At 63.9% G+C, this 57671-nt stretch carries 46 protein-coding genes (2 of these 46 only partly in view); 24 read left to right on the forward strand and 22 right to left on the reverse strand.

Translation table 11 applies throughout. The features are described from left to right. The 3 genes from C8K66_RS09010 to C8K66_RS09015 form a co-directional block, all read left to right on the forward strand. On the forward strand, positions 1–310 hold the 3' end of the coding sequence (locus C8K66_RS09010) for a urate hydroxylase PuuD (protein ID WP_104902724.1). 974 nt of this gene lie to the left of the window's left edge; 310 of the gene's 1284 nt are visible here — the last part of the coding sequence; its start codon lies beyond the left edge, outside the window; the stop codon is at positions 308–310. Between the two features lie 107 nt (positions 311–417). Next, on the forward strand, positions 418–795 hold the full coding sequence (locus C8K66_RS30540; protein WP_126589161.1) for a hypothetical protein: 378 nt from the start codon (positions 418–420) through the stop codon (positions 793–795). A gap of 15 nt (positions 796–810) precedes the next feature. Further along, the gene (locus C8K66_RS09015) at positions 811–1596 is read left to right on the forward strand and encodes an outer membrane protein OmpK (RefSeq protein WP_026139882.1); all 786 of its coding nucleotides are present in this window, start codon (positions 811–813) and stop codon (positions 1594–1596) included. A gap of 46 nt (positions 1597–1642) precedes the next feature. On the opposite strand, the gene C8K66_RS09020 is transcribed toward C8K66_RS09015, so the two are convergent. Both C8K66_RS09020 and C8K66_RS09025 read right to left on the reverse strand, forming a co-directional pair. Beyond that, the gene (locus C8K66_RS09020; protein ID WP_046382555.1) at positions 1643–2797 is read right to left on the reverse strand and encodes a patatin-like phospholipase family protein; all 1155 of its coding nucleotides are present in this window, start codon (positions 2795–2797) and stop codon (positions 1643–1645) included. Positions 2798–2827: 30 nt separating this feature from the next. Then, the gene (locus C8K66_RS09025) at positions 2828–3763 is read right to left on the reverse strand and encodes a lipid A biosynthesis lauroyl acyltransferase (protein WP_046382554.1); all 936 of its coding nucleotides are present in this window, start codon (positions 3761–3763) and stop codon (positions 2828–2830) included. A gap of 119 nt (positions 3764–3882) precedes the next feature. Here C8K66_RS09025 and minC point away from each other — a divergent pair, with 119 nt between their 5' ends. The 7 genes from minC to C8K66_RS09055 all read left to right on the forward strand — a co-directional run bounded on the left by minC (position 3883) and on the right by C8K66_RS09055 (position 10638). Further along, positions 3883–4620, forward strand: coding sequence for a septum site-determining protein MinC (gene minC / locus C8K66_RS09030; RefSeq protein ID WP_017845814.1), 738 nt, complete (start codon positions 3883–3885; stop codon positions 4618–4620). 200 nt (positions 4621–4820) lie between these two features. Then, on the forward strand, positions 4821–5633 hold the full coding sequence (gene minD / locus C8K66_RS09035; RefSeq protein ID WP_003209098.1) for a septum site-determining protein MinD: 813 nt from the start codon (positions 4821–4823) through the stop codon (positions 5631–5633). Between the two features lie 3 nt (positions 5634–5636). Continuing rightward, positions 5637–5891 carry a cell division topological specificity factor MinE gene (gene minE / locus C8K66_RS09040; protein WP_003175252.1) on the forward strand — a complete coding sequence of 85 codons (255 nt, stop codon included), beginning with the start codon at positions 5637–5639 and terminating at the stop codon, positions 5889–5891. Positions 5892–5987: 96 nt separating this feature from the next. Next, positions 5988–6623: an RluA family pseudouridine synthase gene (locus C8K66_RS09045; RefSeq protein ID WP_015885133.1), complete on the forward strand. Its 636-nt coding sequence runs from the start codon at positions 5988–5990 to the stop codon at positions 6621–6623. A gap of 161 nt (positions 6624–6784) precedes the next feature. After that, the gene (locus C8K66_RS09050) at positions 6785–8074 is read left to right on the forward strand and encodes a M18 family aminopeptidase (protein WP_046382553.1); all 1290 of its coding nucleotides are present in this window, start codon (positions 6785–6787) and stop codon (positions 8072–8074) included. A 146-nt stretch (positions 8075–8220) separates the two neighbouring features. After that, positions 8221–8397 carry a hypothetical protein gene (locus C8K66_RS30980; protein WP_017845812.1) on the forward strand — a complete coding sequence of 59 codons (177 nt, stop codon included), beginning with the start codon at positions 8221–8223 and terminating at the stop codon, positions 8395–8397. Between the two features lie 72 nt (positions 8398–8469). Beyond that, on the forward strand, positions 8470–10638 hold the full coding sequence (locus tag C8K66_RS09055) for a mechanosensitive ion channel family protein (RefSeq protein ID WP_057003885.1): 2169 nt from the start codon (positions 8470–8472) through the stop codon (positions 10636–10638). 73 nt (positions 10639–10711) lie between these two features. Here the strand turns inward: C8K66_RS09055 and C8K66_RS09060 are convergent, their stop codons facing one another. The 5 genes from C8K66_RS09060 to C8K66_RS09080 form a co-directional block, all read right to left on the reverse strand. Beyond that, the gene (locus C8K66_RS09060; protein WP_017845810.1) at positions 10712–10933 is read right to left on the reverse strand and encodes an MbtH family protein; all 222 of its coding nucleotides are present in this window, start codon (positions 10931–10933) and stop codon (positions 10712–10714) included. Positions 10934–11015: 82 nt separating this feature from the next. After that, the gene (locus tag C8K66_RS09065; protein WP_046382551.1) at positions 11016–12428 is read right to left on the reverse strand and encodes an aspartate aminotransferase family protein; all 1413 of its coding nucleotides are present in this window, start codon (positions 12426–12428) and stop codon (positions 11016–11018) included. Positions 12429–12602: 174 nt separating this feature from the next. Further along, a complete protein-coding gene (locus tag C8K66_RS09070; RefSeq protein WP_046382550.1) occupies positions 12603–13370 on the reverse strand; it encodes an N-acetylmuramoyl-L-alanine amidase in 768 nt (255 codons plus the stop codon). 124 nt (positions 13371–13494) lie between these two features. Beyond that, on the reverse strand, positions 13495–14814 hold the full coding sequence (locus C8K66_RS09075; protein ID WP_046382549.1) for an ATP-binding protein: 1320 nt from the start codon (positions 14812–14814) through the stop codon (positions 13495–13497). Continuing rightward, the gene (locus C8K66_RS09080; RefSeq protein ID WP_046382548.1) at positions 14814–15494 is read right to left on the reverse strand and encodes a response regulator; all 681 of its coding nucleotides are present in this window, start codon (positions 15492–15494) and stop codon (positions 14814–14816) included. Before C8K66_RS09080 ends, C8K66_RS09075 begins: the two co-directional genes overlap by 1 nt. 177 nt (positions 15495–15671) lie before the next feature. On the opposite strand from C8K66_RS09080, the gene dsbD reads away from it, so the two are divergent. The 3 genes from dsbD to dsbG are packed head-to-tail and all read left to right on the forward strand — an operon-like array spanning position 15672 to position 18996. Beyond that, positions 15672–17399 carry a protein-disulfide reductase DsbD gene (gene dsbD, locus C8K66_RS09085; protein ID WP_057003883.1) on the forward strand — a complete coding sequence of 576 codons (1728 nt, stop codon included), beginning with the start codon at positions 15672–15674 and terminating at the stop codon, positions 17397–17399. Then, the gene (locus tag C8K66_RS09090; protein WP_046382546.1) at positions 17399–18259 is read left to right on the forward strand and encodes a TlpA disulfide reductase family protein; all 861 of its coding nucleotides are present in this window, start codon (positions 17399–17401) and stop codon (positions 18257–18259) included. The genes dsbD and C8K66_RS09090 overlap by 1 nt, the downstream gene beginning before the upstream one ends. Further along, entirely contained in the window at positions 18235–18996 is a 762-nt protein-coding gene (dsbG, locus tag C8K66_RS09095; protein WP_108524671.1) for a thiol:disulfide interchange protein DsbG, read from the forward strand. The genes C8K66_RS09090 and dsbG overlap by 25 nt, the downstream gene beginning before the upstream one ends. A 114-nt stretch (positions 18997–19110) precedes the next feature. On the opposite strand, the gene C8K66_RS09100 is transcribed toward dsbG, so the two are convergent. Next, a complete protein-coding gene (locus C8K66_RS09100) occupies positions 19111–32007 on the reverse strand; it encodes a non-ribosomal peptide synthetase (RefSeq protein WP_108524673.1) in 12897 nt (4298 codons plus the stop codon). Positions 32008–32052: 45 nt separating this feature from the next. After that, a complete protein-coding gene (locus C8K66_RS09105; RefSeq protein ID WP_108524675.1) occupies positions 32053–32805 on the reverse strand; it encodes a thioesterase II family protein in 753 nt (250 codons plus the stop codon). 303 nt (positions 32806–33108) lie between these two features. Between C8K66_RS09105 and C8K66_RS09110 the strand changes: the two genes are divergently transcribed. After that, complete coding sequence (locus C8K66_RS09110) at positions 33109–33660, forward strand: RNA polymerase factor sigma-70 (RefSeq protein ID WP_017845800.1); 552 nt, start codon at positions 33109–33111, stop codon at positions 33658–33660. A gap of 36 nt (positions 33661–33696) precedes the next feature. Here C8K66_RS09110 and C8K66_RS09115 read toward each other — a convergent pair whose 3' ends face one another. Both C8K66_RS09115 and C8K66_RS09120 read right to left on the reverse strand, forming a co-directional pair. After that, complete coding sequence (locus C8K66_RS09115; protein WP_079444439.1) at positions 33697–34485, reverse strand: ABC transporter substrate-binding protein; 789 nt, start codon at positions 34483–34485, stop codon at positions 33697–33699. A gap of 92 nt (positions 34486–34577) precedes the next feature. Continuing rightward, complete coding sequence (locus C8K66_RS09120; RefSeq protein WP_046382540.1) at positions 34578–35201, reverse strand: TetR/AcrR family transcriptional regulator; 624 nt, start codon at positions 35199–35201, stop codon at positions 34578–34580. A gap of 154 nt (positions 35202–35355) precedes the next feature. Here C8K66_RS09120 and C8K66_RS09125 point away from each other — a divergent pair, with 154 nt between their 5' ends. The 7 genes from C8K66_RS09125 to C8K66_RS09160 all read left to right on the forward strand — a co-directional run bounded on the left by C8K66_RS09125 (position 35356) and on the right by C8K66_RS09160 (position 44162). After that, a complete protein-coding gene (locus tag C8K66_RS09125; RefSeq protein ID WP_046382539.1) occupies positions 35356–37134 on the forward strand; it encodes an acyclic terpene utilization AtuA family protein in 1779 nt (592 codons plus the stop codon). 75 nt (positions 37135–37209) lie between these two features. Next, a complete protein-coding gene (atuC, locus tag C8K66_RS09130) occupies positions 37210–38826 on the forward strand; it encodes a geranyl-CoA carboxylase subunit beta (protein WP_057003879.1) in 1617 nt (538 codons plus the stop codon). Between the two features lie 539 nt (positions 38827–39365). Further along, on the forward strand, positions 39366–40523 hold the full coding sequence (atuD, locus tag C8K66_RS09140) for a citronellyl-CoA dehydrogenase (RefSeq protein WP_108524677.1): 1158 nt from the start codon (positions 39366–39368) through the stop codon (positions 40521–40523). Then, the gene (locus C8K66_RS09145; protein ID WP_046484819.1) at positions 40520–41287 is read left to right on the forward strand and encodes an enoyl-CoA hydratase/isomerase family protein; all 768 of its coding nucleotides are present in this window, start codon (positions 40520–40522) and stop codon (positions 41285–41287) included. The genes atuD and C8K66_RS09145 overlap by 4 nt, the downstream gene beginning before the upstream one ends. Next, entirely contained in the window at positions 41284–43197 is a 1914-nt protein-coding gene (locus tag C8K66_RS09150; protein WP_371928135.1) for an acetyl-CoA carboxylase biotin carboxylase subunit, read from the forward strand. Before C8K66_RS09145 ends, C8K66_RS09150 begins: the two co-directional genes overlap by 4 nt. Positions 43198–43270: 73 nt before the next feature. Next, positions 43271–43813: an exonuclease domain-containing protein gene (locus tag C8K66_RS09155; protein ID WP_079444445.1), complete on the forward strand. Its 543-nt coding sequence runs from the start codon at positions 43271–43273 to the stop codon at positions 43811–43813. A gap of 64 nt (positions 43814–43877) precedes the next feature. Beyond that, entirely contained in the window at positions 43878–44162 is a 285-nt protein-coding gene (locus C8K66_RS09160) for a pyrimidine/purine nucleoside phosphorylase (protein WP_017849400.1), read from the forward strand. Positions 44163–44224: 62 nt separating this feature from the next. Here the strand turns inward: C8K66_RS09160 and C8K66_RS09165 are convergent, their stop codons facing one another. Together C8K66_RS09165 and C8K66_RS09170 are read right to left on the reverse strand one after the other, a co-directional pair. Further along, positions 44225–45031, reverse strand: a complete 807-nt coding sequence (locus tag C8K66_RS09165; protein ID WP_108524681.1) for an MOSC domain-containing protein — start codon at positions 45029–45031, stop codon at positions 44225–44227. Between the two features lie 39 nt (positions 45032–45070). After that, positions 45071–46006, reverse strand: coding sequence for a chemotaxis protein CheV (locus tag C8K66_RS09170; protein WP_046382532.1), 936 nt, complete (start codon positions 46004–46006; stop codon positions 45071–45073). Between the two features lie 551 nt (positions 46007–46557). Here C8K66_RS09170 and C8K66_RS09175 point away from each other — a divergent pair. The 3 genes from C8K66_RS09175 to C8K66_RS09185 all read left to right on the forward strand — a co-directional run bounded on the left by C8K66_RS09175 (position 46558) and on the right by C8K66_RS09185 (position 48836). Further along, a complete protein-coding gene (locus C8K66_RS09175) occupies positions 46558–47007 on the forward strand; it encodes a hypothetical protein (RefSeq protein WP_169865368.1) in 450 nt (149 codons plus the stop codon). 279 nt (positions 47008–47286) lie between these two features. Beyond that, on the forward strand, positions 47287–48180 hold the full coding sequence (locus C8K66_RS09180) for a sensor histidine kinase (RefSeq protein ID WP_046382531.1): 894 nt from the start codon (positions 47287–47289) through the stop codon (positions 48178–48180). Next, on the forward strand, positions 48177–48836 hold the full coding sequence (locus tag C8K66_RS09185) for a response regulator transcription factor (protein WP_057003876.1): 660 nt from the start codon (positions 48177–48179) through the stop codon (positions 48834–48836). Before C8K66_RS09180 ends, C8K66_RS09185 begins: the two co-directional genes overlap by 4 nt. Here the strand turns inward: C8K66_RS09185 and yegS are convergent. From yegS to C8K66_RS09230, 9 genes are all read right to left on the reverse strand, one after another. Further along, positions 48795–49715, reverse strand: coding sequence for a lipid kinase YegS (gene yegS, locus C8K66_RS09190; protein ID WP_046382530.1), 921 nt, complete (start codon positions 49713–49715; stop codon positions 48795–48797). The genes C8K66_RS09185 and yegS overlap by 42 nt on opposite strands. Before the next feature lie 173 nt (positions 49716–49888). Continuing rightward, positions 49889–50281, reverse strand: coding sequence for a DUF2802 domain-containing protein (locus tag C8K66_RS09195; protein ID WP_046382529.1), 393 nt, complete (start codon positions 50279–50281; stop codon positions 49889–49891). Continuing rightward, positions 50282–50764, reverse strand: a complete 483-nt coding sequence (locus C8K66_RS09200) for a chemotaxis protein CheW (protein WP_046382528.1) — start codon at positions 50762–50764, stop codon at positions 50282–50284. An 80-nt stretch (positions 50765–50844) separates the two neighbouring features. Further along, positions 50845–51657, reverse strand: coding sequence for a CheW domain-containing protein (locus C8K66_RS09205; protein ID WP_108524683.1), 813 nt, complete (start codon positions 51655–51657; stop codon positions 50845–50847). Beyond that, a complete protein-coding gene (locus tag C8K66_RS09210) occupies positions 51657–52445 on the reverse strand; it encodes a ParA family protein (RefSeq protein ID WP_017849390.1) in 789 nt (262 codons plus the stop codon). The genes C8K66_RS09205 and C8K66_RS09210 overlap by 1 nt, the downstream gene beginning before the upstream one ends. A 50-nt stretch (positions 52446–52495) precedes the next feature. Further along, the gene (motD, locus tag C8K66_RS09215) at positions 52496–53383 is read right to left on the reverse strand and encodes a flagellar motor protein MotD (RefSeq protein ID WP_017849389.1); all 888 of its coding nucleotides are present in this window, start codon (positions 53381–53383) and stop codon (positions 52496–52498) included. 142 nt (positions 53384–53525) lie between these two features. Then, a complete protein-coding gene (locus C8K66_RS09220) occupies positions 53526–54266 on the reverse strand; it encodes a flagellar motor protein (RefSeq protein ID WP_017849387.1) in 741 nt (246 codons plus the stop codon). Further along, positions 54266–55390, reverse strand: coding sequence for a chemotaxis response regulator protein-glutamate methylesterase (locus tag C8K66_RS09225; RefSeq protein WP_046382527.1), 1125 nt, complete (start codon positions 55388–55390; stop codon positions 54266–54268). The genes C8K66_RS09220 and C8K66_RS09225 overlap by 1 nt, the downstream gene beginning before the upstream one ends. Positions 55391–55438: 48 nt before the next feature. After that, positions 55439–57671 carry the 3' portion of a chemotaxis protein CheA gene (locus C8K66_RS09230; RefSeq protein ID WP_108524685.1) on the reverse strand. The gene runs 53 nt beyond the window's last position, so only the last 2233 of its 2286 coding nucleotides appear in the window; its start codon lies off the right edge, out of view; it ends in the stop codon at positions 55439–55441.

The following is a 57671-nucleotide window of genomic DNA, read 5'->3' on the forward strand; positions in this document are numbered from 1 at the left end:
CGTCGCACCGGCCGCCCCCGCTGCGGCACCCGTGCCGGCCCAGGCAACGGTCGACTTCGACAAGGTGCATGGGGTGATCCAGGCACGCTGCGCCGTGTGCCATTCGGCCAAGCCCACCAGCCCGCTGTTCAGCACCGCACCGGCGGGGGTGATGTTCGACACGCCGACGCAGATCCAGCAACAGGCCGCGCGCATTCAGGCGCAGGCCGTGGCGAGCCAGATCATGCCGCTGGGCAACATCACCCAGATGACCCAGCAGGAACGCGATCTGATCGGCACCTGGATCAACCAGGGCGCCCGCACGAACTGACTGACTCACACAGATCCCAATGTGGGCGGTTCTGAACGACCCGCCGTCGCCCACACTCATTGATTCCTTCGTCACAACAAAAACAATAACGAACAGGGAACGCCCACATGTACACCTTTGACCTGGGGACGGCCACAAGCCGTGCCCCATTCTCGCCCCACGCGCGCTCTAACAGCGCACTTGAGCCAAGGCTTTGGAGCCAGTATTCTCCGCGCCCGCTCGAATCGACTGAAAAAAAAACAGCGAATGTAAAAGCTGACTGCAAGGCCAACTTATCCCGGCCTGCGGGCGGCGGCCCAAGTGCGCAAAAGCCCTCTGAATTCGACTGCAGCCGCTGCAGCCGACGGGGTTTTTTTTGGCTTTTTTTACACCTTGGCGCAGCTCTTGCTAAAAGCATTAAAGCTGACCGAACAGACGATTTTTTCAGCGAACCAAAAGGCGCCACACCAGAGCGCCTGCTTAGAAGAAAAACCATAAAACTTTAACTCGGGAGCAACCGAATGAAACCTATGTTCAAAGGCCTGATGCTGGCGGCAACCCTGCTGGCGGGCGGCCAAGCCGTTGCCGGCGACTTGTTGCAGTGGCAGAACAACAGCCTGACGTACCTGTGGGGCAAAAACTTCACCGTCAACCCGCAGATCCAACAGACCGTCACGTTTGAACACGCCGATGCGTGGAAGTACGGCGACAACTTCTTTTTCCTCGACCGCATCTTTTACAACGGCAAGGAAGACGGCAACGTCGGCCCCAGTACTTACTACGGCGAGTTCAGCCCGCGTCTATCGTTCGGCAAGATTTTCGACAAGGACTTGTCCTTCGGACCGATCAAAGATGTATTGCTGGCATTCACTTATGAGTTCGGCGAAGGCGATAACGAATCGTACCTGCTGGGCCCGGGCTTCGACCTGAACATCCCTGGTTTCGACTACTTCCAGTTGAACTTCTACCAGCGCCAGACCGAAGGCAATCGCCCGGGCGACGGTGTGTGGCAGATCACCCCCGTGTGGTCGTACACCCTTCCCGTGGGCAACTCCAACATCCTGATCGACGGCTATATGGATTGGGTGGTCGACAACGACAAGAACGCCCGTGGCACTTATCACGCCAACCTGCACTTCAACCCACAAGTCAAATATGACCTGGGCAAGGCGTTGAACTGGGGCGAGAAACAGCTGTACGTCGGTTTTGAATACGACTACTGGAAGAACAAGTATGGGATCGAAGATTCCGGCGCGTTCAAGACCAACCAGGATACCGCGAGCTTTTTGGTCAAGTACCACTTCTGACCACACCGCGGGCCTGATGGGGGAGCTGGCGTGCCTGCTCCCAAATTCAGCTAGGGGACAGCCCCAAAAACCGGGTTATCTCCTCGCGCTTGGCCAGCGCATCACTGCGCCCCAACTCGATCAACTCGCTGCAATACCCCGCCTCGAACAGCAAGTAACTGAGCACCCCCGCCCCGCTGGTCTTGGTCGCACCCGGCCCGCGCAGGAACAGGCGCAACGCCGCGGGCAATTCCTGCCGATGCCGCGCCGCGATTTCATCGATCGGCTGACTCGGCGCAATCACCAGCACATCCACCGGCGCCAGGCCCCGGGCCGCGCTGTCGGCGGGCTGGAAATGGCTGAACTGGTTCAAGCGCTCCAGCAACTCGATATCGCTTTCCAGGCTGTCAATGAACGTGCTGTTGAGCATGTGCCCACCGATCTGCGCCAGGGTCGGCTGCTGGCCAGTGTAGGCGCGCTGCGAGGCGTGTTCATGCTCGACGCCGCGCGGGTTGCCGCTGACACCCACCACCAGCACGCGGCTGGCGCCCAGGTGCAAGGCCGGGCTGATGGGGGCCGATTGCCGCACCGCGCCATCGCCGAAATATTCCTGGTCGAGCTTCACCGGAGCAAACAGCAAGGGGATCGCCGAACTGGCCAACAGGTGTTCGACCGTGAGTCGGCTGGGCACACCGATACGCCGATGGCGCAGCCAGGCATCGATGGTGCCGCCGCCCTGGTAAAAGGTCACTGCTTGCCCGGACTCGTAACCGAAGGCCGTGACCGCCACCGCCTTCAGGTGATTTTCGCGGATGGCCTGGTCGATGCCATCCAGGTGCAGCATCTCGTGCAGCAGGTCCCGTAGCGGCGCGCTGTTGAGCAGCGCCACCGGGACCTGGGCGCCCAGGCCGAGCAGGCTGTGGAAACAGAAACGAGCGGCCTGGTGAATCACCCCCGGCCAATCGCTGCGCAGCACCAGGTGGCTGCGAAAGCCCTGCCAGAACGCCGTCAGACGCTCGATCGCCGCGCTGAAGTCCATGGCGCCACTGGCCAGGCTCACCGCGTTGATCGCGCCGGCCGATGTGCCGACGATCACCGGAAACGGATTGGCCGCGCCCGGCGGCAGCAACTCGGCAATCGCCGCCAGTACCCCCACCTGATACGCCGCACGCGCCCCGCCGCCGGAAAGAATCAAGCCTGTAACCGGTTCAGCTGGGCGCATTGCGTCACTCCATGTAGAGAAAGGCGGGTCTTACCGACGGCGTTTTTCGTACAACCTGGGCTCACCCGGCGGCCGGCTCTTGAAGCGGCGATGGGTCCACAGGTATTGCTCGGGGCATTCGCGCACCGAGGTTTCGACCCACTGGTTGATGCGCAGGCAATCGATCTCATCGGTTTCGCCGGGGAAATCGCTCAACGGCGGGTGGATCACCAGGCGATAACCGCTGCCGTCGGCCAGGCGCTCCTGGGTAAACGGCACCACCAGCGCCTTGCCCAGGCGGGCGAACTTGCTGGTAGCGGTCACGGTGGCGGCCTGGATGCCGAACAGCGGCACGAAGATACTTTGCTTGGCGCCGTAGTCCTGGTCCGGCGCGTACCAGATGGCGCGGCCGGCGCGCAGCAGCTTGAGCATGCCGCGCACGTCTTCACGCTCCACGGCCAGGGAGTCGAGGTTGTGGCGCTCGCGGCCACGGCGTTGGATAAAGTCGAACAGCGGGTTGCCGTGCTCGCGGTACATGCCGTCGATCGTGTGTTTTTGCCCGAGCAGGGCCGCGCCGATTTCCAGGGTGGTGAAATGCAGGGCCATGAGGATCACGCCCTTGCCGTCCAACTGAGCCTGCTTGAGGTGCTCCAGGCCTTCGACGTGGGCCAGCCGCGCCAGGCGCTGGCGCGACCACCACCAACTCATGGCCATTTCAAAGAAGGCGATGCCGGTGGAGGCGAAGTTTTCCTTGAGCAAATGTTTACGCTCTTGCGCGGACTTTTCCGGGAAGCACAGTTCCAGGTTGCGCGCGGCGATGCGGCGACGTTCGCCGGCCACGCGGTACATGCCCGCGCCCAGCAGGCGACCAATGGTCAGCAGCGCGCGGTATGGCAATTGAGTGACCAGCCACAACAGGCCGAGTCCCAGCCATAGCAGCCAAAATCGCGGGTGAAAAAATACAGCTCGAAAACGCGGGCGATCCATTACAGATTCCGGTAAAGACAAGGGCCGCGCATTCTACAACGGTTCGACTCGGCTTGCGGCCAGTGGTTGTTCTCGTTATAAGTCTCGACACTTTTCGTGACAAGCCGCTTTTGCCGACCATGAGCCAAACCGAACCGCTAGACCAAGATCCCGTGTTCCAGCTGAAAGGCAGCATGCTCGCCATTACCGTGCTGGAATTGGCCCGCAATGACCTCGACGCCCTGGACCGCCAGCTCGCCGCCAAGGTCGCCCTGGCACCGAACTTTTTCAATAACGCGCCGCTGGTGCTGGCCCTGGACAAGCTGCCAGCCGGCCAGGGCGCAATCGACCTGCCGGGCCTGATGCGCGTGTGCCGCTCCCATGGCCTGCGCACCCTGGCGATTCGTGCCAGCCGTATTGAAGACATTGCCGCCGCCATCGCTATTGAACTGCCAGTACTGCCACCGTCCGGTGCCCGCGAGCGCCCACTCGATCCGCTGGCCGGTGAAGTGAAGAAAAAACCGGAAAAACCGCCGGAGCCGACGGTCAAGCCGACCAAGATCATCACCTCCCCCGTGCGCGGCGGGCAGCAGATTTACGCCCAGGGCGGCGACCTGGTGGTGATCTCGTCGGTCAGTCCGGGCGCGGAACTTCTGGCCGATGGCAACATCCATGTATACGGCCCCATGCGCGGACGTGCCCTCGCCGGCATCAAGGGTGATACCAAGGCACGTATTTTTTGCCAGCAGTTGACCGCTGAACTCGTTTCGATCGCGGGTCAGTACAAGGTTTCCGAAGATTTGCGCCGCGATCCGCTGTGGGGCGCCGCGGTACAAGTCAGCCTGTCGGGCGATGTGTTGAACATCATCCGTCTTTAACGGATACTGCCGCATTTTCCAAGCATCTCTAGACTCTGATAGCACAGCGAAACCGGCAAGACTTGCGTAGGACTAGTTTGAAGTTGGCGTTTCCACGCGGAAACCACCTCTTTTCCCTACAAAGGCTGTCCGCCTGCAGCGAGTTCCAAGAGATGTTTTTCGGGGGCTGAAAAGTCCTTTTTCCTTAGGGGTGAAACACCTTGGCCAAGATTCTCGTGGTTACATCCGGCAAGGGTGGTGTGGGTAAGACCACCACCAGCGCCGCTATCGGTACCGGCCTCGCTCTGCGCGGCCACAAGACAGTCATCGTCGACTTCGACGTCGGTTTGCGTAACCTCGACCTGATCATGGGCTGCGAACGCCGCGTGGTGTACGACTTCGTCAACGTGGTCAACGGTGAAGCCAACCTGCAACAGGCCCTGATCAAGGACAAGCGCCTTGAGAACCTGTACGTACTGGCCGCCAGTCAGACCCGCGACAAAGATGCGCTCACCAAGGAAGGCGTAGGCAAAGTCCTCGCTGAACTGAAGGAAACCTTCGAATACGTGGTGTGCGACTCCCCGGCCGGTATCGAAACCGGTGCTCACCTGGCGATGTACTTCGCCGACGAAGCCATCGTGGTGACCAACCCGGAAGTCTCCTCGGTACGTGACTCGGACCGCATGCTCGGCCTGCTGGCCAGCAAGTCCCAGCGCGCCGAAAAAGGCGAAGACCCGATCAAGGAGCACCTGCTGCTCACCCGCTACAACCCTGAGCGCGTCAGCAATGGCGAGATGCTCGGCGTTGAAGACGTCAAAGAGATCCTCGCAGTGACCCTGCTGGGTGTCATTCCCGAGTCCCAGGCGGTGCTGAAGGCCTCCAACCAGGGCGTCCCGGTGATTCTGGACGACCAGAGCGACGCCGGCCAGGCGTACAGCGACGCGGTTGATCGCTTACTGGGCAAGACCGTGGAACACCGCTTCCTCGATGTCAAGAAGAAGGGATTCTTCGAGCGTATCTTTGGAGGCAACTAAACAATGAAATTTCTCGACTTCTTTCGCGCCAACAAAAAGCCAAGTACCGCGTCGGTAGCGAAAGAGCGTCTACAGATCATCGTGGCGCACGAACGCGGCCAACGCAGCACCCCGGACTACCTGCCAGCCTTGCAGAAGGAACTGGTCGAGGTGATCCGCAAGTACGTCAATATCGGCAACGACGACGTACATGTCGCCCTGGAAAACGACGGCAGCTGCTCGATTCTGGAACTCAATATCACCCTGCCCGATCGTTGATCGAAAGGGCGGTCGCCACGGCGGCTCCGTCACCTTGATCCCTTTGCGGGAGCCGGGTGATCGAGCCGCCGTTGGCGTTTGTTACGAGGCTGTTTAATGCCGTTGTCCAACATCCATATCCTCTACCAGGACGCCGCCGTCCTGGTGGTGAACAAGCCGACTCTGCTGCTCTCGGTGCCCGGCCGCGCCGACGACAACAAGGACTGCCTGATCACCCGTCTGCAGGAAAACGGCTACCCAGAGGCCCGAATCGTCCATCGCCTGGATTGGGAAACTTCCGGGATCATCCTGCTCGCGCGGGACGCCGACACCCACCGCGAACTGTCCCGCCAGTTTCATGACCGCGAAACCGAAAAGGCCTACACCGCCCTGGCCTGGGGTCAACCGGAACTGGACAGCGGCAGCATCGACCTGCCCCTGCGCTACGATCCGCCGACCAAGCCACGCCATGTGGTCGACCACGAGTTCGGCAAGCATGCGCTGACCTTCTGGAAGGTGCTGGAGCGTTGCGGTGACTGGTGCCGCGTCGAGCTGACGCCGATCACCGGGCGCTCGCACCAGTTGCGGGTACACATGCTTTCCATCGGCCACCCGCTGCTCGGCGACGGCTTGTACGCCCATGAACAAGCCCTGGCCGCCTGGCCGCGCCTGTGCCTGCACGCGAGCATGCTGAGCTTCACCCACCCGCAAAGCGGCGAGCGGCTGCGCTTCGAGTGCCCGGCGCCCTTCTAAAGCTGTAAACACCGTCAAATGTGGAAGGGGATTGCAGTGGGTCAGTGAACAAATGCAGTGACTGACACTCCGCCATCGGGGGCAAGCCCCCTCCCACATTTGTGCTGTGCACTTCTCGCCATCGAACGGTAAACTCCGCGCATTGCTGTCTGGAGCTATTTATGCGCGAAGCGTTGAATCAAGGCCTGATCGACTTCCTCAAGGCCTCCCCTACTCCTTTTCATGCCACTGCGGCCCTGGCCCAACGCCTCGAAGCGGCCGGTTACCAGCGTCTCGACGAGCGCGACACCTGGACCACCGAAGCCAACGGGCGCTATTACGTGACCCGCAACGACTCCTCGATCATCGCCTTCAAGCTCGGCCGCCATTCGCCGCTGCAGGGCGGTATCCGCTTGGTCGGCGCCCACACCGACAGCCCGTGCCTGCGGGTCAAGCCACAACCCGAGCTGCAACGCCAGGGTTTCTGGCAACTGGGCGTCGAAGTCTACGGCGGCGCATTACTGGCGCCGTGGTTCGACCGCGACCTGTCCCTGGCCGGCCGCGTGACCTTCCGCCGCGACGGCAAGGTCGAAAGCCAGCTGATCGACTTCAAGCTGCCGATTGCCATCATCCCCAACCTGGCGATCCACCTGAACCGTGAAGCCAACCAGGGCTGGGCGATCAATGCCCAGACCGAACTGCCGCCGATCCTCGCGCAGTTCGCCGGCGACGAGCGCGTGGACTTCCGCGCCGTGCTCACCGAGCAGTTGGCTCGCGAGCACGGGCTGAACGCCGATGTGGTGCTCGATTACGAGCTGAGCTTCTACGACACCCAAAGCGCCGCCGTGATCGGCCTCAATGGCGACTTCATCGCCGGCGCCCGCCTGGACAACCTGCTGTCGTGCTACGCCGGCCTGCAAGCCTTGCTCACCAGCGAGACCGATGAAACCTGCGTGCTGGTGTGCAACGACCACGAAGAAGTCGGCTCCTGCTCGGCCTGCGGTGCCGATGGCCCGATGCTCGAGCAGACCCTGCGCCGCCTGCTGCCCGAAGGTGATGAATTTGTCCGCACCATTCAGAAATCGCTGCTGGTATCGGCCGACAATGCCCACGGCGTCCACCCGAACTATGCCGACAAGCATGACGCCAACCACGGCCCGAAACTCAATGCCGGCCCGGTGATCAAGGTCAACAGCAACCAGCGCTACGCCACCAACAGCGAAACCGCCGGTTTCTTCCGCCACCTGTGCATGGCCGAGGAAGTCCCGGTGCAGAGCTTTGTGGTGCGCAGCGACATGGGCTGTGGCTCGACCATCGGCCCGATCACTGCCAGCCACCTGGGCGTGCGGACCGTCGACATCGGTTTGCCGACGTTCGCCATGCACTCCATTCGCGAACTGTGCGGCAGCCATGACCTGGCACATCTGGTGAAAGTGCTCGGCGCGTTCTACGCAAGCCGCGATCTGCCCTGATCCAAAGGCCGAATGCAGTTAAACATGTGGGAGGAGCAAGCCCCCTCCCACATTTGGCTTCGCGTGGACCTGATCTATATCACCTGCATTTCCCGCAATCCCACCTAGACTTGTCAGTATTCCCACTCTGAGAAGGCCATCGCCTCATGATCACCATGTCCTCCTTCCACGCCATGCTCATCCCTATCCTGATCGGCATGATCATGCTCGCGGTCGGCTTCAACTTTCGTGACAAGCCCCTCGGCGTGTTCGGCATGTGGATCGGCATGCTGTTGATTCTGGGCACCGTGGTTTACAAGATCCTCGCTAAACTCGCTGAATAACAAATGCACTCGCATTGGGCATAGGGGCCTCGTACACTCGGTCAATTCGTCGTTTTCAAGGTTGACCGCCTCGTGCTTTCCCGTCTGCTTGCCCTGCCCTGCTGTTTGCTGATCGCCCTGCTCACCCTGCTCCCGCTCGCCCCGGCCCAGGCCGTGGGTTTGCCCGGGCTGCTGGGTGGCACCAGCAAGCCGCAACCCCAGGCCGAGCTGCCGCTGGGGCAGTCGCTGGACGAGGTGATCAAGACCCTGGAAAACGACCAGCAACGCACCCAGTTGCTGAACGACCTGAAAAAGCTGCGCCAGACCACGCAAAAGGCCCAGCCGGCCGCCGAACAAGGCGTGCTCGGGCTGATCGGCAGCACGCTGTCCGGCCTTGAGCAGCAGTTTTCCGGCGCCGACAGCCCACTGGGACGCTGGTCCGATGAAGTGGACATGGCCACGGATGAACTCGAGGCCTTGATGCTGCCGGCCAACGAATGGCTGCCGATCATCTTCGGTTTTGCCCTGATCCTCGCCGTGTGGAGCCTGCTGGCCGCCGCGCTGATCTGGCTCAGCCACCGGGTGCGCGAGCGCTTCGGCCTGACCGAAGAACTGCCGCAACACCCGCGCACCTGGGACATGCTGCGCTTCGCCCTGCGCAAACTGGGGCCGTGGCTGATCGCGCTGGTGATCACCGTGTACCTGAGTTACGCGTTGCCCTCGTCCCTGGGCAAATCCCTGGCGATGGTGCTGGCGTATGCGCTGGTGGTCGGCACCTGTTTCTCGGCGATCTGCGTGATCGCATTCTCCGTGCTGGACGGCCCCCATCGCCGTCACGCGTTGTATATCCTGCGGCGCCAGGCGTTCCGGCCGTTGTGGTGGATCGGCAGTTTCGCCGCCTTTGGCGAAGCCCTGGGCGACCCCAGGCTGGTCGCTGCGCTTGGCCAGCACCTGGCGCACACGGCGGCAACCGTCGCCAATGTGATGGCCGCGTTGTCCACCGGCGTGTTCATCCTGCGCTTCCGCCGGCCGATTGCGCACCTGATCCGCAACCAGCCGCTGTCCCGCCGCCTGACCCGCCGCGCCCTCAGCGACACGATCGAAATCATCGGCACCTTCTGGTACATCCCGGCCCTGCTGTTGGTCGGCATTTCACTGTTCGCCACCTTCGTCTCCGCCGGCGACACCAGCACCGCCTTGCGCCAGTCGCTGCTCTGCACGGTGTTGCTGGTGCTGTGCATGGTGATCAACGGCCTGGTACGCCGCCATGCCCTCAAGCCGCAACGCGGGCACAAGCGCCATGCGCTGTACTCCGAGCGCTTGAAGAGTTTCGTCTACACCCTCGCCCACCTGCTGGTGTGGCTGACGTTTATCGAGCTGGGGCTACGGGTCTGGGGCCTGTCGCTGATCCGCTTCACCGAAGGCGACGGCCATGAAATCAGCGTCAAGCTGTTCGGCCTCGGCGGCACGCTGCTGTTTGCCTGGCTGATCTGGATTCTCAGCGACACCGCGATCCATCACGCCCTCACCCGTTCGCGCAAAGGCCTGGCCAACGCCCGTGCGCAGACCATGATGCCGCTGATCCGCAACGTGCTGTTCGTGACCATCTTCATCATTGCCGCCATCGTCGCCCTGGCCAACATGGGCATGAACGTCACGCCGCTGCTGGCCGGTGCCGGTGTGATCGGCCTGGCCATCGGTTTTGGCGCGCAGTCGCTGGTGGCGGACTTGATCACCGGCCTGTTCATCATCATCGAAGACTCCCTGGCCATCGACGACTACGTCGACGTCGGCGGCCACCTCGGCACGGTCGAGGGCCTGACCATCCGTACTGTGCGCCTGCGCGACATCGACGGCATCGTGCATACCATCCCGTTCAGCGAGATCAAGAGCATCAAGAACTACTCCCGTGAGTTCGGCTACGCGATCTTCCGGGTGGCGATCCCCTACAACATGGAAATCGACGATGCGATCAAGTTGATGCGCGACGTCGGCCAGAAAATGCGCAACGACCCGCTGCAACGCCGCAATATCTGGTCACCGCTGGAGATTCAGGGCGTGGAAAGTTTCGAGTCAGGCAGTGCGATTCTGCGGGCGCGCTTCAAGACCGCGCCGATCAAGCAATGGGAAGTGTCGCGGGCGTTCAACCTGTCGCTGAAACGTCATCTGGACGAGGCTGGGCTGGACCTGGCCACGCCGCGCCTGAGTGTGCAAGTGGTGACCGGCGCGTCGGGCGGGCTGGAGAAAGACAAGAACGCCTGAGTCCTGAGGGTCAATGTGGGAGCAAGCGGTCGAGCCCCCACATTGGATCTTCGCTGGTGTCAGTGTCGCGGGCTCAAGCCAGCGCGGTGCCGTCCATTTTCTGGCGCAGGCTCAACGGCCGCATGTCGGTCCAGACCTCTTCGATGTAGGCCAGGCACTCCTTCTTCATGCCGCTCTTGCCCACGGTTCGCCAGCCTTCCGGCACGGCCTTGTAGTCGGGCCAGATCGAATACTGTTCTTCATGGTTGACCACTACCTGAAACAGGATGTCGTCGCGGTCGAATACTGAGGTCATTGCTGTTCTCCATCGCTCAAAGGCCGGCTGCGCACCACGCGCAGCGCTGATATCTGTAGGAACGTACCAGGCGGGTAAAAAATTAGAGGCTGGCGACCGCCGCAGCCAGGGCACGCCCGAAGATCTCGGCGACCTGGTCGATCTGGGCGGCGCTGATCACCAACGGCGGCAGGAAGCGCACCACGCTGCCATGGCGGCCGCCCAGTTCCAGAATCAGGCCGCGCTTGAGGCATTCGCGCTGCACCAGCGGCGCCAGTTGGCGGTGGACCGGCGGGTGGCCCTGGATATCCGGCGCGCCGTTCGGGTCCACCAGTTCCACGCCGAGCATCAACCCGCGCCCGCGAATATCGCCCAATTGCGCAAAGTCGCGCTGCAGGATGCGCAACTGCTCCGCCAGGCGCTCGCCCATCGCCGCCGCATGGCCGGCCAGGTCGTGCTCCTTGAGGTAGCGCATCACCGCCGACCCTGCCGCCATCGCCATCTGATTGCCACGGAAGGTGCCGGCATGGGCGCCCGGCAACCAGGTGTCGAGCCAGTCGCGGTACACCACCACCGCCAACGGCAGGCTGCCGCCGATGGCCTTGGACATCACCACCACATCCGGAATGATGCCCGCGTGTTCGAAGGCGAACATCTTGCCGGTGCGCGCGAAACCGCTCTGGATTTCATCGACGATCAACGCCACACCCGCCTGCTCGGTGATCCGCCGCAGGCCGCGCAGCCAGTCGAGGTCCGCCGGGATCACGCCACCCTCGCCCTGCACCACTTCGACAATCACCGCCGCCGGCAACAGCACCCCGGCTTCCGGGTCGTTGAGCAGGTTTTCCAGATAATGCAGGTTGACCCGCACGCCTTGCGCGCCGCCCAGGCCGAACGGGCAGCGGTAATCGTAGGGGAACGGCAGAAATTGCACGCCATTGCCGAGCAAGGCGCCCAAGGGTTTCTTCGGCCCCAGGCTGCCCATCAAGCTCAGCGCGCCCTGGCTCATGCCGTGATAACCGCCCTGGAACGACAACACCGTGCTACGCCCCGTGGCGGTGCGTACCAGCTTCAACGCGGCCTCCACCGCGTCAGTGCCGGTGGGGCCGCAGAACTGGATTTTCGCCTCCTGCGCCAACGCGGCCGGCAACAGGCCGAACAGGTCTTGCACGAATTGGTCCTTGACCGGGGTGGTCAGGTCGAGGGTGTGCAACGGCAGTTCGTCGCTCAACACCTGCTGGATGGCGGCGATCACCACCGGGTGGTTATGCCCCAACGCCAAGGTACCCGCGCCGGCCAGGCAGTCGATGAAACGGCGGCCTTCCACGTCTTCCACGTAGATGCCCTTGGCGCGCTTGAGTGCCAAAGGGATGCGCCGCGGGTAGCTGCGGGCGTTGGACTCCTGCTGGCGCTGGCGTGCCAGCAGCGGGCTTTCGTCGAACTGGTAGAGCGTTTCCACGGGCGCCGGGCTGACCTGCACCCGAGCGTCTGCGATTTGGCTGGTAGCGACTGACATCTCTGGATCCCTCGATACGCGGGTGATGGTGACCAAACTGCCGATCCGTTGGCGTCTGGCCCAAGGGCCTGCGCGCGGATTGCCTGTTGTGGAAACGCACCAGCGTCGAATGGATTTAGGAGTTATGGCGGTTAACGGACGGATCAAGCGCCGCCAATTGAGCCGCGCTCGCTGTCAAAGGCCCCGATACTTGTCATTCAGCGCATACAAAATCGCACACGTCTCAGCATCCAGGGCCCCGCCGTAATCCCTGGGCCGAAAGTGCATTTGAAACGCGCGGGTCCGCAGCTCGAACGCCTGGCGATTCTGCGCCGGTTTATACCCGTAGCGCTGAAACGCCCGCTCCACTTCCACCTCGGGCGGTAACCCGACACAAAAGCGGCGCTGATACATCGCCCGCGTTGCTTCATCGAACCAGGCCCCCACGCCCGCCTCGAACAGGCCGCGCCAAGGCAAGCGCGGCCCCGGATCGCTCTTGCGCCAGTACGCCACATCCGAATGCCCGAGGATGTCGCTCGGGCCGATGTGCGGGTAACGCGCGAGAATGTCGCGCAGCAATTCAATCAATACCTCCACCTGCTCCCGAGGGTACGCAGGAAAGGTAAACACCCCGCCCTCATCCCGCGCCAGGTTGACGACCTCGATGCCGATCGCGCGGCTGTTGAGGTTGTCCCGTCCGCCCCAGTGGCTCGCCCCGGCATGCCAGGCGCGCTGGCTCTCATCCACCAGGCGGAACACGCGCAACTCGTCGTAACCGGCGGCGCGGTAGCCGGGCTCGGCCGGATCGGGCAGCAGATAGTGCGCGCTGACGCCGTGTCGCGTCAGGGTGTGCAGGGATGACATAAAGGGCGCGGCGGTGTAATGCAGGACCACTTGCGCCACGGGCTCGCCGTTGCGTGCGTTGAAGTCCTTGGCGGGAAAACTGGTATCGATGACCAACATAAGAAGCGTCCTTTTCGGTACAGGCCGAGTCATTCGGCCCGTTCAAGCGCAAAACAATGACCGCCATCCTGAAGGGTTGAACGTCAGGCGGGCGGTAACTATTTGGCACACGAAAGAACGCGGGTCAGCGCCGCAGCGGCATGCCCAGATCGACCCGCAGGCCATCCGGCTGGCTGTCGAACGTCAACGAGCAGGAGCAGCGCTGGACGATCGCCTGCACAATCGCCAGGCCCAGGCCGCAGCCCTCGCTGTTGCCGTTGCGCCAGAAGCGCTGGGTCAGGTATTGCAGGTCTTCGCTGGCGATCTGTTTGCCGTGGTCGCGCACGCGGAACACCACCTGATCGCCGGCCATCAACACACTCAGCTCCACCCGGGTATCGGCCGGGGTGTGGCGCAGGGCGTTGTCCAGCAGGTTGCGCAGGGCCGCGACGGCCAGGCCCACCGGCATTTCCAGCGGGGTATCGCTGAGGTCGTCCGGCAGGATCAGGTCGATGCGCTGGTTGTCGCCGGCGTTGGCATCCTGGATCGCCAGCCGTGCAACTTGCTCGGCACTCGACTGCACGCCGTCGTCGAACGACAGGCTGCCCTCCACCCGTGCCAGCAACAGCAATTGCTCGAGGGTGCGGTGCAGGCGGTCGGCGCCCTCCTCGGCATGGGCCAGGGACTGGTCGCGGGCCGCGCCGTCGGTCATGCGCGCCACTTGCAGGTGGGTCTTGATCGCAGTCAGCGGGCTGCGCAGTTCGTGGGCGGCGTCGCCGGTGAGGCGGCGTTCGCGCTCGATGGTCTTGGCGATGCGCTGCAACAGCTGGTTCTGGGTGTCGAGCAGCGGTTTCAGCTCGCTGGGCAGCGGGTGGATCTGCAACGGTTCGAGGGAATCGGCGCTGCGCCGCATCAATGCATCGCGCATGCGATTGAGCGGCTGCAGGCTTTGACCGATCCCCAGCCACAGCAGGCACAGGCAGCCCAACAACGCCACACCGACCGGCACCGAGGCCGCCAGCAGGATCGACAGGTTCAACGCCTCGCGCTCCACCTGGCGGTCGGCGGTGGTAATGAACAGATCGCCACGGGCCAGGGTGAAGCTGCGCCACGCCGCGCCATCGATGATCTGGTCGCGAAAACCGCTGCGATGGGATTCCAGCCCCTGGTCCGGCGTGGTGTGGCTGCGCGCCAACACTTCGCCGCGCAAGGAACTGACCTGACAGGCCATGCCGCCCGGCACGTTCAGTTGCTCGGCGCTGAAGTGCTTGCCCTCGGCGCTGCTCGCCAGGCCCGGCATCTGCTCCATCAAACCGGCGACCATACGCGCCGACGCGACCAGGCGCTGGTCGAGGGAGAACATCATCTGGTTGCGCAGATCGTTGAGCATCCAGGCCGCCGCCAGCGCCCAGATCAACACAAAAGCGGCGCCGAGCTTGAAGGTCAGGCGCAGGCGCAGGCTCATCACGAAGCGCTCTCTCCACCATCCGCCGGCCCCAGGCGGTAGCCCAGGCCACGCACCGTTTCGACGATGCCGTTGCCCAATTTGCGCCGCAGATGGTGGATATGCACGTTGAGGGCGTTGCTTTCCAGTTCGTCGTTGAAGCCGTAGACGCTGTCTTTGAGCTGTTCGCTGGAGAGCACGCGGCCCTTGTTGTGCAGCAGCGCCTGCAACAGCGCTTGTTCACGGCGGGAAAGGTCCACGGGCTGCCCGGCCAGCAGGGTTTCGCGGCTGCTAGGGTCGTAACTGAGGCGGCCGTGTTCGATCAGGTTGACGCTGCGCCCGGCCACCCGCCGCAGCAAGGTTTGCAGGCGCGCGGCGAGTTCGCGCAGGTCGAAGGGCTTGAGCAGGTAATCATCGGCGCCGGCTTGCAGGCCGTCGACGCGGTTGGTCACCGAATCCCGCGCGGTGAGGATCAGCACCGGAATTTCCAGGCCCTGGCTGCGCTGTTGTTGCAGCAACTTGAGGCCGTCTTCGTCGGGCAGCCCGAGGTCGAGCACCATGATGTCGAATTCGGCAGCCTTGAGCATCGCCCGCGCGGCGGCGGCGGTGGCCACGCGCTCGACGGTAAAGCCCTGGGCACCGAGGCCGGCCACGATGCCGCTGGCGATCAGTTCGTCGTCTTCACAGACCAGTACGTGCATGCTGAACCCTTCATGAAAGATGCGGGGGATTAGAAGACAGATCGATTAAGCGCGCATTATGCCGGCAAAGTTCGCAACATCAGATAATCCCTACGCTCTAGAATAGCGTCCGGTTAATCATCGGTTAATCAACGCCACACATTGTGTGCCTCACTTGCATCGAACTAAGGCTTGACCATGCGGCATCTATTTACCTTACTGCTGATGTTGTTCGCGGGATTCGCCCAGGCTGCGCCGGGTAACCCGTTCGAGACCAAACCCGACTTCCTCCCGGTGGGCAAGGCCTTCACCTTGACGTCCGAACGCCTGGAGTCCGGCGAAACCCAGCTGTTCTGGCAGATAGCCGATGGTTATTACCTGTACCAACAACGCATGAAGTTCGACGGCCTCGCCGAAAAACCCGCGCTGCCCGAGGGTGAAGCCCATAGCGATGAGTTCTTCGGCGAACAGCAAGTATACCGCCAAGGCCTCGAAGTGAAGATTCCGGCGGGGACGACCGGCCAGGTCAAGCTGGGCTGGCAGGGCTGTGCCGATGCCGGCCTGTGTTACCCGCCACAGTCGATGACCGTGGACCTGGGCGGCAACCCGGCCGTCGCCGCCACCGCACAAGCCCAGGACCAGAGCCTGGCCAGCGGCCTGCAGCAGCGCAGCCTGGGGTGGAGCCTGCTGGTGTTCTTCGGCCTGGGCCTGTTGCTGGCGTTTGCCCCGTGTTCGTTGCCGATGTTGCCGATCCTCGCCGGCCTGGTGGTCGGCAGCGGGGCCAACCCGCGTCGCGGTTTTGCGTTGGCCGGCAGCTACGTGGTGTGCATGGCGCTGGTGTATGCCGCGCTGGGCGTACTGGCCGCGCTGCTCGGCAGCAACCTGGCGGCGCTGCTGCAAACCCCGTGGATACTCGGCAGCTTCGCGGCCTTGTTCGTGATCCTGGCCCTGCCGATGTTCGGCTTTTTCGAACTGCAACTGCCGGTGGCCCTGCGCGATCGCCTCGACAACGTCAGCCGCAACCAGAGCGGCGGCAGCCTGATCGGCGCCGGAGTGCTCGGCGCGCTGTCCGGCCTGCTGGTCGGCCCCTGCATGACCGCGCCCCTGGCCGGCGCCCTGCTCTATATCGCCCAGAGCGGTAATGCCCTGCACGGCGGGCTGATCCTGTTCGCCATGGGCATCGGTATTGGCGTGCCTCTGTTGCTGCTGGTGACCGTGGGCAACCGCTTCCTGCCCAAGCCGGGCACCTGGATGAACGTGCTCAAGGGCGTGTTCGGCTTCCTGTTCCTGGCCACCGCCGTGTTGATGATCCGCCCAGTGGTCGGGGAAAACCTGTGGCTCGGCCTGTGGGGCGCGCTGGCCATGGCCATGGCCTATTGCGGCTGGCGCCTGGCCCAGGATTTCGGGCGGGTCGCCATGCTGTCCGGCGCCGTTTCCGTGGTGCTCGGGTTGTGGGGCGGCTTGCTGCTGGTCGGTGCGGCAGGTGGCAGCGACGATGTGTGGCAACCGCTGAAGGTCTACAGCGGCTCGCGGATCAGCGGCGCGCCGAGTGCCCACGATGCGTTCATGACGATCAACGACCCGGCCGTGCTGCAAAGCCAGCTCGACAGCGCCAAGGCCCAGGGCCAATGGGTGCTGGTGGATTACTACGCCGACTGGTGCGTGTCATGCAAGATCATGGAAAAACAGGTGTTCGGCAAACCCCACGTAATGGACGCCTTGAAAGACGTGCGCCTGCTGCGCCTGGACGTCACCGCCGACAACGCCGCCAGCCGCGCACTGCTCGATCGCTACAAAGTGCCGGGGCCACCGAGCTTTGTGTGGATCGGCCCGGACGGTGAAGAACGCCGCGCCCGACGCATTACCGGCGAAGTCGATGCCGATACGTTCCTGCAACGCTGGACCCAGACGCGGGACGCCCGCTGATGCTGACCCTGACCATCGGCACCTTCGCCATCGCCCTGAATCACATCCTGCTGATCGGCGCGCTGATTCTCGCCACTCTGGTGGGCTGGCGCGTGGCCAAGCGTGGCGGGGAGAACCCGGAGTCGGTGCTGTTCAGCCTGTTCCTGCTGGGCATGTTGACGGCCCGCGTCAGCTTTGTGCTGATGTACTGGAGTTACTACCGCAACGATCCACTGCAGATCGTCGACCTGCGCGACGGCGGCTTTCTCGCCTGGCCCGGCGTCATTGCACTGATCCTCGGCGCGCTGCTGTATGGCTGGCGCCGCCCGGCCCTGCGCAAACCGTTGAGTGCCGGGGTCATCACCGGCCTGCTGTTCTGGGGCATGACCAGCCTGTCGCTGAGCCTGTATGACAAGGGCTCGCGCCTGCCGGACATCACCCTGCGCAACGCCAACGGCGAGGTGGTGCAACTGGGCGATTACCAGGGCGGCCCGCTGGTGATCAACCTGTGGGCCACGTGGTGCCCGCCGTGCCGTCGGGAAATGCCAGTACTGGAACGCGCCCAACGCCAACGCCCCGACGTGACGTTCCTGTTCGTCAACCAGGCCGAAAGCATGCAAAGCGTCAGCACTTACCTGGCGACCCAGGGCCTGACCCTGGACAACGTCTTGTTCGACGCCAGCGGCCGCCTCGGCCAGGCCGTGGGCTCCATGGCCTTGCCGACCACGCTGTTCTACCAAGCCGATGGACGCCTGATCAACAGCCACCTCGGTGAACTGTCCCAGGCCAGCCTGGCCCGTGCCATGGAACCCTTCGACACCGCCCCCGCCGTCACGCCCCCTACAAGGAAACCGACATGCCCCGCCTCCGCCACCTGCTGACCCTGTTATCACTGAGCATGGCCGCCACCCTGGCCCAGGCCGAAGACTGGCCGGCCCCGATCAAACAGATCGAAGCCAAGGGCGCCAAGATCCTCGGCAAGTTCGACGCCCCCAGCGGCCTCACCGGCTACGCCGCGCAGTACCAGAACCGCGGCATGGCGCTGTACCTGAGCGCCGACGGCAAAAGCGTGCTCGCCGGCACCCTGTACGACGCCCAGGGCAATGACCTGAGCAGCGCGCCCCTGGAACAATTGGTGTACGCGCCGATGGCCAAGGAAGTCTGGGCGAAGATGGAAAAAAGCAGCTGGATCCAGGACGGCGACACCAACGCGCCGCGCACGGTCTACCTGTTCAGCGACCCCAACTGCCCGTACTGCAACATGTTCTGGGAACAGGCGCGGCCCTGGGTCAAGGCCGGCAAGGTGCAGTTGCGCCACATCATGGTCGGCATCATCCGCCAAGACAGCCCAGGCAAATCCGCCGCCCTGCTGGCCAGCCAGGACCCGCAAAAAGCCCTGCAAGAACACGAAGCCGCTGGCAAGGGCAGCAAGTTGCAGGCGCTGGACAAAATCCCGGCGGCGATTGAAGCCAAGCTCGAGGCCAATATGAAGTTGATGGATGAGCTGGAGTTGTCGGCGACGCCAGCGATTTTCTACCTCGATGACAAGGGCGGTTTGCAGCAACAGCAAGGGGCGCCGTCGCCGGATAAGTTGGTGAAGATCCTTGGGCCGAAATAGGCGGCGTCTGGACTGACGCTATCGGGGGCAAGCCCCCTCCCACATTTGAAGGCATGAGCCCGGTCGAGTGTGGGAGGGGGCTTGCCCCGATGAGGCCCATGCAGGCAGCGAAAATTACAGGCCCTCCAACTCCGCCATCAAATCACTCAACCGATCCACCTTCTCGGCACTGATCGCTGTCGCCGCCAGCCCATCGATGTACTCGGCCAACTGCGCCACCGTGCTGCACTCGAACATCGCCCGCAACGGCACATCCCGTTGCAACGTCTTCTGCACGCGCGAGGCGATCTGCGTGGCCAGCAACGAGTGCCCGCCCAGTTCGAAGAAGTTGTCCTGCACGCCCACCCGGTCGACCTTGAGCACCTCGGCCCAAATCGCGGCCAATGTCCCCTCCAGTGCCGTGCGCGGCGCCAGGTAGGCCTGGTCGTGCAGCTGGCCGATCTCCAGGGCCGGCAGGGCGTTACGGTCGAGTTTGCCATTGGCGTTGAGCGGCAGGCGCTCGAGCCAGAGCCAATGCAGTGGCACCATGTATTCCGGCAGTTCAGAACGCAGGTGTTGCTTGATGCGCTCCAGGCACTCGCCAGGGTTGAACGCAGCATCAGCGGCCACTAGATAGCCGACCAGATGCTTGCCACTGACGCCCTCCTGCACCCCGACCGCCGCGTCGCGCACTGCCGCTTGCTCATGCAGACGCGCTTCGATTTCCCCCAGCTCGATGCGGTAGCCGCGGATCTTCACCTGATGGTCGATACGCCCGACGTACTCCAGCACCCCATCGCTGCGCCGCCGTGCCAGGTCGCCGCTGCGGTACAGACGCTCGCCCGCGGCGCCGAACGGGTTGGGCACGAACACCTGGGCGGTGCGCAGCGGGTCGCTGACGTAACCGCGCCCTACGCCGGTACCGGCGACGCACAGCTCGCCCACCGCGCCCTGCGGCACCAACGCCAGTGCAGCGTCCAACACGTACAAGCGGTTGTTGTCGGTCGGCGCACCAATCGGCAGGTAAGTGCCCCGGGTCGAGGCCAGGTCGACACGGAAGAACGCCACATCATCCGAACATTCCGCCGGACCATAAGCGTTGACCAAGCCAATCTCGGGGTAACGCAGCAACCACTGCTGCGCCAGCTCCGGCGGCATGGCTTCACCGGTCGGCAGCATCCAGCGCAGGCCGTCCAGGCGGATGCGTGCCTCGGCCAGCATGCCCTGGATCAGCGACGGCACGCTTTCCAACACGCTGATGCCCTGGGCCTGCACATGGGCGAGCAAGCCCTGAGGATCGTGGGCGACGGCATTCGGCACGATATCCACCCGCGCGCCGAACAGCGGCGCGGCAAGGAACTGCCACACCGAAATATCGAAACTCTGCGAGGCGGTTTGCGCGATCACATCCACCGGGCTCAGGTCCAGGTACGGCACCTTGCTCAACTGGTTGTTGAGCATGCCGCGCTGTTCGACCATCACGCCTTTGGGCTGGCCGGTGGAGCCCGAGGTATAGATCACATAGGCAAGGTTGTCCGGGCCACTGTAAATGCCGGGGTTTGCCCCACGAGCAGGCACCTCCTCCCACACCAGCAACTGGCATTCCACGCCTTGCAGCAGCTCAATGGCCTGCTCGCGACACGCCTCGGTACACACCAGCAACGGGGTGCGGCTCAGCTCGATAATCCGGCTCAGACGCTGACCGGGCAGCCCCGGGTCGAGCGGCAGGTAACCGGCACCGGCCTTGAAGCTACCGATGATCATGCCGAGCAAATCGAGACTGCGCTCCGCCAGCAATGCCACCGGCTGATCCAGGCCGACACCCGCGGCGATCAGTGCGTGGCCCAGGCCGTTACTGCGCCGGTTCAACTCGGCATACGTCCACTGTCGGTCGAGGCACGTGGCGACGATGCGTTGCGGATGCTGCGCCACCTGGGCTTCGAACAGCTCGATATAGCTGCGCTCCAGCGGGTAGGCGTGCTCGCTCCGGTTGCAGCCGTGTACCAGGAATTCACGCTCCTGCGCGCCCATCAATGGCAGCTCGGCCATGTCGCCATGAAAACCCTGCATCAGCGCCAGCAGCAGGCGCTTGAACTCACTCAACATGCCCTGCACGGTGCTTTCATCGAAGTAACGCTGGTCGTAGGACAGGTGCAAACCAAGCTCATCGCCCGGATAGCACACGGCCGTCAGCGGGAAGTTGGTGTGGGTGCGGCCGGAGTCCGAGGTAGCATTCAGGCTTTGCGCACGGTCGAGTACCGAGACTTCCACCGGGGCGTTTTCGAACACGAACAGGCTGTCGAACAGCGGTTGGCCCTTGGGCAATTCGCTGTGTTCCTGAAGGGTCACCAGCGGCAGGTATTCGTACTCGCGCAGTTGCATATTGCTGTCGAGCAGGCCATTCAACCAGTGGCGCACGCTGCACTGTTGGCCCTCCTCGGGCAGCTTCACACGCAGCGCGATGCTGTTGATGAACAGGCCGACGGTCCGTTGCATGTCCGGCATGTCCACCGGACGCCCGGCCACGGTGACGCCGAACAGCACGTCACGCTCGCCGCTCAAGCGCCGCAGCACCAGGGCCCACGCGGCCTGGGCAAAGGTGTTGACGGTCAGTTGATGGGCCTGGGCCAGTTCGCGCAGGTGTATACCGTCGCGGGCATCGAGGCGGGTGTAGCAATCGCCCACTACCATGCCGCCGCTGCCACCGGCGTGTTCGCGCAGGAACGGGCGGTCGCTGGGGATCGGCGTGGTGCGCTCGAAGCCCCGCAGGTTGTGTTGCCACCACTGGCGCGCCGCACTCAGGTTCTGGCGTTGCAGCCAGGCGATGTAGTCGCGATAACGCGGCGGCGTGGCCAGTTGCGCGTCGTGGCCTGCGCCGAGGGCCGTGTAGAGGTCGAAAAAGTCATTCATCAACAGCGAACGGCACCAGGCATCGATGAGGATGTGGTGGTTGCTCATCATGAACCAGTAGCGCGCTTCAGCGACGCGGATCAGACGCAGGTGGAACGGCGCCTGGTTGAGCAGATCGAAACCGGCTTCGCGCTCGGCCTTGAGCAGGGCTTGCAGGCGCGGTTCCTGTTCGGCCTCGGCAACGGCGCGCCAGTCCAGGTACTCGATCGGCGTACTGCCGGGTTTGTGGATCACTTGCAGCATGTCCTCGCCAACGTTCCAGCAGAACGAGGCGCGCAAGGCTTCGTGACGGGCGATCACCGCTTGCCAGGCCTGGGCGAAACGCTCGGGGTCGAGGGCGCTGTCGATGCGGTAGCGGTCCTGCATGTAGTAGAGGCCGGTGCCCGGTTCAAGCAGGGTATGCAGCAGCAGGCCTTCCTGCATCGGGGTCAGCGGGTACACGTCTTCGATCGCACTGGCGGGCACCGGCAAGGCGTCCAACTGCGCCTGGGTCAGGCGCGCCAGGGGGAAGTCGGAAGGCGTGAGGCCGCCGGCACCGTCCTTGAGGCAATGGGCGATCAGGCTGTGCAGTTCGTCCAGGTAGGCCGCGGCCAACTCGCCAATCGTCTGCTGATCGTGGCGTGCGCGGCTGAAGGTCCAGCGCAGCACCAGTTCGCCGCCGTACACCTGGCTGTCGACACTCAGTTCGTTGGGCAGCGGCGCATCCGGGTCATGGGCGGGGCCGGCGGATTCCTCCAGCGGGTGGAACAGTGCATCGGCGCCGAAGCTCTGGTCGAACTGGCCGAGGTAGTTGAAGGTGATGTCGGCACTCGGCAGTGCGGCCATCGTCTGTTTGCACAGGTCGTCCGCCAGGTAGCGCAGCACGCCGTAGCCCAGGCCTTTGTGCGGCACGCCGCGCAGTTGCTCCTTGATGGCTTTGATCGATGCGCCCTGCTCCGCCAGCGGCGTCAGGCGCACCGGATAGGCGCTGGTGAACCAGCCGACGCTGCGGGTCAGGTCGATCTCATCGAACAGGGTTTCGCGGCCGTGGCCTTCCAGTTGGATCAGCGCCGAGGCGTGACCGCTCCAGCGGCACAGTACGCGGGCCAGGGCAGTCAGCAGCAGGTCGTTGACCTGGGTGCGATAAGCGCTGGGGGCTTGTTGCAGTAACTGGCGGGTGCGTTCGGCGTCCAGGCGCACACTGAGCGTCTCGGCATCGCGATGGCGCAATGCGCCGTGCGGGCGCGCCACCGGCAAGGGCACCGCCGCACCGGCCAAGCGCTCCTGCCAGACGCACAATTCTTCGCGCAGGGATTCGCTGCCGGCATAGGCCTGCAAGCGGGCGGCCCAGTCGCGCAAGGCACTGGTCTTGGCCGGCAGGCTGACGGATTGGCCGTCGCTCAATTGGCGATAGCCGTTTTGCAGATCCTCAAGCAACACACGCCACGACACACCATCCACCACCAGGTGATGGATCACGATCAGCAGGCGCTGCTGGCCTTGCGGGCCGTCCACCAGCAACGCGCGCAACAGCGGGCCGTGGGCCAGGTCGAGGCTGCGTTGGGTGTCGCTGAACAACGCGCTGCACTGTTGCAGATCACACACTTGCGCCTGCATCAGCACACCGCCCTCCGGCACGGCCAGGTGTTCGGCGTGCCATTGCGCGTCGCGCCGGGTGAAGCTCAGGCGCAGCGCGTCATGCTGTTCCAGCACCGCCAGCAGGGCTTGCTCCAGGCGATGGGGATCGAGCAGTTGCAGCGGTTTGAGCACCAGCGCCTGGTTCCAGTGTTGACGCGCGGGAATCTCTGTCTCGAAGAACCACTGCTGGATCGGCGTGAGCCCCGAGCGGCCGCTCAGCACGCCTTGCTCGGCGCTGACCTGCTCGGCGCGCGTGGCGACGGCGGCCAGGGTCTGTACGGTCTGGTGCTGGAACAAATCCCGCGGGCTGAAGTGAATCCCGGCCTGGCGCGCACGGCTGACCACCTGGATCGACAGGATCGAATCGCCGCCCAGTTCAAAAAAGTTATCGTCGAGACCGACCTGCTGCACGTTCAACACCGCGCACCAGATCGCCGCCAACGCCTGCTCCAGCGCGTTGCGCGGCGCCACGTAGTGTTGGCGATTCGCCTCGGCATCCGGCGGCGGCAAGGCGCGGCGGTCGAGCTTGCCGTTGGCGGTCAGCGGCATGCTGTCCAGCACGAGCCAATGGGCGGGCACCATGTAGTCCGGCAGTTGCGCTTTGAGGTGCGCCTTCAAGGCGTCGCGCAAGGGGCCGTGCTCGGCGTCGCTGGCCAGATAGGCCACCAGCTGTTTGCCGCTCGGCGAATCCAGCGCCAGCACCACCGCTTCCCGCACGGCGGGATGTTCAAGCAGGCGCGTTTCGATCTCGCCCAGTTCGATGCGGAAACCACGGATCTTCACCTGATGGTCGATCCGCCCGAGGTATTCCACCTGGCCATCGCTCAGTTGGCGCACCAGATCGCCGGTGCGGTACAGGCGACCGCCACGGGCCGCGAAGGGGTCCGCGACAAAACGCTCCGCCGTCATCCCCGGACGCTGGTGATAACCCTGCGCCAGCCCTGCCCCGCCGACGTACAACTCGCCGCTCGCGCCTTGCGGCACCAGGGCCAGGTCGGCGTCGAGAATATAGGCCACGCGGGCGCCGACGATGCTGCCGATCGGCACGCTGCCGACGCCCTCCGCCAAGTGCTGCGGTGCGAGGCCGGCCAGCGGCATCACCACGGTTTCAGTCGGGCCGTAGGCGTTGAAAAACACCTGCGGCTGGAACGCGGCGCGGATGCGCTGCAGGTGTTCGCCGGTCAGCGCCTCGCCGCCGGTGATGCACAACCGCACCGGCAAGGTCTGCCGCTGGGTTGCCAGCCATTGCGCCAACTGGCTGCCGTAGCTCGGGGTGAAGCCCAGCACATTGATGCGATGGGTGCGGATCAGCCCGCAGATCTGCTCGGCATCCCACTGGCCCTGGGCGCGCAATACCAGTTGTGCGCCGCTGAGCAACGGCACCAGCAAACGCTCGGTGGCGGCGTCGAAGTTGATCGAATAGAAGTGCAGCTCACAGTCATCCGGGCGCATGCCGAAACGCTCGATCACGGCCTGGCAGTGCATGGCGATTTCGCCGTGGCACACCACCACGCCTTTTGGCTTGCCGGTGGAGCCGGAGGTGTAGATCAGGTACGCCGGGTGTTGCGGCAGGCTGAGAAACGGCGGCTCACTGGCCGGGTAGTTCGCCAGCACCGGCAGGTCGTCTTCCAGGCACCAGCACGCCAGCGTCGCCGGCAGTTCACCGAGGGCGGCGAACATCGCCGCATCACTGAGCAGCAAGCCGATGCCGCTGTCTTCGATCATGTAATGCAGGCGGTCCAGCGGGTACTCCGGGTCCAGCGGCACATAGGCGCCGCCGGCCTTGAGAATCGCCAGCAGGCCGATGACCATTTCCAGGGAGCGCGGCAACGCCAGGCCGACCCGCACCTGCGGGCCGACGCCACGCTCGCGCAGCATCCAGGCCAGGCGGTTGGCGCGGGCATTCAGTTCGCGGTAGCTGAGGGTCTCACCGGCAAACGTCAGTGCCGGCGCGTCGGCACGGGCCAGTGCCTGCTGGTTGAACAGTGAGTGAAGGCACTGGTCGAGGCGCTGTTCAGCCGCGTCGCTTCCCAGGCTGCGCTGCAATGCGTGCTGCTCGTCGGCACCCAGCATCGGCAGTTCGCTGAGGCGTTGCTGCGGGTCGGCGATCAGCGCTTCGAGCAGGTTGCGCCAATGTTCGGCCATGCGCGCAACGCGCGGCTCATCGAACAAATCGGTGCTGTAGGTCAGGCAGCATCCCAGGCGATGGTCGAGGTCGGTGACTTCCAGGTTGAGGTCGAACTTGGTCGCACGCGCATCGTTGGCCAGGTACTCGACGCTCATCCCGCCCAGTTGGCGGCGCTGCTGGAATTCCCAGCGCTGCACGTTGCACATCACTTGGAACAGCGGGTTGTACGCCGCGCTGCGCGGTGGTTGCAGCGCTTCCACCAGATGGTCGAACGGCAGGTCCTGGTGAGACTGGCCCTCGATCACGGTGTGGCGGACTTGCTCGAACAACTCACCGACGCTCATCTGCCCGTCGAGCCGGCAACGCAGTACCTGGGTGTTGAGGAAGGCGCCGATCAGCCCTTCGCTTTCCGGGCGAATCCGATTGGCCACCGGAGCGCCGATGCGCAGGTCGGTCTGGCCGCTGTAGCGGTAGAGCAACACCGCCAGCGTGGCGGTCATGCTCATGAACAGGGTCAGGCCGTGCGCAGCATTGAAGGCCCGAACGCGCGCGGCCAGTTCGTCGCTCAAATCAAAACGGTACAGCCCGCCGCGGTGGCTTTGCACCGGCGGCCGCGGGCGGTCGCCGGGCAGTTCCAGCAGCGGATGCTCATAACCCAATTGCGCGATCCAGTAATCGAGCTGGCGCTGGCGCTCGCCGGACTCCAGCCACTGGCGCTGCCACACGCTGTAGTCGAGGTACTGCACCGGCAGCGGCGCCAGCGGCGAATCGCGCTCGTCGATGAAGGCTTCGTACAGCGCGCTGAGTTCACGGGCAAAGATGTCCATGGCCCAGCCTTCGGTGACGATATGGTGCAAGGTCAGCACCAGGTAATGTTCCTGCGCGCCGGCCTTGACCAGGCACACGCGCAACAGCGGCCCGGTTTCCAGGTTGAACGGCGTGTGCGCCTCGACATCGGCCAGCTGCTGCAAGCGGTGCTCGCATTCGAGGTGGCTCAGCGCCGAGAAGTCCTGCCAGCCCATGCGCAGGCCGGTCTGCGCCGACACCTGCTGCTGGGCCACGCCATCGACGCTCGGGAAGGTGGTGCGCAGGGTTTCGTGACGCATGACCAAGGCCTGCAACGCGGCCTCGAAACGCCCCACGTCGAGCACCCCGCGCAGACGCGCCATGCCGCCGACGTTGTACGCCGGGCTGTCCGGCTCCAACTGCCAGAGGAACCACATCCGCTGCTGGGAATAGGACAGCGGCACCGGCCGGCTGCGGTCGACCTGGGCGATGGCGGTCTGTTGGTTGCGTTGGCCGGCGGCCTGGATCTGCCCGACCTGCTCGGCAAATGCGCCGAGTTCGCTGGCTTCGAACAGGGTGCGCAACGGCAGCTCGACGTCACACGCCTGGCGGGTGCGCGAGATGATTTGCGTGGCCAGCAACGAATGGCCGCCGAGGGCGAAAAAATCATCGCGCAGGCCGATCCGCGGCAGGCCCAGCACTTCGCGCCAGATCGCCGCAATCTGCTGCTGCAACGGGCTCTCGGGTTCAACGTGTTCGCGGGTTTGCCACACCGGCTCGGGCAGCGCACGGCGGTCCAGCTTGCCGCTCGGGCTCAGGGGCATGGCGTCCAGGCGCATCAGGTGCGCAGGTACCATGTATTCCGGCAACCCAGCGGCCAGGGCGGCTTTGACGGTTTGGGCGTCGAGCGCGGCAGTGGCGGTGTAATAGCCGATCAATTGATCATCGCGCACCAGCACCACGGCCTGGGCGATACCGTCGAGGGCCAGCAGGCGCGCTTCGATTTCTTGCGGTTCGACGCGAAAGCCGCGCAACTTGACCTGCTGATCGAGACGACCGAGGTAGTCGAGCACGCCGTCAGCGCTCCAGCGTGCGCGGTCACCGCTGCGATACAGACGGCTGCCCGGCGCGCCCAAGGGGTCGGCGATAAAACGCTCGGCGGTGAGCCCGGCGCGGCCGAGGTAACCGCGTGCCAGGCCGATGCCGCCGATGCACAGCTCGCCCGGCACCCCCGCTGGCAACGGGTTGAGCTGTTCGTCGAGCACGCGGCAGATCACATTGCCCAGCGGTCGGCCAATCGGCGAGCGCTCGCCATCCTCGGCGCGGCAGTGCCAATGGGTGACGTTGATCGCGGTTTCGGTCGGGCCATAACGGTTGTGCAACTGCACCGCCGGCAACCGCGCAAGCACACGGTCACGCAACTCGGCGGGCAAGGCTTCGCCGCCGCAGAACAGACGGCGCAGGCTGGTGCATTCGGCCGCCAACGGCTCGTCGATAAACAGCTGCAACAGCGGCGGCACAAAGTGCAGAGTGGTCACGCCATGGGCCTGCACCAGTTGCGCGATGCGCTGCGGGTCGCGCTGCTCGCCCGGCCCCGCCAACACCAGGCGGCAGCCGGTGATCAGCGGCCAGAAGCACTCCCACACCGACACGTCGAAACTGATCGGGGCTTTTTGCAGCAGCACGTCGTTGTCATTCAGCGCGTAGGTGGCCTGCATCCACTGCAAGCGCTCGGCCAGGGCCGCATGGGTGTTGCCCACGCCCTTGGGCTGGCCGGTGGAGCCGGAGGTGTAGATCACGTAGGCGAGGTGCTCGCCGTCCAGATGCAGGCCCGGCGGCTGGGTCGGCCAGCGGTCGAGGTGCAGGCTGTCCATGGCGATCACGCACACGTCTTCGGCCGTGGGTAATTGCGCCAGCAACGCGGTCTGGGTCAGCAGCAGGTGGACGCCGCTGTCCTTGAGCATGTAGGCCAGGCGCTCGGCGGGGTAATCCGGGTCCAGCGGCACGTAGGCGCCGCCGGCCTTGATGATCGCCAGCAGGCCGATCAACAGTTGCGGCGAACGCTCGGCGGCGATGGCCACGCACACGTCGGGGCCGACGCCCTTGTCGCGCAGGTAATGGGCCAGGCGGTTGGCCTGGGTGTGCAGTTGGGCAAAGCTCAGGCTGCCGCCCTGCCAGACCAGCGCGGTGCGGTCCGAGGTGTGTTGGTTGAGCTGTTCGGGCAACCATTGTCGGGCCGGCGCGCAAGGCGCTTCGCTCCAGGGCCGCTGTTCGTCGTGTTGCATCAACTTGAGGTCGCCGAGGGCCCGCTGCGGTTGCTCGCACACGGCGTGCAGCAGGTTGATGAAGTGCTCGGCCAGGCGTTGGATGGTGGTGCTTTCGAACAATTCGTCGGCGTAGTCGAACGCCAGGCTCAGGCGCCCGTTGCGGTCTTCTTCGCTGTGCAATTGCAGGTCGAACTTGGCTTCGCGGCTGTGCCACGCCAGTTCTTCGGCGAGCAGGCCCGGCAGGCGACGCAAAGCGCCGAGGTCGCGCTGCTGATGGTTGAACATCACCTGGAACAGGCCCTGTTCGCGGGCGTGGGGGAACGCTTCGAGCAGTTGTTCGAAGGGCAGATCCTGATGAGCCTGGGCGCCCACTACCGCCTGGCGCGTGGCCGCCAACAGCTGGTTGAACGGCAGGCGCCCGTCCAGCTCGGCGCGCAGTACCAGGGTGTTGATAAAGAAGCCGACCAGGCCTTGGGTTTCCTGGCGCGGGCGGTTGGCGCTGGGCACGCCGATGCGGATGTCGCGCTGGCCGCTGTAGCGGTAGAGCAAGGTCTGGAACGCCGCGAGCAACAGCATGAACGGCGTCGATTGGTTGGCCTGGGCAGTCTGGCGAATCGCCGCGCTGAGGCTTGCGCCCAGACGCACGTTGTGGCGCGAAGCACTGTTGCGTTGCCGCGCTGCACGCGGGTGATCGGTGGCCAGGCTCAAGGCTGGGTGTTCGTCTCCCAACTGCGCCTTCCAGTACGCCAGTTGCCGCTGGCCTTCGCCCTCGGCCAACCATTGGCGCTGCCAGTTGCCGTAGTCGGCGTATTGCACGGCCAGTGGCGGCAGTTGCAGGGGCTGGCCCTGGGACGCCGCGGCGTACAGGCGCGAGAACTCATCGATGAGGATATTCAGCGACCAGCCGTCGGCGATGATGTGATGCAGCGTCACCAGCAACTGATGATCTTCGTCGTCCAGGCGCACCAGGCTCACCCGCAGCAACGGGCCGTTTTCCAGGTCGAACGCGGTGTGCGCCTGCTCCTCGCGGATCTGCTGCGCCCGGGCTTCGCGCGCGGCGGCGGGCAGGTCACCAAGGTCGATGACGTGCAAGTCGAATGCGCTGCTGGCCAACACCCGTTGGAAGGCTTGCCCATCCCGTTCGTAGAAGCGCGTGCGCAGGGCTGGGTGGCGCTGGATCAGGTGCGCGAAGCTGGCGCGCACTGCGTCTGCATCCAGCTCGCCGCGCAGGCGCAGGGCACCGGGGATGGTGTATGCGTGGCTCTGCGGGTCGAGTTGCCAGGTGATCCACAGGCGATTCTGTGCGAGGGATTGCGGCAGTTCATCCTCATGCGACAAGCACTGGATCGTGCCTTGAGCGACGCCGCCATCCTGCTGCAACTGTGCCACATCGGCAGCGAAGGCCGACAAGGTCGGCGCTTCGAACAGCAGGCGCAGGTTCAGTTCCAGGCCCAGGGTTTCGCGCAGGCGCGCAACCACTTGGGTCGCGCTGATGGAGTTGCCGCCGAGCAGGAAGAAGTGGTCATCCGCCGCTACCGTCGCCACCTGCAACTGCTCGCACCAGATCGCCGCGATCTGGGTCTGCAAGGTGGACCCCAGCGCGACATCACTGGCCGCGCCTTGCAGACCGGGGAACTGCGCATAGCTGTCGAGGCTGCCATCGGCGCAACGCAACGCACATGCCGAGCGCTGCAGCTTGCCGCTGGAGGTCTTCGGCAACGCGCCGGGGTTGAGCAACACCACCACGCACGGCGCCTCTTGATAGGCTTCGGCCACGGCTTGGCGGATCGCCGTGATCAGCGCTTGCGGCGCGAGGATTTTCTGCACGCTGCGGCTTATCTCAGCGGCGATACCGATGCCTTCCTGGCCCTGCTCATTCACCGCGAACGCCGCGACCCGGCCTTTGCGCACCACCTCCACTTCGCGCTCGATGGTCTGCTCGATGTCCTGCGGGTAGAGGTTGTGGCCGCGCACGATCAGCAGGTCTTTCAAGCGCCCGGTGATGTACACCTCGCCCTCGCGGATAAAGCCCAGGTCGCCGCTGCGCAGCCAGGTGCGGCCGGCGTGCTGGACGAAGGTCTTGGCGCTGGCTTCGGGGTTGCGCCAGTAGCCGTGGGCAATGCTCGGGCCGCTGGCCCAGAGTTCGCCGACGCAGTTGTCAGGCAGTTCGCTCAAGGTGTGGGGATCGGCGATCAGCACCGCGTGGTCCGGCTGATGTGTGCCGCAACTCATGATCGCCGCGCCCGGCCCCGGCTCGGCGCGGTTGGCGGCCAGCGCCTGAGCATCCAGGCGCAGGGCCGGGATGCCGTGGCCACGGCGGCCGCCGGCGACAAACAGGGTTGCTTCGGCCAGGCCGTAGGAGGCGAAGAAGTTGTTCGCGGTGAAACCGCACGGGGCGAACTTCTCGGCGAAGCGTTCCAGGGTGTCGAGGCGGATCGGTTCGGAGCCGGAATACGCCACGCGCCAGCGCTTCAAATCCAGGCGTTCCAGGGCCGATTCGCTGACCCGTTCGCTGCACAAGCGATAGGCGAAATCCGGGCCGCCGCTGATGGTGCCGCCGTATTCGCTGATCGCTTCCAGCCAGCGCAAGGGCCGGCCGAGGAAGTACGCCGGCGACATCAATACGCAGGGCACGCCGCTGAAGATCGGTTGCAGCAGGCCGCCGATCAGGCCCATGTCGTGGTACAGCGGCAGCCAGCTGACGATCACGTCATCCGGGTTCAGGTCGATGCCGAAACCGCGCCGGATCAGCAGTTCATTGGCGACCAGATTGCCGTGGCTGACCTGCACGCCCTTGGGCAAGGCGGTGGAGCCCGAGGTGTATTGCAGGAAGGCGATGTCGTCGGCTTGCACATCGGTGGCGACCCAGCGCTCGGCAAGCGCGCTGTCGAGGGTGTCGACCGCCAGCAGCGGCGGCGCGTTTTCGATCTGCGCCAAGTCATCGCCGAGGCTGGCGATGGTCAGCAACAGGCGCGGTTCGGCGTCGGCGATGATCGACAGCAAGCGCGCCTGGTGATGGTGACGAGCGGACTCCGGCGGATAGGCCGGCACCGCGATCACCCCGGCGTACAGGCAACCGAAGAACGCCGCCACATAGTCCGGCCCGCTGGGGAACAACAACACGGCACGGTCGCCCAGGTCGGCGTTGGCCTGCAGGGCGGCGGCGATGGCACGGGCGCGTCGGTCGAGGTCGCGGTAGCTGAGGACCACGTTGTGTTCGGCGGACTCAGCGAGGAAACGCAGAGCGATCCGCTCCGGAGTCTGCGCGGCGCGGCGTTGAAGGGACTGAGCCAGGGTGCGGGGAAGTTCGAAGGCGTCCATCATGGGGGTTCCTGCCTGAAATCGGCTTACGGGAAAATCGGGAAGGGTTCAGCCGGCGGTCAGTCGCCGCGCCGCGCCATTGCGCCAGCGCGCCAGGTGTTCCTCGGCGTAGCGCCGCACACAGCGCAGCACCGCGCTTTCGTGCTGCACCAGAAAGAAGTGGTGGCCGTCGAACAGGTCCAGGGAAAACCCGCTGGCGGCGTCTGCCTGCCAGTCGAGTAACTGGTCGGCGCGCACGCTGTCCTGCTTGCCGCCGAACACATGGATCGGCATGCCCAGCGGCTCGCGTCGGCCGTAGGCGAAGCTGCCGCACAGCAGGAAGTCGGCGCGCAGGATCGGCAGCATCAACTGCATCAATTCGCGGTTGGCCAGGGCTGCTTCGGCGGTGCCTTGCAGGTCGCGCAGGCGGGCGATCAGTTGCTCATCGGTCTTTTCGCGGGCGTACTCGCTGACGTCGCGCCGCGCCGGGCCGGCGGTGCCGGACGCAAACAGCGCCAGCGGCGCAGGCACGTTGCGCGCTTTGAGCGCGTGCGCCAGCTCGAACGCCAGCAGGCCGCCAAGGCTGTGGCCGAACAACGCGTAGGGGCCGTTCAGGTCACGACTGATTTCATCCGCCAACTGCGCGGCCAAGGCGCCGATGTCGCATTGCAACGGCTCGTCCATCCGCATACCGCGCCCCGGCAACTCCAGCGGGCACACCTGCAACCAGTCCGGCAGAACACGCCGCCAACGCACGTACACCATGGCGCTGGCCCCCGAATAAGGCAGGCAGAACAGGCGCAGTCGAGTCGGCGCGCTCATCGCTCGACGCCCCCCACCTGAAACGCGCCATATGCACGATAAAAACCCATCTCGCCCTCCTGCGGGTGCTGATCCTTGGCCGTTTTACCAACGAACCTGTCACCCAGAAGAACGGACAGCGCCGCCAAATAATTAGTCGTCGAGGACGAGCGAGACGGGGTTCACACCTTCAGCCCACGGACAAAATCAGTCAGACTTCTCATTTGACAATAATTATCATTCAGCATAATTTGTTGCCCGATGTGTAGGAGGCCTCAGCACGGACGCCCTCCCCTAACCTCTTTTGCGATCAAGGTGATTTCCATGACGGAACAAGTATCCACAGGCAGGTGCGACTCACCGCTGCTCCAGGCATTCGTCGATAATCGGCTGATTCTGGTAAAGATCGCAGCACGTATTACCGGCTGCCGCTCCCGGGCCGAAGACGTCGTGCAGGATGCCTACTTCCGGCTGCAATCGGCGCCGACGATCACCTCATCGTTCAAGGCGCAATTGAGTTATCTGTTCCAGATCGTGCGCAACCTGGCGATCGATCACTATCGCAAGCAGGCCCTGGAGCTCAAATATTCGGGGACCGAAGAGGAAGGCTTGAATGTGGTGATTCAGGGCGCGTCACCGGAAACTTCGCACATCAATTTCAACACCCTGGAGAACATCGCCGACGCCCTGACGGAACTGCCCCAGCGCACCCGCTATGCGTTCGAGATGTACCGCCTGCACGGCGTGCCGCAAAAGGACATCGCCAAGGAACTCGGCGTCTCGCCGACCCTGGTCAACTTCATGATTCGCGATGCGCTGGTGCATTGCCGCAAGGTGTCGGGCAGTCACAGCGATACATTTGCACGGCGGCTCTGAAACTCGCCCCGGCGCGAAGCCTGGTCTCCCGAAACCTCAGGGCACCGCCGTCACATCGATGCGATAGGGCTCGAATATCTTCAACAGCTCGCCGTCATCGCGCAAACGTTTGAGCAGGCCGGCAAACGCTGCGCTGCTGATCGGCGCCTTGGGCCGCAGCAACGCGTAGTGGTGGTACACCTGGTCGACGCGCTCCGAGATCAGGAACTGGGCGGCCATGTCGACGTTGCGCGCCAGAAAATCACTCAGGTACGAGCGGGTCACCAGGGCGATATCGGCGCGACCGCGCGCGACCATCAGCAGGTTGCTGTCATGGGAGTAGGTCAACGTCGCGTTGAAGTGCTCGGCCATGAACTTGGGGTCGGCATTGAAGTTGGCGAAGGCGTAGTGATAACCGCTGAATACCGCCAGGCGCTTGCCGCCAAGGCTGGCGAAATAATTCTGGTCGCGATCGGGCTCACGCTGGGCGACGAAGATTTCGGCATCTTCCAGGCCCATGTCGACCGTGGTGTGAGGAATCTTCTGCCAGCCCCAGTCGGGGTTTTCGAAAATCGCCACGTCGACCCGGCCCTGCTCGAAATCGCGAAAGCGTCGCGGGATCGAGGTCGGCACCAGCACGAACTGATAGTCGGTTTGCGAGGCGTTCAGGGCTTCGACCAACTGCGGCAGCAATCCGGTGTCGGCGCCCTGCTCGGGGCGCACGGTGTACGGCGGAAAATGCGCAGCGCCGATCCTCACCAATTGCGCAGCCGAAGCCGGCATCCACGCAACGGTGCCCAGTGCCCATAAAGTAAGTCCTGCAGCCAGTCGCCATGGCGAAAACATTAAGGCACACACCGTTTAACCTGCTGATGGCAATAAGCTAGGCGTTTTTGTCTGGCGAGACAACTTCCACCGGAAAATTAATAGCTTGCGCCTCAATCAGCCTTCAAAACCATCAACAACGCCTCTTCGGCCAACTGCTCGAGGGTCAAGCTGCCCTCGGCGCGGAACCAAGTGGTGGTCCAGGACAAGGCACCGGTGAGGAAGCGCCGGGCGATAAACACATCCCCCTTGATATAGCCGGCGGCCTTGGCCTCGCCCAGCACCTGCAGCCAGATCGCTTCATAGACATCACGCAAGGCCAGCACCTGGGCCTGGCCCTCGGCCGACAGCGAACGCCACTCGTACACCAACACCGCCATGGCTTCGCCGCTGCCGCCCATGATCGACTGCAATTCGCAGCGAATCAGCGCCAGCACGCGCTCGCGCACCGTGCTAGCCTCTTCCAGCGACGCACGCATCAGCGCAGTGTTGTAGCGGATGGTTTCTTCCATCACCGCGCGCAGGATCTCGTCCTTGCTCTTGAAGTGATGAAAGATGCTGCCGGACTGGATGCCCACGGCACCGGCCAGGTCGCGCACGGTGGTGCGCTCGAAGCCCTTGTTGCGAAACAGGTGAGCCGCGGTTTGCAGCAACTTGCCCCGGGCGCTGTCGGGGTCGGTCAATTGGCCGCCGTCGACCATGGCGCGCATCACCCGCAGGGCTTTGTGCTCATCCATGCTGCTCTCCTTTACGTCTACTGACATCTTGGGCGGCAATTTAGGCCGTGCCTGCCAGCCAAGCAAGCGCTTGGCTGAAAACTTGTGTCCGGAGTTTACAAACCAAGCGCTTGCTTGGTAGTCTCGTCGCCAGCCATTCGAGGAAGGATTTCTCATGAGCAAGACGGTTCGCATCGGCTGCGCCAGCGCCTTCTGGGGCGACACCTGCACCGCCGCCGCCCAGTTGGTACACGGCGGCAAGCTGGACTATCTGGTGTTCGACTACCTGGCGGAAGTCACGATGTCGATCCTCGCCGCTGCGCGGATCAAAGATCCCCAGGCCGGCTACGCCACGGACTTTGTCGAGGTGCTGTCGCCGCTGCTGGCCGAAATCCAGCGCCAGGGCATCCGCGTGATCAGCAACGCGGGGGGCATCCACCCCCAGGCCTGCGCCGCCGCCCTGCAAGCGGCCTGCGACGCGGCGCAACTGCCGCTGAAAATCGCAGTGCTGCTGGGCGATGACCTGCAGCCCCAACTCAAACACCTGCGCGGCAGCGTCGACATGTTCAACGGCGCGCCGCTGCCGCCGCTGTGCGTGTCCGCCAATGCCTACCTCGGCGCGCCGGGCATTGTCCGCGCGCTTGAGCTGGGGGCGGACATCGTCATCACCGGGCGGGTGGTCGACAGCGCGGTGGTCAGCGCCGCGTTGGTGCATGAATTCAACTGGTCATGGCAGGACTACGACCGCCTCGCCCAGGCCGCCCTGGCCGGGCATATCATCGAATGCGGCGCGCAGTGTACCGGTGGCAACTTCACCGACTGGCGCGACGTGCCGGATTACGAGCACATCGGTTTTCCCATCGTCGACGTCAGCGCCGACGGCCAGTTCACCGTGAATAAAGTCGCGGGCAGCGGCGGGTTGATCAGCGAGCTGAGCGTGGCCGAACAACTGCTCTACGAAATCGGCGACCCGCGCGCCTACTTGCTGCCCGATGTGATCTGCGATTTCAGCCAGGTCAAATTGCAGCAGCAAGGCAAACACAGTGTGCGTCTGCACGGTGCCAAGGGGTTGCCGCCGACCGCTCAATACAAGGTCAGCGCCACTTACCCGGATGGCTTTCGCTGCACCGCCAGTTGCCTGATCGCCGGGATCGACGCGGTGGCCAAGGCCGAGCGGGTCGCCCAGGCGATTATCGACAAGACGTCGGAGCTGTTCAGCCAGCGCGGTTGGGCGCCCTACACCGAGGTGAACATCGAACTGCTCGGCAGCGAAGCCACCTACGGCGCGCATGCGCGACGCCGGGACTGCCGCGAGGTGGTGGTGAAGTTGGCGGTGCGCCACCCGAGCAAGCCGGCGCTGGTGCTGTTCGCCCGCGAAATCGCCCAGGCCGCCACCGGCATGGCACCGGGGCTGACCGGCATCGTCGGCGGGCGGCCGACGGTGTATCCGTTGATTCGACTGTTTTCGTTCCTGATCGATAAATCGTCCTGTGAGCTGGCGATTGATTTGCAGGGTGAACGCCACGCTTGCGCGCTTCCGGCCAGCCACGCACTGGGCACGCCGGCCGCCGCCCTCGAACCGCCCAAACCCCAAGGCCGCGCCGATGCCAGCGTGCCCCTGGTGAAACTCGCGGTGGCCCGTTCCGGCGACAAGGGCAACCACAGCAACATCGGGGTGATTGCCCGCGACCCGGCGTACCTGCCGTGGATCGCCGAAGCCCTGACCCCCGCCGTGGTCGTCGACTGGATGGGCCACGTGCTCGACCCGGTCCACGGTCGCGTCGAACGCTGGTACCTGCCCGGCAGCCACAGCCTCAACTTCCTGCTGGAAAACGCCTTGGGCGGCGGCGGCATCGCCAGCCTGCGCATCGACCCGCAGGGCAAGGCGTTTGCCCAGCAGTTGCTGGAAATCCCCATCGCCGTGCCGCAGCACATCGCCGATCAACTCACGTAAAGGAGCGTTGCCGTGGCCTTCGACTCGATCTTCAAAGCCGACCTGCCGGATGTCCTCAAAGGGGAGTCATAAACCATGCCGGTGATCGAAACCCTGATCGACGCCCACAGCCCAGACTTTGTGCGCAACCGCGAAGCGCTGCTGGCGAGCCTGCAGCAACTGCGCCTGTTGGAGCAGAACCTGTTGAGCAAGGCGCAGGAAGCCAAGCCCAAGTTCGACAAACGCGGGCAATTGCTGCCGCGTGAACGCCTCAACCTGCTGCTGGACCCTGGCGCGCCGTTCCTGGAACTGGCCAGCCTGGCCGGCTACAAACTCCATGACGACAAGGACGGCAGCGCCGCCGGCGGCGGGTTGATCGCCGGAATCGGTTACGTCAGCGGCGTGCGCGTGCTGGTGGTGGCGAATAACAGCGCGATCAAGGGCGGCACCATTTCCCCCACGGGCCTGAAGAAATCCCTGCGCCTGCAACAGATCGCGATGGAAAACCAACTGCCGGTGGTGACCCTCGCCGAAAGCGGCGGCGCCAACCTCAACTACGCGGCGGAGATTTTCGTCGAAGGCGCGCGCAGCTTCGCCAACCAGGCGCGCATGTCGGCCATGGGCTTGCCGCAGATCACCGTGGTCCATGGCTCGGCCACGGCGGGCGGCGCGTATCAGCCGGGGCTGTCGGATTACGTGGTGGTGGTGCGCGGCAAGGCCAAGCTGTTCCTGGCCGGCCCGCCGCTGCTCAAGGCCGCGACCGGCGAAGTCGCCACCGATGAAGCACTGGGCGGCGCCGAGATGCACGCGCAAATCGCCGGCACCGCGGAATACCTGGCGGAAAACGATGCCGACGGGGTGCGGATCGTGCGCGAAATCGTCAGCCTGCTGCCGTGGAACGAGCGCCTGCCGTCGATGCCCAAACGCACGTATGCCGAGCCGCTGTACCCCATCGACGAACTGCTCGGGCTGATCCCCGACGACCCGAAAAAACCCTACGACGTCCGCGAAATCCTCGCACGCCTGGCCGATGGTTCGAACTTCCTCGAGTTCAAGGGCGAGTTCGACGCACATACCGTGTGCGGCCACCTGCACATCCAGGGCCGCGCCGTCGGCGTGATCGGCAATAACGGCCCGATCACGCCCAAGGGCGCCAGCAAGGCCGCGCAATTCATCCAACTGTGCGACCAGAGCCGCACGCCGCTGCTGTTCCTGCACAACACCACCGGCTTTATGGTCGGCACCGAGGCGGAACAGCAAGGCGTGATCAAGCACGGCGCGAAGATGATCCAGGCGGTGACCAATGCACGTGTGCCCAAACTCACCGTGGTGGTCGGCGGCTCCTACGGCGCCGGCAACTACGCCATGTGCGGCCGCGGCCTCGACCCGCGCTTCATCTTCGCCTGGCCCAACAGCCGCACCGCCGTGATGGGCGGCGCCCAGGCCGGCAAAGTGCTGCGCATCGTCACCGAAGCCAAACAACGGAAAGACGGCCTGACCCCCGACCCCAAGATGCTCGACATGCTGGAACAAGTCACCGCACAAAAACTCGACAGCCAATCCACCGCGCTGTACGGCAGTGCAAACCTATGGGATGACGGCCTGATCGACCCACGGGATACCCGCACGTTGCTGGGGTTCCTGCTGGATATTTGCCAGGAAGCCGACATGCGGACGTTGCAACCGAACAGCTTTGGCGTAGCACGGTTCTAAAGTCATCAAGACAACAAAACCCTGCTTTTGCTCTGCTTTTGCTCTGCTGTTGCTCTGCTTTTGATTTTGATCTTGATCTTAGGCGCCCCGTCAAACCACGCTGGCCGAACGCAGGCTTGAATCCGTGGGTAACCCGGCAGGACGCCGGGTTAGCCGTCCTGGGCCAGGGATGGCCCATGACGGCGGCCCACGGATTCAAGCCTGCGTTCGGGCACACCGAGCCTAGGCGAGGTGCCGAGTGGTGGGGCAAGAGCCCTTTTGGTTACTTTTGGGGCTCTTTTCCAAAAGTGACCCGCTGTAAGAGCGGAACCCATAGCAGCCGTTACCAAAGAAACGGATATGTACTCAACCCAAAAAAATGGTCAGCCCAGAGGCCGCCATCGGGGGCAAGCCCCCTCCCACATTTGGAGCGAGGTGAGCCCAATTTCGAGCGAGGTGAGCCCATTGGATATCTACCCGCTGTAAGACCGCCAGCAAACCAGCTCCCACAGACGGAGCCATGCACACCCGAAAAACGCCCACACGGAGAACAATAAAAAATGATCTTCACCCAGGAACACCAGGCACTGCGCCGCACCGTCCGCGCCTTCGTCGACCGCGAGATCAACCCCCACGTCGACGAATGGGAAAAAGCCGGCCGCTTCCCCATCCACGATATCTTGCGCAAGGCCGGCGACCTCGGCCTGCTGGGCATCTCCAAACCCGAGCAATTCGGCGGCATGGGCCTGGACTACAGCTACTCCATCGTCGCCGCCGAAGAATTCGGCAGCATCCGCTGCGGCGGCATCCCCATGTCCATCGGCGTACAGACCGACATGTGTACCCCCGCCCTCGCCCGCTTCGGCTGCGACGCACTGCGCGAAGAATTCCTGCGCCCGGCCATCAGCGGCGAGCAAGTCGGTTGCATCGGCGTCTCGGAAGCCGGCGCCGGTTCCGATGTGGCCGGGCTGAAGACCCAGGCACGCAAGGACGGCGACGACTACGTGATCGACGGCAGCAAAATGTGGATCACCAATTCGCCGAGCGCCGACTTCATGTGCCTGCTGGCCAACACCTCCGACGACAAGCCGCACCTCAATAAGTCGCTGATCATGGTGCCGATGAACACACCGGGGATCAGCGTCAGCCCGCCCTTGGAAAAACTCGGCATGCACAGCTCCGAGACCGCCCAGGTGTTCTTCGACGGCGTGCGTGTGCCGCAACGCAACCGCATCGGCCATGAAGGCGCGGGGTTCATGATGCAGATGCTGCAATTCCAGGAAGAACGCCTGTTTGGCGCGGCCAATATGATCAAGGGCCTGGAGTCCTGCATCGACAGCACGATCGAATACTGCAAGGAGCGCCAGACCTTCGGCAAAGCGCTGATCGACAATCAGGTGATTCACTTTCGCCTGGCCGAACTGGCCACCGAAATCGAATGCCTGCGCGCCCTGGTCTACCAGGCCACCGAGCAGTACATCAAAGGCCAGGACGTGACGCGCCTGGCCTCCATGGCCAAGCTCAAGGCCGGGCGGCTGGGCCGCGAAGTCAGCGACAGTTGCCTGCAATACTGGGGCGGCATGGGCTTTATGTGGGACAACCCGGTGGCCCGCGCCTATCGCGATATGCGCCTGGTGTCGATTGGCGGCGGCGCCGACGAAATCATGCTGGGCATCATCTGCAAACTGATGGGCACCCTGCCGGGGAAAAAACCATGAACACCCTGCTGCTCGAACCCCATAACGGGGTGCTGCACATCACCCTCAACCGTCCGCAAAGCCGCAACGCGATGAGCCTGGAGATGGTCAATGAACTGCGCGCGGTGCTGGCGCAGTTGGACGATCAGGTGCGCGCGCTGGTGATCAGCGGCGCGGCCGGGCATTTCTGTGCCGGGGCGGACGTGAAAGACCTGCTCGGCGCCAGCGACAAGGCGCAATTGCAGGCGCTGAACCGCGCGTTCGGCACCTTGCTGCAGGAAGTTGAAGCCGTGCCCCAAGTGGTGATCGTGGTGCTGCAAGGCGCGGTGCTGGGCGGTGGCTTTGGTTTGGCGTGCGTCAGTGATATTGCGCTGGCTGATCACCAGGCGCAGTTCGGCTTGCCCGAGACCAGCCTGGGCTTGCTGCCGGCGCAGATCGCGCCGTTTGTGGTCAAGCGCATCGGTCTGACGCACGCGCGCCGGCTGGCGCTGACGGCGGCGCGGTTCGACGGGGTCGAGGCTGAGCGCTTGGGCGTGGTGCATTTTGTCGAGCGCGATCCGCAGGCGTTGGCCGAACGCCTGGATGAAGTGCTGGGCCAGGTATTGCGTTGCGCGCCGGGGGCGAATGGGCGGACCAAGGCCTTGCTGCTGGCCAGCGCGGAGCAACCGCTGGGGCCGTTGCTGGATCAGGCCGCCGCGTGGTTCGCCGAGGCGGCGACGGGCGAAGAAGGGATCGAAGGCACCCAGGCCTTTGTGCAACAGCGCAAGCCACGGTGGGCCGAATGAACAAGATCCTGATCGCCAACCGCGGCGAAATCGCCTGCCGCATCCAGCGCACCGCCCAGGCCTTGGGCTATCGCACCGTAGCGGTCTACAGCGACGCCGACGCCCAGGCTGCGCACGTGCAGATGGCCGACGAAGCCGTGAATATCGGCCCGGCGCCGGTGCAGCAGTCCTACCTGAATATCCCGGCGATTCTCAGCGCAGCCCAACGCACCGGTGCCGACGCGGTCCACCCCGGTTATGGCTTTCTCTCTGAAAACCCCGATTTCACCCGCGCCTGCATAAACGCCGGGCTGACCTTCATCGGCCCCAGCGTCGAGGCCATCGAACTGATGGGCAGCAAGCGCCGGTCCAAACTCGCCATGCTCGAGGCCGGTGTCCCGTGCGTCGCCGGCTACCAAGGCAGCGCCCAGGACGACGCCACGTTGCAAATAGAAGCTGAACGCATCGGCTTCCCGCTGATGATCAAGGCCAGTGCCGGCGGCGGCGGCCGAGGTATGCGCCTGGTGCATCAGCGCGAACACCTGCAAGAGCAACTGCGCAGCGCCCGCTCCGAAGCCCTGAATGCATTCGGCAGTGACGAACTGATCCTGGAACAGGCGCTGATCGAACCGCGCCACGTCGAAATCCAACTGTTCGGCGACAGCCACGGCAACCTGATCCACCTCGGCGAACGCGACTGCTCGGTCCAGCGCCGCCATCAGAAAATCATTGAAGAGGCGCCCTGCCCGGTGATGACCCCGGCCCTGCGCCAGGCCATGGGCGACGCGGCGCTCAAGGCCGGGCGTGCGGTGAATTACGTCGGTGCCGGGACGGTGGAGTTCCTGCTCGACCGCGACGGCCGGTTCTACTTCCTGGAGATGAACACTCGCCTGCAAGTCGAACACCCGGTCACCGAACTGATCAGCGGCCTCGATCTGGTCGACTGGCAACTGCAAATTGCCGCCGGCCAACCGCTGCCGTTACAGCAAGCGCAGGTCAGCCTCAGCGGCCACGCCATGGAAGTGCGCCTGTACGCCGAAGACCCGGCCCAGGGCTTTCTGCCGCAAACCGGTGCGGTGTTGCGCTGGGAACCGGCCGCGGGCGTGCGGGTCGACCACGGCGTTCTCGAAGGCCAGCGCATCAGCCCGTTCTATGACCCGCTGCTCGGCAAGATCGTCGCCCATGGCGCCACCCGCGAGGAGGCGCGGCGCAAGCTGCTGCGCGCCGTGGAGGACACGGTGCTGCTGGGCGTGGCGAGCAACCAGCAGCTGTTGACCGACCTGCTCAAGCACCCGAAGTTTATCCACGGCGACTTCAGCACCGCGTTGATCGCCGAACACTTCAGCGAGATCCGTCGCCCCCGCGCATCCGCCGAACAGTTGGCCCTGGCCGCCGCGCTGTTTTATCAACACAGCGCTCAGGCCCATGCCCCGGCCTTATCGGGGTGGCGCAACGGCGCTGACGTGCCGTGGAGCTATCAGTTGGCCGTCGACGATGCGGTCCAGGACATCACGGTCAGCGTCCTCGCCGACCATCACCTGCAGGCCAACGGCATCGACATCCGCCACCTCAGCAGCGACGGCCGCTGGGCCACCGCAGTGATCAACGGCATCCGCCGCCGCAGTGCCTACCACCTCGACGGTGCCCAGCTGTGGCTACCGGGCGTGAGCGTGACCAACCGCACCCACCACGTTGCCAACCGCCAGCCCCCAACCGGCGGCGGCAGGGTCGAAGCGCCGATGGACGGCGCCATCGTCGATGTGCGCGTGCGCGCCGGTGAACGCGTCACTCAGGGGCAACTGCTGCTGGTGCTCGAAGCGATGAAAATGGAGCATCCGCTGAAGGCCGGCATCGACGGTGTGGTCAAGGCCGTGCAGGTCATGGCCGGCGATCAGGTGCGCAATCGCCAGGTGTTGCTGGAGATCGAATAAAGCCTGGGCGGAACTACGCGGCCGGGCTACGCTCTATCCCCATCAGGACGGGAAGAGTACGGGAACCTGCACGATGCCTCATTGGCTGATTATTGACCTTGAAGCCACAACGGATGACGGCGGCTGGCCCGTGACGGAGATGGAAGTCATCGAGATCGGCGCAAGCCTGGTCAACCGCCAGGGCCGCGAGTTGGATCATTTCCAGCGTTTTGTGCGACCGCAGCGGCGTCCATTGCTGACGCCCTTCTGCCGCAAGCTGACCCATATCACCCAGGCGAACATGGACAGCGCCGCGCCTTTCGGCGAAGTGTGGGCGCTGTTCGAGCGCTGGCTGGGCCAGCATCAGGCACACCTGGAAGGTTGGGCCAGCTGGGGCGACTACGATCGCCAGCAGCTCGAGCTGGAGTGGCAGCGCCATGGCCTGAGCAGCGCGCTGGCCCAAACGCCCCATATCAACCTCAAGCAACGCTTTGCCAAGGCCAGGCGCCTGGACAAGCCAACGGGGCTCAATAGCGCCCTGCAATTGGCGGGGATGCAGTTCAATGGCCAGCAACACCGGGCGCTGGAAGATGCGCGCAACACCGCACGCCTGTTACCGCTGATTTTGCCGGTCTAGGCAGCTCCCTTGCCCTTGGGCATACTGGCCGACCTTTCCAGACCCTTTTTCCGAGGATTCGCCCATGTTTAAAGTCAACGAGTACTTCGACGGCACCGTCAAGTCGATCGCTTTCGGCACCGCAGAAGGTCCGGCGACCATCGGCGTCATGGCCCCGGGTGAATACGAATTCGGCACCGCCCAGCGTGAAATCATGCACGTGGTATCCGGCGCCCTGACCGTCAAGCTGCCCGACAGCAGCACCTGGGAAACCTTCGCCGCCGGCAGCCTGTTCCACGTTCCGGCCAACAGCAAGTTCCAGCTGAAGGTCGCCGTGGACACCGCTTACCTGTGCGAATACCGCGGCTAAGCAATTCCCGCGCGAAAAAAATGCCCGTCTCGCAGGAGACGGGCATTTTTTTTGGGGACGCATTATTCGAGGACAGTCACCGGCATGCCCACTTCCAGGCGGCCCACGCCATCGTTGACCAGGTTCTGGCCGAACATCGCGCCGTCTTCGGTCTTGCGATAGGCCTCCAGCGTCACGAACGGTTCGCGGTCGGCACTGCGCTCGCCGGTCTGCGGGTCGATGGTGGTCAGAATGCAGCGTGAGCACGGCTTGACCACGCGAAACTCGACATCGCCGATGCGCAGGCGTTTCCAGCCGTCTTCGGCGAACGCATCGCCACCGTCGATCACCAGGTTGGGGCGAAAGCGCAGCATTTCCATGGGCCGACCGACGTGCCGGGACAGGTCGTCCAGGGAGGCCTGGCCGATCAGCAGCAACGGGTAACCGTCGGCGAACGCGACCTGATCATCGTCCTTGCCATAACCGGCTTGTGTGATGCGCGCGCGCTCCAGCGGGATGTGGACCAGCCGCGTTGGCTTGCCGATAAAGTCGCTGACCCAGGCGGCGGCGGCATCGCCCGCATCCGGCACGCGCAAGGTGTCGCGCCAGATGGTCACACCGCGCAGTTCAGCCTCGCTGCCGGGCAACGCCACGTCCAGCGCTGCGTAGCCAGGCGAACTGAGGGTCAGGCCACCGCTGCGGTTCCACAGCGCCGACAGCTGGCTCATCGTCGCCACGGCGCGCTGCGTCAAAAAACGCCCGCTGGCTTCGTCCACCAGCATCCAGCGTCGATCGCCATCCAACCCGAGCTTGTCCAGGCCGATCTGCTGCAACGTTTCGGCCTTGCCGGATTTCAAAGGGTAACGGTACAGCGCGCTGAGACGGAGCATGAGCCTGCATTCCTGAGGGGCAAAACCGTCACACTAAGGTCAAGCCGGCGCTTCGTCCAGCATCAGTCGCTGACGCACCACATCCACCAGCTTGTCCGGCTGGAATTTGGACAGGAAGTTATCGCACCCGACCTTCTTCACCATCGACTCGTTGAAACTGCCCGACAGCGAGGTGTGCAGCACCACGTACAGCTCACGCAGGCGTGGGTCATTGCGGATCTCGGTGGTCAGGCGGTAGCCGTCCATCTCAGGCATTTCGGCGTCGGTGAAGATCATCAGCAATTTGTCGGTCATCACCTGGCCGCTGTCGGCCCAGGCCTTGAGCATGTTCAGTGCCTTGAGGCCGTCACTGGCGATGTGCATCTTCACGCCCAACTGGCCCAGGGTGTCGCGCAACTGCGACAGCGCGACATTGGAGTCGTCCACCAGCAGCACTTCACGGCCACGGGCGCGCTCCAGTATCGGGTCATCGAGTTTATCGCGGGAGACCTTGGCGTTGTATGGCACGATCTCGGCGAGGACTTTTTCCACGTCGATGATTTCCACCAACTGGTCATCGACCTTGCTGATGGCCGTGAGGTAGTGCTGGCGCCCGGCGCTGGTCGGCGGCGGCAGGATGGCTTCCCAGTTCATGTTGACGATGCGATCGACACCGCCCACCAGGAACGCCTGCACCGAGCGGTTGTACTCGGTGACGATGATGGTGCTGTTGGGCCCCGGCACCAGCGGGCGCATGCCGATGGCCTGGGACAGGTCGATCACCGGCAGGGTCTGGCCCCGCAGGTTGACCACGCCGCACACAAACGGGTGGCGCTGAGGCATCAGGGTCAGCTTGGGCAGTTGCAAGACCTCCTGCACCTTGAACACGTTGATCGCGAACAGCTGCCGCCCGGCCAGGCGAAACATGAGAATCTCCAGGCGATTCTCACCCACCAATTGTGTGCGTTGATCTACCGTGTCGAGAATGCCGGCCATTAAAAGCTCCTGATATGCGCGCAGGTCGCGCTAAGGGATTATGCGGTTCGCTAAGCTTGTTATCGGCGGCAAGCGCCAGACCTTGACCCCTGTAAAATGCCACGCAAATCCATTGATGTCACACTGACATCATGCTTTACTGCACAGGCCTCTTCATTGGGCAGAATAGCAACATTGCGCGACATTCAAATCGGCGCAAGGTTCCGCTGCGTAAGGGATTCCCCTAGGCACAATCAGGCCCAACCTGATATTCGCGATATCTAATTGCCATTAATGTGACGCCATTCTCATTGCATGAATGGAGTCAGGCTTTTGTTTGCCATCGTAAGCCCAAGGCCCGTGGGCCTTCCAGACACTCACCTGTCGGCAATCGAAGTTGCGCAATCGGCCCCGATGACGAGGGCAGTGCGCGCCTCGCATAATCATTCAAATAAACGTCCTACTAAAGTCTCAGAAGCGCCCTACAGATTTCAGTCATCTTTCAGCGGTAGTTTTACGCTATTCACGCAGTGCGACATCTCATCGCCCGACCGTATGCTGTGGAGACTTGCATGATGAATAGCGCGAACGAGTGGCAAACCACACTTCCCGAATTCCTGCTAGAGGCCGAAAAGCTGCTGAGAAAGTCGGAAGAGTGCTTGAGCCATCTGCATTTGATTCGTAATGACAGCGATGCCATCGACTGCATGAAGTTCAGCCTCACGGCGCTCGCCGAAAAGGCCGATGATCTGGCTCTGCAGGCGATCAGCGAGTTCTCGCGACATATCCAGGACCTGATTGCCAACGCGCAGAGCCCTTTGCAACTGCACGATCAGGCCCTCGATGCCTTGAACAACTGCCTGACGTTACTGGCGTGGCAGCTGGAGTTGATCGACACCCGCACCGGTGAGTTGAGCCTGGATGAAAGTGAACAAACCTCACTGATTGCGACGGTCACTCTCCAGATCCCGCAGAAGGACTTCACCAATAAGCCGCAACAGCGTCTGCACCACGTTTCATGAATGACTGCGCCGTTAAGCACTAAGGTGTCGCTTTCACCCAGCGTCTTGCCCAAAAACGACAAGAATAACTAATGTGCCCTGCAATAAGTGGCGACAACCAAGTTGCCCGCGCTATAAAGCCAATCCATACCAAATAACCGCCAACATATAACTATTCTTAATAGGCATGCCCCCACTCCGTGCAAATGACGCCTGGCGACCAACGGTAAGCAAAGTGGTACCATGCCGCCCTCGAAGTGACCTAACGTCATGATGCATAAAACGTGAAAAGCATCCGCTATGTACGCCAGCCTCAAGTCACTCCTCGTCAAATCCGCTTCCCGCAGCAATGCCCGTCGACTGGTTCTCGTGTTGTGCCTGTGCTCACTGCTGCTGGGGCTGTGGGCCTACGCTCGCTCCACGCCCTTGCCATTGATGGTGTTGCTGATCAACGTGGCCACCCTGGTGCTGGTGGGCCTGCGGCAGTGGAACTCACGTAAATCGATCAAGTTCCAGCCCCAGGAACTGGCCGATCGCCTGCTGCAAGTCCAGGAAAACGAGCGGCACCGCCTCAGCCGAGAGCTGCACGACGATATCGGCCAATTGCTCACCGCCGCCAAGCTGCAAAGCGAATGGCTCAAGCGCCGCCTGCCGGAAGACCTGCAGGGCCAATGCACAGTGCTGTGCAACACCCTGAACGAGACCTTGGCCAAGGTGCGCGACGTGTCCGCCATTCTCAACCCGCGTCAGTTGGCCAGCCTCGGCCTGGAAGCCAGCCTGCGCGCGCACCTGCTCAAGACCCTGGGAAACACCTCGATTCATTGGAGCCTGGAATGCCAGCAACGGCTGACCGGCATTCCCGAAGAAATGGCCGTGGCCGCTTTTCGCATCACCCAGGAAGCGGTGACCAACATGCTGCGCCATGCCCAGGCGCAAAACCTGCTGGTTCGCCTGCAACGCCTGCCCCAGGGCCTGTCGCTGTTTATCAGTGATGACGGCCAGGGCTTTTCGCCCGCCAGCAACCCAGGCCTGGAAGGCCAACGGGGCATGGCGGGCATGTCCGAGCGGATTGATCAACTGGGGGGCACCTTGTCCGTCAGCAGCCAGCCAGGCAAAGGCACCCGGATCGACGCACTTTTCCCCTGGGCGCCGCGCGCCCTCGAACGGGCCAGTCCCCTGAAGGTTCTCGAGTGACCCGCACTTTACTCCTGGTGGATGACCACGCACTGATCAGGGCCGGCGTCCGCGCGCTGGTCCTGGACATTCCCGGCTACACGGTGATTGGCGAAGCCAGCGATGGCGCGCAGGTGCTGGAAACATTCAGCGCCCTGCTGCCGGATATCGTGCTGCTGGACCTGTCGATGAAACACACCGGCGGCCTGGATGCGTTGCACCAGCTCAAGACGGCCTACCCCAAGAGCAAGGTGCTGATCCTGTCGATGCACACCGACCCGGAGCTGATCATGCGTGCCCTGGAGGCCGGCGCCCATGGCTACCTGCTCAAGGACACCAGCGCCAACGAACTGGAGCAGGCACTGCTGGCGCTGAGCAATGACGAGCGCTACCTGAGCCCGGCGATTGCCCACACCGTGATCAGCCAGGCGCTGGTACGCAATCAGGCCCCGTCCTCCCCGGTCGCCCACAACCACAACCTCACCGCTCGCCAGTTGGAAATCCTGCGCCTGGTCGTGCGTGGCAAATCCACCCGGGAAATCGCCCACGGCCTCGGGTTGAGCATCAAGACCGTGGAAGCCCACCGCTCGCAAATCATGAAGCGCCTGCAGATTTTCGACGTGGCGGGCCTGGTGTTATTTGCCGTGCGCGAGCAGATCATCAGCCTGGACGACTAAGGGCGAACCCGGCGGCAGATGGACGCGCAGGGCCTTGGGCACGACCTCGAAATGCAGGTCATCGCCTTGCAGCGGTTCGCCATCCAGGTTGATATACAAACCTTGCGCCACCTTGATCTTGACCCACGGCAGGCGCGCGCGGACAAACATGGTGTCCAGGCCCCAGCCATTGTTCATCAGTTCACGCAGGGTGCCGACCACTTCCTGGGGGGCCGGCAAAATGCTGATGTCCAGCAGCCCATCGTCCGCCAGTGCGTCGGGGCACAGCACATGCCCACCGCCCGCCTGGCGGCCGTTGCCGATGCCCAGCGCGAGCAGCTCGCCTTTCCAATGGAAATCCGGGCCTTCCAGCTCGCCATACGCGGCCTTCAACTCACTGAAGCGCGACAAGCCGGTGAACAGATAAGCCGCGCCGCCCAGTACTTTCTTCAGTTCTTCGGAGGTATTGGCGGTGACCTGGCTGCCGAAGCCGCCAGTGGCCATGTTGAGGAATACTTGCCCGCCGACGCGGCCGAGATCGATCGCCCTGGCCGGCACATCCAGCAACGCCAGGGCCTGATCGGGCTGCAGCGGCACACCGGCGGCGCGGGCAAAATCATTGGCGGTGCCCAACGGCATCAGCACCAGGCTCGCGTCGGTCCCGGCCTGGGCCATCGCCTCGGCCACATCGCGCAAGGTGCCGTCACCGCCGCCGGCAATGATGTGCGTGTACCCGCCGTCCAGGGCCTCGTTGACCAGCCGCTGCGCGTCGCCGCCCTCCCACGTCACCCGCACCGCCAGCTCCCAGCCCTGCTCACGCCGAGCCAGCACCGCAGCGCGCACGTCCTCGTTGAGGGCTTGCTTGCCGTGGAGGATCAACAGGGCTTTGTGGGTGGTCATGGGGGGAGCTCTCCTGGGGTCAAAGGTGCTTGAAGGATGTTGACCTTTGAGGAGATAAAAAAAGCCATCGGGTTTGCAATTTAATTGGCCAGGGGCGACGCCAGGCTGCTTTCCTGTAAGCGCGGGCAAGCCAGCGCCTACAGTTGGATCGCTAGATACCCATCAGCGCGCAATCAGCTTTTGTGCAACTTACTCATCAACTGCGCCTCAGCCTGGGTCAAGCCGCACGACTGCGTCAGCTCATCCACGGTCGCGCCCATGCCGACCAGCTTCGCCGCCTGGGCAAAAGACAGGCTGGAGGGATCACGCTGTTCAATCTGCGCCAGCTTGTCCGGCAACGGCCCGAGGATCGCGCGCAGTTCATGCACCTCATCCCCGACCCGCACCGCACTTTGCTGGAAGTGATCGACGCGCTTGGCCAACTCCACCACGCGCCGGTCACGCACGGCGTCGCGTTCGGCCTGTTGCACCACCCACTCGCGTTGCTGGCGCACGTAGCGCAGCAAAAAGGCCAACGTCCCGGCCCACAACAGGGCCAGGACGATCACCGCGGCTTCAAGGAACAATCAGATGCTCTCCAGTTCCGACCATTCTTCTTCGCTCATCATTTTGTCCAGCTCGACCAGAATCAGCAGTTCGCCGTTCTTGTTGCAGACGCCCTGGATGAACTTGGCCGACTCTTCGTTACCCACGTTCGGCGCGGTTTCCACTTCCGATTGGCGCAGGTAAACCACTTCGGCCACGCTGTCGACCATGATCCCGACCACCTGCTTGTCTGCCTCGATGATGACGATGCGGGTGTTGTCGTTGACTTCGGTCGGTATCAGACCGAAACGCTGGCGGGTGTCGATCACCGTCACCACGTTGCCGCGCAGGTTGATGATGCCCAGCACGTAGCTTGGCGCACCCGGAACCGGAGCGATTTCGGTGTAGCGCAGCACTTCCTGCACGCGCATGACGTTGATGCCGTAGGACTCGTTGTCCAGTTTGAAGGTAACCCATTGCAGGATCGGATCATCCAAACCTTGTGCGGACGCTGACTTATTCATACCCCTGACCCCTTCAAATGCCGTTGGACACGGCGTGTGTGCTTCTTTGGCCGCACAACCGTGCGGCCGATCTTGTTCAATTAACTGCGTTGCTGGCCCGGCATCGACTTGACCGCGCCGCTGGCGATCAACTCGGCCAGTTCGGCGACGTCGAGCAACGCGCACATGTGTTCGATCACGGTGCCCGCCAACCAAGGGCGCTGGCCCCGTTGGCTGCGCCATTTGATTTCATTCGGGTCCAGGCGCAACGAGCGGCTGACTTGATGCACGGCCAGCCCCCACTCGTAGCCTTGCACCGAAATCACGTATTGCAAGCCCTGGCGGAAATCATCGCGGTAGCGGTCGGGCATCACCCAGCGCGCGGTGTCCAGCACCTTGAGGTTGCCGGCCTGGCTGGGCAGGATGCCGAGGAACCACTCCGGTTGCCCGAACAGCGGTGTCAGCTCCTGGCCTTCCAGGGAATAAATCGAGCCCAGGCACACCAGCGGCACCGCCAGGGTCAACCCGGCGACGTCGAACAGCAGGCATTCGAACGGCTCGGCGGCCCACGCCGGGCGGCCGTCGCCGGTGACCGGCGGCGGCGTGATGCTCGGCGGCAGGTGGATTTCAACCACCGGCTCGACCACCACGGGTGCGACCGGCACAGGCGCAACCACTACAGGCGCAACCACGACCGGTGGACTCGGCACCATCACCTGCGCATCACGCGCCTGTTCTTCCAGCACCGCCAACTGGAATTCATCCAGTGTGCTTTGTGCGTCTACGGCGGGTTCGAGGACCAGCAGCGGTTCCGGCAGTTCTTCCTCGGTCGCGTCCTGCAGCAAGGCATCCAGGTAGGATTCCAGTGCCAGTTGCGGCCGCGTCTTGACCTTGAGTTCGACAGGACGGTTCATCACGCCACCTGCGCCACAAGCTGTTGCGACAGCAGGTGCTTGAGCAGCGCGCGGTACGCCAGCACGCCGCGACTTTTACCGTCGAACTGCGAAGGGGTCAGGCCGGCGCGGCTGGCGTCGCGCAGGCGCGTGTCCACCGGGATATAGCCCTGCCAGATGGTGTCCGGGTAGGCATCGCGCAGTACGCGCAAGGTGCCGAGGGACGCCTGGGTGCGGCGGTCGAACAACGTCGGCACGATGCTGAACGGCAGCGCCTGTTTGCGTGAGCGGTTGATCATCGCCAGGGTGCTGACCATGCGTTCCAGGCCCTTGACCGCGAGGTGCTCGGTCTGCACCGGGATCACCAACTGCTGGCTGGCCGCCAAGGCGTTGACCATCAGCACGCCGAGCAACGGCGGGCTGTCGATGATCGCGTAGTCGAAGTCCTGCCACAGTTGCGCCAGGGTCTTGGCGATCACCAGACCCAGGCCGCTCTGCCCCGGCGACTGGCGCTCAAGGGTGGCCAGGGCGGTGCTCGACGGCAGCAGGGAAATGCTTTCATTGCTGGTGGGCAGCAGCAGTTGCCCAGGCAGATCGCTCGGCACGCTGCCCTTGTGCAGGAACAGGTCGTAGCAGCTGTGCTCCAGCGCGTCCGGGTCGTAGCCGAAATAGCTGGTCATCGAGCCGTGGGGGTCCAGGTCGACCACGACCACGCGCTTGCCCGCCTCGGCCAGCAAGCCGGCTAAGGCGATGGAGGTGGTGGTCTTGCCGACTCCACCTTTTTGATTGGCAACTGCCCAGACTCTCATTCGGTTGATTCCTCCCGGCGGGCACAGGCGCGACCGAGACAGTGCATAGGTTATTGAGCCGGTGACGGAGAATTGACGGAGCTTTGCCGTACCGGCGGCTTTGCAAGGGCCGGTGCAGTTTGTGTGCCAGCCCGCTTCAATGCCGCGTCCGGGGTTGCATTTGCCGTGCCGGTGCCGGTCAGGCTGCGGCGCACATCCAGGTTGCGCGAGACCACCAGCACCACCCGGCGGTTGCGGGCGCGGCCTTCCGCCGTGGCGTTATTGGCCACCGGCTGGAACTCGCCGTAGCCGACCGACGCCAGGCGACCGGGGTTCACGCCCTGCATCGCGAGCATCCGCACGATGCTGGCCGCCCGGGCCGACGACAGCTCCCAGTTGGTCGGGTACTGCGCGGTACTGATGGGGATATTGTCGGTGAAGCCTTCGACGTGGATCGGGTTTTCAAACGGCTTGAGGATCGCCGCCACCTTGTCGATGATGGTGAACGCCTGGTCGCTGGGCATGGCATCGGCGCTGGCGAACAGCAGGCTCGAATTGAGCTCGATCTCCACCCACAACTCATTGCCGCGCACGGTCATCTGGTTGGAGCTGATCAAGTCGCCGAACGCGGCGCTGATATCGTCGGCGATGCTTTTCAGCGGGTCGCCGGTGCCGCCCATGCCGGCGGAGGTCTCATCGCTGTCGTTGACCAGCGGCTTGGCCGGGGTCACGGTCTTGGGCCGCTCTTCGCCGATCGGGATCGGCTTGAGCGAACGATCGGCGTCGTTGAACACGCCGATCAGCGCTTGGGAAATGACTTTGTACTTGCCTTCGTTGATCGACGAGATGGAGTACATCACCACGAAAAACGCGAACAGCAAGGTGATGAAGTCCGCGTAGGACACCAGCCAGCGTTCATGGTTGACGTGTTCTTCAGGCTCGCGACGGCGACGGCTCACAGACGATTACCTCCGCAAAACGAATCACCTGCAGGAGCGAGCTTGCTCGCGAAAAATCCGAGAGCAACGCGTTCGTCCAAAATGCCCGCGTCATCGTTGACGATTTTCGCGAACAAGCTCGCTCCTACACGTTTCATGTACATCAATCCATGAAGCCCTGGAGCTTCAATTCGATGGAGCGCGGGTTCTCGCCTTCGGCAATCGACAGGATGCCTTCGAGCAACATTTCACGGTAACGCGACTGGCGCAGGGCAATCGACTTGAGCTTGCTGGCCACCGGCAACAGCACCAGGTTGGCACTCGCCACACCGTAGATGGTGGCGACAAACGCCACGGCAATGCCGCTGCCCAGTTGCGACGGATCGGCGAGGTTGCCCATCACGTGGATCAGGCCCATCACCGCACCGATGATGCCGATGGTCGGCGCGTAGCCGCCCATGCTTTCAAAGACTTTGGCGGCGTTGATATCGCGGCTTTCCTGGGTGTAGAAATCCACTTCCAGGATGCTGCGGATCGCCTCCGGCTCGGCGCCGTCCACCAGCAATTGCAGGCCTTTGCGCGCGTAGCTGTCGGGCTCGGCATCGGCCACGCCTTCCAGGCCGAGCAGGCCTTCCTTGCGTGCGGTGAGGCTCCAGTTGACCACGCGGTCGATGCCGCCGGCCAGGTCGACGCGCGGCGGGAAAATAATCCAGATCAGGATCTGCATGGCACGCTTGAACGAACTCAAGGGCGACTGCAGCAATGCCGCGCCCACGGTGCCACCGATCACGATCAGCGCCGCCGGGCCGTTGGCCAGGGCGCCGAGGTGCCCGCCTTCGAGGTAGTTGCCGCCGATGATCGCGACAAACGCCATGGTGATACCGATCAGACTCAGTACATCCATCAGAGGCAGGCCTCCACCAAATGCCTGCCGATATCGTCCAGGCTGTAGATCGCGTCGGCCAGCTCAGCCTTGACGATGGCCATCGGCATGCCATAAATCACGCAACTGGCTTCGTCCTGGGCCCAGATCGCACTGCCGCCCTGCTTGAGCAGGCGCGCGCCTTCGCGACCGTCGGCGCCCATGCCGGTGAGCACCACCGCCAGAACTTTGTCGCCGTAGGACTTGGCTGCCGAACCGAAGGTGATATCCACGCAGGGTTTGTAGTTGAGGCGCTCATCGCCCGGCAGGATTTTGATCGCTCCACGGCCATCGACCATCATCTGCTTGCCCCCAGGCGCCAGCAACGCCAGGCCAGGACGCAGGATGTCGCCATCCTCGGCTTCCTTGACGCTGATGCGGCACAGCTTGTCCAGGCGCTCGGCGAAGGCCTTGGTGAACGCGGCGGGCATGTGCTGGATCAGCACGATCGGCGCCGGGAAGTTGGCCGGCAGTTGGGTCAAGACCCGTTGCAGGGCAACCGGGCCGCCGGTCGAAGTACCAATGGCAACCAGCTTGTAGGCCTTGCGTTTCGGCGCCGGCGAATGGGCGCTTGGCGCAGGTGCCCGCACGGGTGCCGCGGCAGGCCGGGCAACCGCTGCCGGCGCCGGGCGACCGAACGCCGTGCTGGTGGGTGCCGCCGGAGCCGCGACCGGCGCAGGCGCCGGGGCGCTGAACAGGCTGCGACGGTTGCTGCGCGAAATGCTGTGGACCTTCTCGCACAGCATCTGTTTGACCTTCTCGGGGTTGCGCGAGATGTCTTCGAAATTCTTCGGCAGGAAGTCCACCGCACCGGCGTCCAGCGCATCCAGGGTGACCCGGGCGCCTTCGTGGGTCAGCGAGGAGAACATCAATACCGGGGTCGGACAGCGCTGCATGATGTGTCGGACTGCGGTGATGCCATCCATCATCGGCATCTCGTAGTCCATGGTGATCACGTCCGGCTTCAACGCAATGGCTTGATCAATCGCCTCTTTACCGTTGGTGGCCGTGCCGACCACCTGGATCGTTGGATCGGCGGAAAGAATTTCCGAGACGCGGCGGCGGAAGAAACCCGAATCGTCCACCACCAGGACCTTGACTACCATAAACACTCCGTTAGGCGGGGCAGGCAATACCGCCCTGCCCCACCAGAATCAAATACGCCGTGCGGCGTAACGCTTGAGCATGCTCGGAACATCGAGAATCAACGCGATACGACCGTCACCGGTGATGGTCGCACCCGACATGCCCGGGGTTCCCTGCAGCATTTTGCCCAAAGGCTTGATGACCACTTCTTCCTGGCCGACCAGTTGATCGACGACAAAGCCGATGCGCTGGGTGCCCACGGAGAGAATCACCACATGGCCTTCGCGCTGCTCTTCATGGGCGGCCGAGGCGACCAGCCAGCGCTTGAGGTAGAACAGTGGCAACGCTTTGTCGCGCACGATCACCACTTCCTGGCCGTCCACCACGTTGGTGCGCGACAGGTCGAGGTGGAAGATCTCGTTGACGTTGACCAGCGGGAAAGCGAAGGCCTGGTTGCCCAGCATCACCATCAGGGTCGGCATGATCGCCAGGGTCAACGGCACCTTGATGACGATCTTCGAGCCCAGGCCCTTGGTCGAGTAGATATTGATCGAACCGTTGAGCTGGCTGATCTTGGTTTTCACCACGTCCATGCCCACGCCACGGCCCGACACGTCGGAAATCTCGGTCTTGGTCGAGAAGCCCGGCGCGAAAATCAGGTTGTAGCACTCGGTGTCGGTCAAGCGGTCGGCGGCATCCTTGTCCATCACGCCACGCTTGACGGCGATACCGCGCAGGATCGCCGGGTCCATGCCTTTGCCGTCATCGGTGATCGACAGCAGGATATGGTCACCCTCTTGTTCCGCCGCCAGAATCACCTTGCCGTTACGGGACTTGCCCGCGGCTTCGCGTTCTTCCGGGGTTTCCACGCCGTGGTCGACGGCGTTGCGCACCAAGTGGACCAGCGGGTCGGCCAGGGCCTCGACAAGGTTTTTGTCGAGGTCGGTTTCTTCACCCACCAGTTCCAGGTTGATTTCTTTCTTGAGCTGGCGAGCCAGGTCACGAACCAGGCGCGGGAAGCGACCGAAGACTTTCTTGATCGGCTGCATCCGCGTCTTCATCACCGCGGTCTGCAGGTCGGCAGTGACCACGTCGAGGTTCGACACGGCCTTCTGCATGGCTTCGTCGCCACTGTTCAGGCCCAGGCGCACCAGGCGGTTACGCACCAGCACCAGTTCGCCGACCATGTTCATGATGTCGTCCAGGCGCGCGGTATCCACACGCACCGTGGTTTCGGCTTCGCTGGCAGGCTTGTCGGCCGCGGCGGCGGCCGGGGCACGCGCGGCAGCGGCAGGAGCTGCGGCAGCCGGGGCCGGGGCCGGCTTGGCGGCAGCAGGTGCCGCGGCTTTGGCCGGTGCCGGTTTGGCCGCCACCGGGGCTGCCGTCGCCGCAGCGCCAGCGGCCACTTCGGCGAACTTGCCCTTGCCGTGCAGTTCGTCGAGCAGGGCTTCGAATTCGTGATCGGAAATCAGCCCGTCGCCGGCAGGTGCGGCAGCGGCAGCGGCAGCGGCAGCGGCAGCGGCAGCGGCAGCAGCTGGTGCGGCAGCAGTTGCGGCGACTTCCGGCAAGGCATCGGCAGCAAAGGAGCCCTTGCCATGCAACTGGTCGAGCAACGCTTCGAATTCGTCGTCGGTAATGTCGGTGCCGGCGGCGGCGGTGGCTGCCGGAACTTGCGAGGTACTCGCAGGTGCTTGCGCCTCAGCCGCAGGTGCAACGGCGTCGGCAGCGAACTGGCCCTTGCCGTGCAACTGATCGAGCAGGGATTCGAATTCTGCGTCGGTAATGTCTTCGCCGGTCGGCGCGGCGGGCGCGGCCACTGCAGCGACCGCTTGCGGCGCTTCGGCTTCGGCCTTGACCGCATTGAGGGAGTCGAGCAGTTGCTCGAACTCGCTGTCGGTGACATCCGCTTCGGCTTCGACCACAGGCTCCGGAGCCGCTTCCACCACCGGCGCGGCCGCGGTGTCGGCAGGTTCCGCCAGACGCGCCAGGGCGGCCAGCAGTTCCGGGGTGGCTGCGGTGATCGGGGCACGTTCGCGAACTTCGCTGAACATGCCGTTGACCGCATCCAGCGCTTCGAGAATCACGTCCATCAGCTCCGAATCAACGTGACGCTCACCCTTGCGCAGGATGTCGAACACGTTCTCGGCGATGTGGCAGCACTCCACCAGCTCATGGAGCTGGAGGAAGCCGGCGCCCCCTTTTACAGTGTGAAAACCGCGAAAAATTGCATTGAGCAGGTTCGCATCATCCGGTCGGCTTTCCAGCTCGACCAGTTGTTCGGACAGTTGCTCTAAAATTTCG

The sequence above is a fragment of the Pseudomonas sp. GV105 genome (genome assembly GCF_003058185.1).
In the GTDB taxonomy this organism is placed as follows: domain Bacteria; phylum Pseudomonadota; class Gammaproteobacteria; order Pseudomonadales; family Pseudomonadaceae; genus Aquipseudomonas; species Aquipseudomonas veronii.

Bases quoted from the DNA above. Each gene is read 5' to 3' on its own strand.
- C8K66_RS30540 (WP_126589161.1), top strand. From the start codon at position 418: ATGTACACCTTTGACCTGGGGACGGCCACAAGCCGTGCCCCATTCTCG.
- C8K66_RS09115 (WP_079444439.1), bottom strand. From the start codon at position 34,485: ATGTTTTCGCCATGGCGACTGGCTGCAGGACTTACTTTATGGGCACTG.
- C8K66_RS09170 (WP_046382532.1), bottom strand. From the start codon at position 46,006: ATGGCCGGCATTCTCGACACGGTAGATCAACGCACACAATTGGTGGGT.
- C8K66_RS30980 (WP_017845812.1), top strand. From the start codon at position 8,221: ATGATCACCATGTCCTCCTTCCACGCCATGCTCATCCCTATCCTGATC.
- C8K66_RS09155 (WP_079444445.1), top strand. From the start codon at position 43,271: ATGCCTCATTGGCTGATTATTGACCTTGAAGCCACAACGGATGACGGC.
- C8K66_RS09050 (WP_046382553.1), top strand. From the start codon at position 6,785: ATGCGCGAAGCGTTGAATCAAGGCCTGATCGACTTCCTCAAGGCCTCC.
- C8K66_RS09205 (WP_108524683.1), bottom strand. From the start codon at position 51,657: ATGAACCGTCCTGTCGAACTCAAGGTCAAGACGCGGCCGCAACTGGCA.
- atuC (WP_057003879.1), top strand. From the start codon at position 37,210: ATGCCGGTGATCGAAACCCTGATCGACGCCCACAGCCCAGACTTTGTG.
- C8K66_RS09105 (WP_108524675.1), bottom strand. From the start codon at position 32,805: ATGAGCGCGCCGACTCGACTGCGCCTGTTCTGCCTGCCTTATTCGGGG.
- C8K66_RS09210 (WP_017849390.1), bottom strand. From the start codon at position 52,445: ATGAGAGTCTGGGCAGTTGCCAATCAAAAAGGTGGAGTCGGCAAGACC.
- minE (WP_003175252.1), top strand. From the start codon at position 5,637: ATGAAATTTCTCGACTTCTTTCGCGCCAACAAAAAGCCAAGTACCGCG.
- minC (WP_017845814.1), top strand. From the start codon at position 3,883: ATGAGCCAAACCGAACCGCTAGACCAAGATCCCGTGTTCCAGCTGAAA.
- C8K66_RS09080 (WP_046382548.1), bottom strand. From the start codon at position 15,494: ATGCACGTACTGGTCTGTGAAGACGACGAACTGATCGCCAGCGGCATC.
- dsbD (WP_057003883.1), top strand. From the start codon at position 15,672: ATGCGGCATCTATTTACCTTACTGCTGATGTTGTTCGCGGGATTCGCC.
- C8K66_RS09125 (WP_046382539.1), top strand. From the start codon at position 35,356: ATGAGCAAGACGGTTCGCATCGGCTGCGCCAGCGCCTTCTGGGGCGAC.
- C8K66_RS09145 (WP_046484819.1), top strand. From the start codon at position 40,520: ATGAACACCCTGCTGCTCGAACCCCATAACGGGGTGCTGCACATCACC.
- C8K66_RS09015 (WP_026139882.1), top strand. From the start codon at position 811: ATGAAACCTATGTTCAAAGGCCTGATGCTGGCGGCAACCCTGCTGGCG.
- dsbG (WP_108524671.1), top strand. From the start codon at position 18,235: ATGCCCCGCCTCCGCCACCTGCTGACCCTGTTATCACTGAGCATGGCC.
- C8K66_RS09020 (WP_046382555.1), bottom strand. From the start codon at position 2,797: ATGCGCCCAGCTGAACCGGTTACAGGCTTGATTCTTTCCGGCGGCGGG.
- C8K66_RS09150 (WP_371928135.1), top strand. From the start codon at position 41,284: ATGAACAAGATCCTGATCGCCAACCGCGGCGAAATCGCCTGCCGCATC.
- C8K66_RS09065 (WP_046382551.1), bottom strand. From the start codon at position 12,428: ATGTCAGTCGCTACCAGCCAAATCGCAGACGCTCGGGTGCAGGTCAGC.
- yegS (WP_046382530.1), bottom strand. From the start codon at position 49,715: ATGACCACCCACAAAGCCCTGTTGATCCTCCACGGCAAGCAAGCCCTC.
- C8K66_RS09110 (WP_017845800.1), top strand. From the start codon at position 33,109: ATGACGGAACAAGTATCCACAGGCAGGTGCGACTCACCGCTGCTCCAG.
- C8K66_RS09060 (WP_017845810.1), bottom strand. From the start codon at position 10,933: ATGACCTCAGTATTCGACCGCGACGACATCCTGTTTCAGGTAGTGGTC.
- C8K66_RS09090 (WP_046382546.1), top strand. From the start codon at position 17,399: ATGCTGACCCTGACCATCGGCACCTTCGCCATCGCCCTGAATCACATC.
- C8K66_RS09225 (WP_046382527.1), bottom strand. From the start codon at position 55,390: ATGGTAGTCAAGGTCCTGGTGGTGGACGATTCGGGTTTCTTCCGCCGC.
- C8K66_RS09160 (WP_017849400.1), top strand. From the start codon at position 43,878: ATGTTTAAAGTCAACGAGTACTTCGACGGCACCGTCAAGTCGATCGCT.
- atuD (WP_108524677.1), top strand. From the start codon at position 39,366: ATGATCTTCACCCAGGAACACCAGGCACTGCGCCGCACCGTCCGCGCC.
- C8K66_RS09165 (WP_108524681.1), bottom strand. From the start codon at position 45,031: ATGCTCCGTCTCAGCGCGCTGTACCGTTACCCTTTGAAATCCGGCAAG.
- C8K66_RS09070 (WP_046382550.1), bottom strand. From the start codon at position 13,370: ATGTTGGTCATCGATACCAGTTTTCCCGCCAAGGACTTCAACGCACGC.
- C8K66_RS09045 (WP_015885133.1), top strand. From the start codon at position 5,988: ATGCCGTTGTCCAACATCCATATCCTCTACCAGGACGCCGCCGTCCTG.
- C8K66_RS09200 (WP_046382528.1), bottom strand. From the start codon at position 50,764: ATGAATAAGTCAGCGTCCGCACAAGGTTTGGATGATCCGATCCTGCAA.
- C8K66_RS09075 (WP_046382549.1), bottom strand. From the start codon at position 14,814: ATGAGCCTGCGCCTGCGCCTGACCTTCAAGCTCGGCGCCGCTTTTGTG.
- C8K66_RS09220 (WP_017849387.1), bottom strand. From the start codon at position 54,266: ATGGATGTACTGAGTCTGATCGGTATCACCATGGCGTTTGTCGCGATC.
- C8K66_RS09120 (WP_046382540.1), bottom strand. From the start codon at position 35,201: ATGGATGAGCACAAAGCCCTGCGGGTGATGCGCGCCATGGTCGACGGC.
- C8K66_RS09180 (WP_046382531.1), top strand. From the start codon at position 47,287: ATGTACGCCAGCCTCAAGTCACTCCTCGTCAAATCCGCTTCCCGCAGC.
- C8K66_RS09025 (WP_046382554.1), bottom strand. From the start codon at position 3,763: ATGGATCGCCCGCGTTTTCGAGCTGTATTTTTTCACCCGCGATTTTGG.
- C8K66_RS09175 (WP_169865368.1), top strand. From the start codon at position 46,558: ATGATGAATAGCGCGAACGAGTGGCAAACCACACTTCCCGAATTCCTG.
- C8K66_RS09100 (WP_108524673.1), bottom strand. From the start codon at position 32,007: ATGATGGACGCCTTCGAACTTCCCCGCACCCTGGCTCAGTCCCTTCAA.